Below are 56646 nucleotides of genomic sequence, written 5' to 3'. Positions count from 1 at the left end.
GCATCTACCTGCCGACCGCTTCCTACGATGAGATGACCGAGTGGGCGCTGCCCCCAGAGGGCGCCGCACGGCTGCCCGTGCTCAAGCACGACCTGGAGGCGGAGGGTCGCACCGACCTGCTGCCGTTCCTGCGGGGCGGCTACTGGCGCCACTTTCTGGTGAAGTACCCCGAGGTCAACACGCTGCACAAGACAATGCTGCGGGTCAGCCGCAAGGTGTGGCGGATGCGGCCCGGCCAACGACGTGATGCGGCGCTGGTTCACCTCTGGCAGGCACAGTGCAACTGCCCCTACTGGCACGGCGTCTTCGGCGGCATCTACCTGGGGCACATTCGCTCGGCGAACTACTCGCACCTGATCGCCGCGGAGCGGCTGGCCGACCGCGGCCGGAAGCCGCGGCGATGGGTGGATGCGCGTATCGAGGATCTCGACGGCGACGGATGGGACGAGGTGCTGCTCAGGTCCGACGCGCAGGTACTGACCGTTGATCCTGGCGAGGGCGGCAGCGTGGTCGCATGGGACGTGCGCGAGGCCGGCGTGAACCTGGTCAACGTCATGACCCGCCGGCTCGAGGGCTACCATGGAATGTTGCGAAGGGCGCTGGCGCGCGGCGAGGCCGTGCTCGCGACCACCGACAATGTGGAGACGATCCACACCTCACGCGTGCGGGTGAAGGAATGGGGGCTGGACCGCCACCTGGTCTACGACTGGTACAGGCGGTCGAGCTTCCTGGACCACTTCCTGCAGCCGGGCGGCAGCCCCGAGGCCTTCGCCCGGGGCGGGGTGCGCGAGCTGGGCGACTTTGTGAACCAGCCGTTCGGGGTGGAGACCCGGCACGCGCCGGGAGAGATTGCCGTGCACCTGGCCCGCGACGGCCACGTGTGGGTGGGTGGGATGCACGCGTCTGTCCGCGTCGAGAAGGTTCTGACGCTGCGCGCAGGCGCACCAGGGCTGGAGGTATGCTACCGCATCGCGAACCGCAGCACGCTGATCGTGAGCGCGGAGTTCGCGGTGGAAACCTGCTGGGGAACGTCGGGCCCTGACGCGGTGGTGTCGGCCGGACCGTCTGCGGTGGCGGCGGGGCCGCCCACGGGGTTGCCTGTACCCGCCGCACACCGCGTGGGCGAGATCGGGCGCTTCGACAGGATCGGCGGCTTCACGCTGCGCGATGCGGGATGGGGACTCGATGTAGAGGTTGCGCTGCCGCCGGCCGCGCTGTGGGTCGTCCCGATCGAGGTTGTCTCGGCTTCCGAGGCCGGCTTCGAGCGCACCTTCCAGGGCGCCTCGCTGCTGGTTGTCTGGCCGATGCGGGTGGAGCCAGGGGAGGTGTGGGAGGGCACATTGTCCTTCGAGGTTCAATCGCCGGCCTGACTGCCTCCGAGCGCCCCTTCGCCCGCAGCAAGGCTAGTCAATCAGCCCGCGGTTGCGCAACCGCTCCTGCTCCCAGGCGGCGAAATCGGCAGGCGGGCGAACAATCTCCGCCTCCGGCTTACGCTGGAGGCCGGACGCCCCGGTGGGGCATCCTGTGACGCACAACCCGCAGCCGATGCAACGCTCCCGGTTCACGACGGATGCCCCATTCTGATCGGCAATGGCGTGCACCTGACAGCGAGCGACGCAGGTTCCACAGCCCGCACATACTTCAGGGTCAATGACCGCGTAGTAGTTGGCGTGGGCGACCGAGTTCTCAATACCCCACTCCACGATCCCGCGCAACAGGGCACAGCAGCAGCCGCAGCAGTTGCAGACGTAGCCCACGCCTGCGATTACGTTGCTGACCGTGTGAACCAGGCCGATCTCCTCGCTGCGCTCCAGGAGGGCCAGCGCCTCATCCTGCGATATGTCTCCCGGTTGGGGAGAGCGCTCCTTCGACGAGAAACTGAGGCAGATGTTCAGCGGGAAGTTACACCGCCGGCCAAGGCGGTCCTGCTGGAGGCGACAGATGCAGTCGCGGACGTTGAATGCCCTGGCAGACAGGAGGAATGCGCGCACGTCGTCGTACGGAAGAATCCACTCGGACTTGAGCGCGCCCTGAGCAGGTACGACGCGGTGCAGGGCAGGCAGTGGCTGCATGATCCCGGCAGCACCCCCGTTGACGAGGTATTCCTCCACCAGGTGTGCGAGTTCGTGGTCCATGCGGTCCAGTTGGGCCTCGTAGATGCCGACGACGAAGGGGGCCAGCCGAAAGCGCGGCCCGCCATCCTGTTTGTCGAACCAGACCAGGCCGCGTCGCGCCAACTGGAACAACTGCGTGCCGGCTTCTTCAGGGGGCAGGCCGGTGCGGCGGGCGATCTCGTCAGGGGCCTCCAGCTTGCCGGATAGCTGACTGGCCAGGGAGGCCTCTTGGGGCGAGAAGATCTTCTCTAAGATCCGGATCTCGACCCCGGTGGCTGTCCTGGGGAAGCCGTTTGGAAGCCTGTCCAGGGCGTCGGCAAGGTATTCGTAAGCACGCATCTCTTCCATGATGAATCGTTTCGCCGCTTCCTACCACACAATCCTGTAGACGCCGTACGATCCCAGCACCCGGCGCACGTAGGCGCGGGTCTCGGCGTAGCCGATCTTCTCGATGAAGTAGTCGGGATCGGTATCCAGGTTCCTCCACCGGCGCGCAGCGCCGGGCCCTGCGTTGTAGGCCGCCAACGCCAGTCGCATGTCGCCGTCGAACCGGTCGAGTTGGAGGCGCAGGTACCGGGCGCCCAGCGTCAGGTTGGTGGCCGGATCTTTGAGGCGGTGCACGGTGAGTGACGGATCGCCGGTCATCGCCTTCGCGGTCGTCGGCAGGATCTGGGCCAGGCCCACGGCACGCGCCGGTGAGATAGCTAACGCATCGTAGCGGCTCTCCTCGCGCACAAGCGCGAGCAGCAGCAGGGGATCAATGCCCGCCGCCTGTGCAGCAGGTGCTACCGCGGGCCAATAGGCCTTCGGATAGGCCAGGCGCCAGGCGGTCTGGTCGCGCACCCCTCCGGCGAGCGCCTCTTCCGCGTGCGCGACCGACCGGCGCACTTCGCCCAGACGGCCGTAGGTCTCGGCCAGAAATCGCACCACGCGCAGGTCACGCCGGCCTGGGCGCGCGCCCAGGGAGTCCTCTGCTGCCTCCGAGGCATCGGCGTCCTGGCCCAGGCGGGCGAGTTCCTCGTGGGTGGGAGTAGCAGCGGTGCTCGCGGACGCATCGGGTGTGCTGGGCGGCGCGGCGGGAAGCACTGGTGTGGGCAGCCCCAGTCGTGCCCTGGCGCGCTGGCCGTAGAACGTGAGCGGGTATTGCTCGGCGACCATGCGGAGCAGCGCTCCCACGTCGCCAGACCGTTGACCGCGGGCCTCCAGCGTCTTCGCGGCCCAGTACCAGGCGCGAGCAGCCTCGCTGCGCCACGGCGCGATCCGCGCGGCCTCGCGGAAGGCTGCCTCCGCGTCGACATGCCGCCCGGCACCCAGCGCGACCCATCCCAGCCGCCAGCGCGCCTCCGCTGCTTCTCCTGAGCCCGGCGCGGCCGCGATCGCGCGACGGTAGTGCGCGGTGGCTTCAATTCCTCGGCGGTCGGATTCGGCGCGCCTGCCCGCATCGAGCCAGAAGCGGGCGACCCAGAACCCAGCGGGCGCCGACCGCAGCAGCGCGGACGCGGCCTCCCGCGCTTGCGCGGTCAGGCCGACCCGCCTGGCGGTCAGGGCCGCCCAGTACCAGGCGCCAGCCGTGTTCCGGCCGTTGCGGGCTGCCCGCCGGAACGCGTCGTGCGCGGCGCGCTGGTCGGAATGCATGTAGATCTCACCCAGGCGGTACCATGCTTCGCCGGCCACGCTGCGCGACGCGCTGAGGGTTGCTGCGGTTACCACTGCGCGAAACTCGACCGCGGCCTGCTCCCACTCGCCGTCCTGCGCGAGGCGCCTGCCGCGTAGCAGCCTCGACTCCGCGTCAATGTCGCCGGTCCGGACCGGTCGGCCGAGCAGCGCCGACAACGCCTTGCGGGCCCGCACCTCGGCGCCGTGTCCGGGGAACGACCAGGCAGCCCGAGCGTAGGCGCGGCGCGCTAGGTCCTGACGGCCCGCGGAGGCGGCCGCGCCACCCGTTCGCAGCCAAACCTCAGGATCGCCCGGCCGCAGAACGGACGCGGCCTGCAGCGCGACGACCGCCTGTGCAGGACGGCCGAGGGCCATCTCGGCCTCGCCTAGCAAGGCCAGCATCCGGCCGCGCAGGCGTGGGGGGGCAGAGGGTGCGGTGGATCGGAGGATCGAGGCCGCCTCAGATGCGGCACCCGTGGTGCCGGCCCGAAGCAGCGCGGCCGCCGCCTCATACTGCGCGTAGGTCCGCAACGTGGGATGCGCAGCCGCGGTCCTGAACGCGTCGGCCGCGACCGTGTGGGTGCCTGCCCTGGTCAGCTCGCGCCCGGTAAGGTAGGCGGCGCGCAGCGAGTCGAGGTTGGTCTGGATACCGGGCGCGGGCAGCGCCGCGGCGAGGACGGCCAGCCCTGCCAGGACGACCGCCAGGGCTATCGGGCGTGCAACCACCCGCCCGCCTGCGGGTTTCACACCCCTTTGGGCTTCACCGCGCGCACCGTCGCGCTGAACAGTCCGGCGGCATTCCACCCTCGCTTGGATAGCACCTCGACCGAGGTGAAGCCGGCCCCCGCGATGAGCCCAAGGTAGTCTGCCTCGGGCAGAGCCCCGGCCAGGCACGCGCTCCAGAGCTCCGGCGTCTTGAACTCGTCGGGCACCGGGGCGGCGCTCACGATGTCGGAGACCACGAGCCGACCACCCGGCCGCAGCACGCGGAACGCCTCGGAGAACGCCGGCCGTTTGTCCGGCAGCAGGTTGATGACGCAGTTGCTCACCAGGACGTCGGCGCAGGCGTCGGGCAGCGGCAGGTGTTCGATCTCTCCCAGCCGGAACTCAACGTTCGCAGCGCCTAGACGGCTTGCGTTGGCGCGGGCCTTCGCTATCATCTCAGGGGTCATGTCCACCCCGATCGCCCGGCCGCTCGGTCCAACCAGGCTCGCCGCCAGGAGAGCGTCCAGCCCGGCGCCGCTGCCCAGGTCCACGACCGTCTCACCGGGTTTCAGCGCGGCCGCCTCGATTGGCGCACCGCAGCCCAGCGACGTGCCGACGATCTCCTCGGGCACTGCGCGGCCGTCTGCGAAGGTGATCGGCGCAGGAGCGCAACAGGAGGTCGGGGTGACACGCTGCTCGACCCCGTCGCAGCAGGAAGCCGCTGTGCCGCTGTGCCTGGTCCCCTCGCAACATGGCGTTCCGGCCGTTGCGGCGCGGGCGTAGCGTTCTCGCACTGCTTCGCGGATCGCGTGCTCGTTCATAGAAACCCTCCCTGATCGTTTGTGCTCCAGCACCATTACCGTGGATTGCTCGCAGGCCTTCTCAACGAACTGTCCCGATGCGAGCCCCGCAGGGTGGACCTGCGCCCGCTCGACCCGTTGGAAGCCGAACCGCTCGAAGTAGAACTCGGCGGCATTCGTAAGCAGGTAGAGGGCCTCGTGCCCCTTCGCGTGGGATCGGCCGATGATCGCGCGCACGAGCGTCGCCGCGACCCCGCGGCCGCGGCAGCCGGGCACGACCGCGACTGAGCGCAGGATCCCGACGGTGCCATGATCCTCCAATCCAGCCGTCGCCACAAGCCGGCCGTCCTCGCAGACGATGAGGAATCCGTCGAGATGCTCGGGCACCCGACACCAGGGAGACCGGCGGATGCAAGCAGCGCCAGCACCTCATCCAGATCGGATGCGCGGCATTCAGAGATCGTCGCGGCTGTCATCGGGGTATCCTATTATTCGATGCTTCTCAATATCACATCAGGTCCAGGATCTGCCGGGCCACCTGCTTCAGTGCTTCCCGGCGCAGACCGTAGAAAGCCCAGTTTCCCCGGCGCACTACGTCCACCAGCCCGGCCTCGCGCAGCAGCCGCAGGTGGTGCGAGATTGTAGGCTGGCCGACCGGGAACGCCCCAGCGATGTCGCAGACGCACATCCTGGCGTGACGGGCAAGGAGCTCGACGATGCCCAGGCGGACCGGGTCGCCCAGCGCTGCAAGCAGGGCTGCGCCGGCATCCACCGCGGCGCGGTCCAGGAGGTCGGCGTGAGATCGGCACCCGCACTCAGGACAGCAGGCGACCTCGGCAGGGCGATCCTCGATGGTCTTCATAAGACCAGCTTGCAGGATAATTCGATGAATGTCAATATTCTGTCGGGCCGTGCGCCGTGGCTGGACCGCCCTCAGCCCGCAACCGCAGCGCGTCCAGGTTGAAGTAAAGGCGCGCGGCCGTGGCTTCCAGGGCGACCCGAGCGGCCCCTTCGGCGGCTGCGCCCGCCTCGCCCAGCCGCGGGGCGAACCGTTCCTCGAACAGGTTCTGGGCCTGCCACAGGTTAACGGTGATGCCGGCGTCGCGGGCGAAGTCGAGCGTGCGGTCCACGTCCGCCAAGTTCTCCACGAGAAAGAGCCCGTTGGCGTCGCGCAGGCGGCGCTCGATGCGCTCGCGCAGCAGCGGCTCGAACTCCTCGGCCGGCAACGCCAGTCCCCACGAACGCAGCTCAACGAGCGCATCCCATGCCGTGGCGCCGAGTGCGCCCGGCGTAGCCAGCGCCCTGCGGAGATCGGCGGTCAGGATGAACTCCGCCGCCGCGGCGAACTCGCGCGGCACCGGCACCTCGGCGTCGCGGAGCGTCTCCATCAGGCCGCGGCTCTCGTGGTAGAGCCGCCGGTAGGACGCCTCGAGGTGCGCGACGGTCTCCTCCGAGAGGCGGGCCAGCACCTGGCGCCGTTCCTCGGTAAACAGGTCGCGCAGTGTGTAGAACTGCCGTCCGAAGATCTCGTCCATCCGCCGGATGACCTCGGTAACCGTTCCCCCCTCGAACACCGTGGTCAGCGCGTCGGCCACCGTGGCATGGGCGTCGTCACTCCAGCCGGCTGCCACGCAGCAGTGGACGTCGGTGCCGCCGATGTGGAGGACGGCGAACGAGAAGGAGTGCGCCTGCTCGATCAGCGTCTCGGTTATCTCGACGCGCCCGATCAGCAGGGTGAGGGGGCCGCGGGCCAGCCGGCGCAGTCCCCGACGCGCCGCGCGGTAGGTGTACAGTCGCGCATCGTCCGGGAACTCCACAAAGAGCGACATGATGGCATAGTGGGCGGCGGCGCGGCGTGCGTCCACCATCGCCGGGCGCACCAGGCGGTCGTAGACGGTCTCACCGTTCCGGAAGATCGGCAGGTTGCTCTCCGCCCCGCGCAGCCGGTCGAGGAACGATGTCTCGAGCGCACGGTCCTCACGCCCATCAAGGTCCACCTGACCGGCAAGCTGGATCACCCGGGCCGCGTGTCGCAACAGTTGCACCGTCTCGACCCGCGAGATCTCGTCGAAGAACCAGCCGTCGGAGGCAAACATCAGCATCGCGTGCCGCTGGAGCTCCAGCAGTCGCAACGCGGTGCGGCGGTCCTGTGGGTCACCGCGCCGCAGGGCCTGCACCGTCAGGAACCGTGCCAGAGCGGCCTCGTTGCGGTCCAACACCACGTCAACATAGGCGTCGCGCGCGGCCCACGGGTCGTGGAATACCCGGGCGCCGACCTCCTCGAACAGCGCGTCGGATGCGGCTTTCAGCCAGTCCAGGGCCGCGCGCAGCGGCGCCCTCCAGCGCTGGTGCCAGTCGGGTCGGGTGCGGCAGCCGCAGTCGGACCGCCACCGCTCGATGCCGTGGGCACACGACCACGAGGTGCGCTCGCGGATTTCCGCCTCGTGCGTGGGCGGGTGATCTGCCAGGAACGCGGCGTAGTTCGTGAGGCGCCCGCTACCGTTGCGCTCGAACACCTCGGCCGCGTACGCCAGAGCCATCTCCCCGAAACGGTGGTGGTGGCCGTAGGTCTCGCCGTCCGTGGCCACGTGCACCACCCGGCCGCCTGCCCACCCGGCGTCGGCAGCTACCCCTGCCAGCCGGCCGGCCAGTCCCTCTCCGCTGTTCAGCAGGCTGCCAAACGCGATCTCACGGGACAACGCGCCATCGTAGAAGAACAGGGCGATACGCAGCCCCGCCGCCGGACGGCACAGGTACGCCCGCGTGACGTCCAGTACTTCGGGCCGCACCTCCACCCATTCACCGGCAGGGGCCGCGCGCACGCGCGCCGCCTGATGCGGAGCCAGGATCGTGAAGGCAATCCCGCACTCGGCGAGCACGGCAAGGGTCTCGCGATCCACCGCGGTTTCGGGCAGCCACATCCCTTCCGGCGGCCGGCCGAACCGGCGCGTGAAGTCCGCGATTCCCCATCGGATCTGTGTCATCTTATCCTGCCGCGAGGCCAGCGGCAGGATTACATGCGTGTAGGGGTGCGCTATCGCGTTACCGTACCCGAGGGCCGCTAGACCATCCCGGTCCGCGCGCAGGATCTGACCGTAGACCTCTGGGGCGTTGTGTTCGAGCCAGGCAGCCAGGGCCGGTCCCAGGTTGAAGGAGATCGCCGAGTAGTTGTTGACGATACGCTCGATTAGGCCCTGCGCGTCGAGGATCCGTGCGGCGGCGTTGGGCGCGTAGCACTCGGCGGCGATGCGCGCGTTCCAGTCGTGGTAGGGCGCCGCAGAGTCGTCCACCTCCACGTGCTCCAGCCAGGGGTTCTCGCGCGAGGGCTGGTAGAAATGCCCGTGGATGCAGATCAACGCGCTCACGAGGTGTAGCGGGTTGCGCCTCGCGGCAGCACGACGATGCCCGAGGCGTCAACCTTGTAGTGCTGGGCGTCCCGGGCCGGGTCGATGCCTATCTCCGCATGGTCGGGGATCGTGTTGTGGCGGTCAACGATGGCGCGCCGCAGCCGCGCGCCCCTTCCGACCGTCGTGTGGCCCATCACGACGGACTCTTCTATCAGTGCACCTTCACCGATCCGGACGCCGCGGCCCAGGATCGAGCGGCGGACGGTGGCGCGTTCCACCCGGGTTCCCTCGCCGAGCAGCGAGTCGGTGATCTCCCCGCCGACCAGGTGGGTCGGCGGGCCGCTGTATGCGCTCGTGTGGATGGGCCACTGAGGGTTATCGAGATCGAACACCGGCGTGGTGCCAAGCAGGTCCATCTGCGCGTGCCAGTACGCTCCAATCGTTCCCACGTCACGCCAGTATCCGCGCTCCTCGTGGGCTTTGGAGCCCGGGATCTCGTTGTCAAAGAAGTTGTATGCGAAGACCTCAGCGTACGGGTGAAGTTCCGGGATGATCGTCCGCCCGAAGTCGTGGTCGGTGCTGCGGCGGGCATCCTCGATGAGCGTCTCGACCAGGATGTCGCGATTGAAGACGTAGTTGCCCATCGAGGACAGGGCTTTTGTAGGATCCGCGGGCATCGGATGCGGCTGCGCCGGTTTCTCCTCGAACCCGACGATCCGCCCGGCTCCGTCGGTCTCGACGATGCCGAACTCGGAGGCCTCGTCGATCGGTACCGGTCGCGCAGCGACGGTGAGCTGGGCCCTGCAGTCCAGGTGGAAGGCCAGCATCTGGTTGAGGTCCATCCGGTAGATGTGGTCGGCGCCGAAGATCATGATGATGTCCGGATTGAAGTCCCGCAGCAGGTTCAGGTTCTGGTAGACCGCGTTGGCGGTCCCGCTATACCATGACTCGCCCCAGCGCATCTGGGGGGGGACCGCGATTACGAACTGGTCAGGGAGGCCTCCGAACCGCCAGCCCACGCGCAGGTGCTCCAGCAGCGACTGCGCCTTGTACTGGACCATCACATAGATCGCGTAGATCCCCGAGTTGACGAAGTTGGACAGCACGAAGTCCACGATCCGGTACTTGCCGCCGAAGGGCACCGCCGGTTTGCCCCGATCACGGGTGAGCGGCTCCAGCCGTTCGCCGCGGCCTCCGGCCAGGACGAACGCCAGGACGCGCGGCCGGTACGGCCGGGTCCGGAGTGTCACAGCGACTTCACCTCCCGCGCGGCGCGCACGTGATCGAGCACGTCGGGGAACGGGAAGTCCTGTGCCTCCCGCGCGGCCAGGAACAACTCGTCATCTTTCTGCACCGGCTGCCCCTCGGCTACCCGGTGCAGCAGGTGTCCCAGCCGCGTGAAGTGGGCGTAGTGCTCGGCGAACCGCGCTTCGGCGTAGTTGCGGGCCGCCCAGGTGGTAATCAGGAACTGCCAGTCCGACGACTGGAGGAGCAACAGCTCGCGGGCCAGTTGGGCCACCACCCGCCGGAGGAACGAGTTGCCTTCCCATGCCGGGTCGCCGGCGACGGACCAGAACTCCTCTTCCGCCGCGTACACCATCTCCCAGGTCCACCTGGTGTCGCGATTGAGCCAGACCCGGTGGTCGCCTCCCTCGCCCCACGATCCTTCGGGCAGGGTGATCACCTCCGGCTGCGGGCAGCGGTCGAGGTACCCACCCAACGACTCGGGCTCGACACCGGCTGCGGGGAGCCGCTCCAGGATCTCCTCAAGGAACGCCGGCCCCTCGAACCACCAGTGTCCGAACAGCTCCGTGTCGTAGGGGTTGCAGACCGCGACCGGCCACGCTGATTTGTGCGCCTCGGTTTCCGCGAGTTCGCCGACTATCCGGGCGAAGTGCTCGGCGTGCCCTCGGGCGGCCGCATGCGCGGCCTGCGGGTCGTAGGACAGTTTGGACCCCAGGTCGCCGCGGGCGTCGGTGACCCGCCAGTAGCGGATCCCGCCGGGGAAGTGCTTCTTGTGGAACTCCAGGTACATGGGATCGCCTGGGTACCCGGCCTCCCTACTCCACACCTGCATGGTGGTCCGCGGATCGCGCGTGAAGGCCACGGCGCTGCCGTTCCCGCCGCGCGAAGCGACGGAGTAGGGCCGGTACGGGCTTCGGTCGCGGGAGTACGTGGGGTATTCCGCGCCCGCGGCCAGGGCCCGCAGCGCCGGGTAGTGGTCGCCGTAGAACGACAGGGGCACGCCGCCCCGCAGCAGGTGGGAGTCGGTGACGAAGAACTCCAGGTCGTGCGCAGCGAGGAACTCCTCGACCCCGCGCCGTCGCCATCGCACCTTGCCCGCCAGCGGGCCGGCCGGCGGCGTCCACTCGTAGCGCGCGCGGTACCCGCACTCCGGCAGCCAGGCGCCGCGCGGGGGGGCACCGAAGTGCCGCAGGTGCGCCGCTTTGCCGGTGCGCAACTGCAAATCAACCGACTCCTCGCGTCCCAGGAGAGGAAGGTATCCGTGGGTCGCGGCCGATGTGATCAACTCGATCACCCCGGCCTCGGCCAACCGTCTGATGGCGCCCAGCAGGTCGCCCCCCAAGGCGTGGAACCGGCTGAGAGTGTTTCGGTAGATCTGTTCCCACAACTGCGCAAGGCCCGCGAGGTCCGGCAGCCCGTTGCGCTCGAAGTGGACGCGGTTCTCCTCGGCCGATTCCAGCCGCTGTCGGAGGAACGCCTCCATCTCCGGCGGGAAAGATGGGTGCGCGAGTTGCTCGGCGAGGATCGGGGTGATGTTCAGCGTTACGCGAGAACGGCGGCCGCGGGTGCTGAGGCGTTCAAACACCTCGATCAGCGGCAGGTAGCACCCGATCGCCACCTCACACAGCCAGTCGCTCCCGTGCGGCCACCTGCCGTGCCCAAGGACCAGGGGCAGGTGTGAGTGGAGAACCAGCAAGAAGTTCCCGCGCGAAGGGGCCATGGCGCCTCCGACTCACTTATTGTCCGGGCAGACAAAATCCTTCATGGGCGCCGTTACCCTGTCTGCCGTGCAAACCAGGCGGCAGTGGCAGCCAAGCCGTCTTCCAGTGAGACCATCGGTGCCCAGCCCAGGTGTCGGAGCGCGGCCCCTGGGGCGAGCCGAATGTGGCGAACGTCGCCGGATCGCGGGGAAGCATGGAGTGGCGAGACATTCGCGCCGATCTTCCCGGCCAGGACGCGAAAGACCGTGTTGACCGAGGTGCCCCTTCCGGTGCCGATGTTGAAGGCACCCTCCACCCGGCGGTCGGCCGCCAGGAGATTCGCGCGCACGACGTCGTCCACGCAGACGAAGTCGCGCGTCTGCTCGCCGTCGCCGAAGATGGTGGGAGACTCCCCGGCCAGCAACGCCCGCGCGAAGATCGCCACAACGCCGGCCTCGCCGTGCGGGTCCTGGCGCGGGCCGTAGACGTTGGCGTAGCGCAGGCAGCAGACGGGGAGTCCGTGCAGGCGCCGGTAGAGCCCCAGGTAGCCCTCCGCGGCCGCCTTGGCGCAGCCGTAGGGGCTCATTGGAAGGATCGGGGTCGCCTCGTCCGCCGGCAGCAGCTCCGGTTCGCCGTACAGTGCTCCGCCGGTGGAGGCGAAGATGAACTGCTCGACCCCGTACTCCGCGGCCAGCGCCGCCATCCTCAGCGTGCCGAGGACGTTGATCTCGGCGTCCTGCAGCGGCTCCCGCACCGAGACGCTTACCGACACCTGGGCGGCATGGTGGTTTACCAACTGGGGGCGTGTTCGCTCGAAGACCTCGCGCAATCCCGGATCGCGAACGTCCATCTGATAGAACCGCGCCGCCGTCCCTACGAACTCCCGCCTGCCGGCGACCAGCGAATCCACCACGATCACCTCGTCCCCGCGGGCGAGGTGGGCGTCGGTGATGTGGGAGCCTATGAACCCGGCGCCTCCGGTGATCAGCACCCTCATCGCAGATACACCACCTGGCGCGGGAAGGCTATCTCAATGCCCGCGGCCTCAAATGCGGCCTTCAGCAGCACGCGGAGCCGGCGCTCCGTATCCCACTGGGTCAGCGGCCTTACCATGACCACCATGCGCACCTGCACCTCCGACGCGCCGAACTCCATGATTCCCTGCACCTCGGGCGGGGCCAGCACCAGGTCCGGGTGATCGGCAGCCCAGGCCTCGCCGACCTGGTGCATCACGGCGATGGCGCGCTCCAGGTTCGCCTCATACGCAAGGCCGATCTGCACCATCGCCCTCATGAACCCGCGGTTCATGTTGCCGAACCGCTGAATCTCTCCGTTGGGAATCGTGACCAGCTCGCCGGAGAACTGGCGGACCTGCGTGGTCCGCAGATGGATCCGCTCCACCGTGCCCGTGACCTCGCCGACGCGAACAACGTCGCCCACCTGGATCAGCCCTTCGAAGATCAGGAAGAACCCGGCGATTACGTCGCGTATGAGGTGCTGCGCCCCGAACCCGATGGCTATCCCGACAATTCCTGCGCTGGCCAGAATCGCCGCGACGTTGACGCCCAGCCTGTCCAGGATCATGACCGCGGCGGTGAAGTAGAAGAGATATCGGAGCGCGCTCCCAAGCAACGGGGCTAACGTGCGGACCTGGACCGCTCGCTCGGGGTCTCTGCGCGGGTCGTCGGGCCGCAGCCACCGCTGCAGCACCGCTGTGGCCAGGTACAGGGCCAATCGGAGGCCCGCGGCAATTACCGCGACCGCAATGACCGCCTCCACCATCGCCTCGATCCTGGCAGGGTTCAGCAGGGCGTTGATCGCGCGGCCGATCCGGCCGGACTCAGCTAGCACCGCGGGCTCTCCTTCTGGCCGAGTCCAGGACGCGGGCGGCCGCGGTGGCTTCCTCCAGCGACGCGGCATCCAGCCGCCATTTGATCTCGCGCAGCAGTTCGGACGAGGTCATCGCCGGCACCTGATAGGGGACTGCGCGGCCGTGGAGCCGGAGCTGGCGCGCCTGCTCCATCGCGCGGAGCACCTCCTGCCGCTGCCGCCGGCCTCTCACCACGATCTCACCGCGCAGCCGGTCGCGCAGCACGAGCAACCGCCTGAGATCCGCGCCCGAGATGATCCGTGTCCGAGGAGCCGCGTCCATGGTCATCGTGGATGGGTTCGCTGCCGCCTCCCGCGCCCCTCTCCCAGCGCCGTGAGTCCGGGCAAAGGAATCCTTGGCGCGCGTCCGAACAGGTACCCGATGGTTCTTGACGACCGCAGGGAGATCGCCCGCCTGGACCCCGGCGGGATGCTGGGCCTGGTCCGGCGTTTGGGTACGATGGCCGCCGAGGGCTGGGAAGCGGCATCCGATCTGGCGCTGACCCCGGTGAGTCCCCGCGCGGTGGTCGTCAGTGGGATGGGTGGGTCCGGCATCGGCGGCGACCTCCTTCGCGCGCTGCTGGCTCCGATCGCCGCCGTCCCAGTGGTTGTCGTCAAGGACTACCGCCTGCCGGCGTTCGTCGGACGCGATACGCTGGTCTTCGCGTGCTCCTACTCCGGGAACACCGAGGAGACGCTGGCCGCCTACCAGGAGGCCCACGCCGCCGGCGCTTCGGTCGTCGCCGTGACCTCCGGAGGGACGCTGGCCGGCCTCGCCGCTGCCTCCGGCCACCCGGTCGTGCGCGTGCCGCCCGGGCTCCCGCCGCGCGCGGCCCTTCCGCACATTCTGATGCCGGTGCTCCGCATCACCGGCCGGTTGGGTATCGGCGGTGTCACCGAGACCGAGGTCCGCGAGGCCGCCGCCGTGCTGGGCGAGCTGGTCGTACGGTGGGGGCCGGAGGCGCATTCCGGTGAGAACCCCGCAAAAGCACTGGCCGTGGCGCTGGAAGGCGCGGTTCCCGTCGTGTACGCTTCCTCTTCCCAGTTTGAGCCGGTGGCCCAGCGCTGGAAGACACAGCTCAACGAGAACAGCAAGGTCTTCGCGTGCTGGAATGCCTTTCCCGAACTCAACCACAACGAGACGGTCGGGTGGGAGGGGGTCCGCGTAGGACACCCGCGCCTGCACGCCGTGCTCCTCCGGGATCGGGACGAGGGGGCCCGCAACGCGCTCAGGGTCGAGATCACGCGGGAGTTGTTGGCGAGAAGGTTCGACGGCGTAACCGAGGTCTGGTCGCAGGGGACCGGCCTGCTGGCGCGCCTGCTCTCCCTGATCCTGTTCGGCGATCTGGTCAGCGTCTATCTGGCGGTGCTGGTCGGGGTGGATCCGACCCCGGTGGAGATCATCTCGGAGATCAAGCGTCGGCTGGGAGGCCGCTGACCAGGCAGGAAGGCACCTTTTCCCGCGGAATACTAACAGGGAGCACCTTTGCAGGATCCGGAAGGATACGGAGGCGTTCGAATGGCTCGCGTCTACCTCGAACAGGTGAGCAAGAAGTTCGGCGTTGTTACCGCGGTAAACGACGTAACGCTGGAGATCCCAGACCGGCAGTTCACGGTGCTTGTAGGTCCCTCGGGGTGCGGGAAGACGACGGCGCTCCGGTTGATCGCCGGGCTGGAAGAGGCGACCGCGGGCAACATCTTCATCGGTGACCGCCTGGTCAACGATGTGGCTCCGAAGGACCGCGACATCGCGATGGTCTTTCAGAACTACGCGCTCTACCCCCACATGTCGGTGTACGACAACATGGCGTTCGGCCTGCGGCTGCGCCGGTACCCGCGGCCCGAGATTGACCGCCGGGTCAAAGAGGCCGCGGGGATGCTGGGCATCGAGGGGCTGCTCGACCGCAAGCCCAAGCAGCTCTCGGGCGGACAGCGCCAGCGCGTGGCCCTGGGGCGGGCGATCGTGCGAGAGCCACAGGTCTTCCTGATGGACGAGCCGCTCTCCAACCTCGACGCGAAGCTTAGGGTGCAGACGCGCGCGGAGATCAAGAAGCTGCAGGCCCGGCTTCAGACGACGACCATCTACGTTACTCACGACCAGGTTGAGGCCATGACCATGGGCGACCGCATCGTCGTGATGCGTGACGGATTGGTTCAGCAGGTGGACAGCCCGCTCAACCTCTACGAGAAGCCGTCGAACCTGTTTGTCGCCGGGTTCATCGGTAGCCCGGCCATGAACTTCGTCGAGGCCACACTGGCACCACGTAACGGCGCGCTCATGGTGGACTGCGGGTCGTTTGCCATTGAGATGCCCCCTGACCTGGCGGCGCTCGCGAAGGATTGGACGGGCAAGCCGGTGGTCTTCGGAATTCGCCCGGAGGACATCCAGGACCTGGCCTTCGCGCGCGATCCTAACCCTGCTTGGGTGCTCCCGGCCATGGTGGAGGTGCACGAACCGCTGGGTTCAGATGTCATTCTCTATCTGAGCACCGGGCCAACCACGATCGTCGCCCGTGTGGACGCCCACAGTTCGGCACGAATGGGGCAGCCGGCCGAGGTCGTCCTGGACATGCGGAAGATGCACCTGTTCGAGACGGAGACTCACAAGGCGATCATCTAGGCAGCGACAATCCAGGCAGCGATCGTCTAGGCCCGCTGTGCCCGCGCCAGGATGGCGCCCTCTGCTTCGAGGGACGCAATCTCCTCCGGAGGCATACCGAGCACCTCTGCCAGGACCGCCCGCGTGTGCTCTCCCAGCAGCGGAGGATGCGCGCCCGGCGCCGCCGGCGTGCCGCGCATGTGCCCAAGGGCGTTGGCCACCAGCGGGATCTCGCCAAGGGTCGGGTGACTAACCTTCCAGATCACATCCCGCGCCCGCGCGTGCGGGTCCGCGAACGCCTCTCGCAGGTCCCATACGGGCGCAGCCGGAACCCCTGCGGTCTTTAGGACCTGGAGCCACTCGTCCCGGGGCCGGGCGGCGAAGGCGGTGGCGAGCGCTTCCACGATCGCTTCACGATTGCGCACCCGATCCTCATTGGTCTGGAACCGGGCGTCCGCTCCGAGCGCTTCCTGCCCGATCGCCTCGGCCATCTTCCGATACTGGGAGTCGTTTCCCACAGCAAGGATGAACCACCCGTCGAGGGCCTGAAACGCCTGGTAGGGTACGATTTGAGGGTGGGCGCTGCCCAGCCGTCCCGGCGGCGCTCCGCTCAGGAGGTAGCTCTGGGCCTGGTTGGCCATGCACATAAGGCCGACGTCGAACAGCGATAGATCGAGGTGCTGTCCCTGCCCACGGCGATCCCGGTCGCGCAGCGCGGCCAGGATCCCAATGGCGACGACCAGGCCGGTGAGCACGTCAATCCAAGCGACCCCAACCCTGACCGGCGGCCTGCCCGGCTCCCCGGTCACGCTCATTATGCCGGTCATTCCTTGAAGCGCGAGGTCGTAGCCGGGCTCGTCGGCCCGGGGTCCGTCATGGCCAAATCCCGTGATGGAGGCATAGACCAGACCGGGATTGAGCGGCGCCAAGCTGGCGTAGTCGAGCTCTGCCCTTGCGAGGTCGCCCGGCTTGAAGTTCTCCACGAGGACATCGGCGCGCAGGGCGAGTTCCCGCACAACTGCTTGGCCGCGCCTGGACCTCAGGTTGACCGCGATGCTCTGCTTGCCGCGGTTGGCGGATAGGTAGTAGGCGCTCTCTCCTTCGACGAACGGCGGGCCCCAGCCTCGTGTGTCATCGCCCCAAGGGGGCTCGATCTTCCAGACCGCGGCGCCCAGATCTGAGAGGATCTGCGTGCAGAACGGGCCCGCGAGCACCCGCGTGAGATCGAGGACGGTGAGTCCCTCGAGAGACCTCATGCGGAGGGGTCCGGGAGCAGGAGCCTGCCGTCCCGGAACAGCTCCTGACCATCCAGCGAGACCGTGGCGTCGTAGAGCACCAGGTCCCAGTGGAGGGAACAGGCATGCGTGCCGCCGTAGAAGATGTCGTCACCCAGACCGAGATGCACGTTGCCCAGCGCCTTCTTCTCTTCCTCGAAGTCACCGGACCGCAGCGCGCTGGCGTTGAGTCCGATGCCGATCTCGGCGAGATGGCGCGCACCGGGGATCGAACGGAAGACCGACTCTAGCTGGCGGGTCCGCCCGCCTGCACCGGAAACACGCACGATGGTCCCGTCCGCAACTTCCAGGACGAAGGGGTCGCTTCCGCGCAGGCCCGCCGCCGGCCCATCCACCACTACAACGCCGCGGGCGGTTCCCAACCTGGGACGCTGGGAGACCTCGCCGTCTGAGAAAGCTGCTTCCCTGCCGGGTTCCCGGGCCAGGCCGCACTCTACGATTACCGTCTGGCCCATCACCGGTTCGTGCGTGACGCCCGCGCGAAGGTCGGTCCCCGCCTGCGTGACTATGTGAATCTCCGACGCCGCGGCCCAGAGCGCGGCCACGCGCTGCCCCAGCGCTTCCAGCGCCTCGTAGTCGGCGGTGGCCGATCCGGTCAGGTAGTTGTCCAGGTCGCGCATCACCATGGACAGCGACCGGATGCGCCGCGCGACCAGCAACTCCGCGACCTTGCGGGAGTAGGTGGGGGCGCCGGACGATCTGGTGACGCCGATGAGCACGTCCGAGGCCAGGAGCGCGCTCTCTATGGCCGCGGTGAGATGCGTGGCCTCCTTAGAGGTCCTGGTGGGCATGATCGCCACAGTGTACTCGGCGCCCGCGGCCTGGACGGCCCCGGCCAACGCCAGGTAGATCGCGCGCTCGGTGGCCGGATCGGCGACGATCAGGACGCGCTCCCCGGCCCGCACCGCCAGGTGATCGCGCACGAGCCGCTGGGCGAGCGCAATGACGTCAATAATCCGCTGGTGTTCCATAGTCCTCCCCCTGAGTCCTCCCCCTGCGAAGCTCCTACCCAACTCGGAGATACTTCCTCCCCGCCCGTCGGAAGTTCCTCCTGTTGCCGGCTCGCTGCGCGCGGGTTGACGGCCCTCTGGCCGGCACGGTATATTCTGAAGGTGCACCGTACACGCCGTACGCACATCCACCCGCCCCATGACTGCACGATCGGACTCCAGGAGGTGAACGCAGGATGAAGCACCGCATGCTGGTATTGACATCCCTGCTGGTGCTCGCCCTCGCGGCGGGCGTTTCGGCCCAGACTGGGTTTCTCACGATAGGATCCGGTGGGACCACGGGAGTCTACTTCCCGATCGCAACCGGCATGGCGAAGATGATCAACGACGCCAACATCGGATGGAGGTCCAACGCTCGCTCCACCGGCGGCAGCGTCTTCAACGTCACAGCGATCCAGGGTGGCGAGCTGCAGATGGCGCTGGCCCAGAACGACATATCGTTTTATGCCTACGGCGGGACGGTCGTCGAGGCGTTCATCGGCAAGCCCACCCGTAAGCTGCGGGGCATGGCAGTGCTGTACCCGGAGCCGATCCACATCCTGGCGCGGCGGGACCGCGGAATCAAGACCGTGGCCGACATGAAGGGCAAGCAGGTCTACGTCGGAGATGTGGGCAGCGGCGCGGAGCAGAACTCCAAGCAGGTGCTCGAGGTCTACGGGCTGACCTTTGCCGACCTGGGGCAGGCGGTGCGCGGGTCGGCCACGACTGGCGTGCAGCTGCTCACAGATGGGCGCATTGACGCCATGTTCTACACCGTGGGATTGGGGAACGCGGCGATCATGCAGGCGGCCCTGACCGCGCCCATCGAGTTCCTTGCGATCGACGCGATGAAGCTTCGCGACATCAGGGAGAAGTACCCGTTCTACAGCGCGTTTGGCATCCCGACGGGGGTTTACAGGGGCGTGGACGCGCCCGTTGTGACCGTGACGGTGCTGGCATCCCTGGTGACGTCCAGCGACTTGTCCGCGGACGTCGTGTACCGGGTCACCAAGCTCCTGCTGGATGAAAAGGTCGAGGAGTTCCGGGGGCTCCACTCCAACCTGGAGCGCTACTTCCATCCCTTGAAGGCGCTGGAGGGCATGGCCATCCCGCTGCATCCCGGCGCGGTGCGGTTCTACCAGGAGAAGAACACCAGGATCCCTGAGCGGCTGCTGCCACCTAAATAACCACATACCGCTGGGCCCGGCCCCTCCCTGGGGCCGGGCCTTTTCTCGCCGCGGAAGGAATCGAGGCGCCGATGATCATGGACAAAACTGTGGCCAAGGCTGAGGAAATAAGGCAGGCAGTCGAGTTCGGGGCAAGGGCCCCCAGGATTGCGTGGCAGCGATGGCTGCTGTTCCTCCTGGCGGTCGGTTGGAGCGTGTTTCAGGTCTGGGCGACGTGGAGCGGCAGGATCGATCCGCTGCGCCTGGGCCCCATTCACCTGGCGTTCGCCTTCGCGCTGGCATTCCTCGCCTATCCGTCCCGACGGGGCCCTCGGGATCACGTGCCGCTGGCCGACTGGGCGCTGGCGATCCTGGGGGTCGTCGGCGCCATGTACATCGTGGCGGACTACTACGGCATTATCGCGGTGCGGGGCGGCGTGCCGATTCAGCGCGACGTGGTCATGGGCACCATCACCCTGGTGGTGCTGTTCATCGCCTCATTCCGCGTGGTGAGCCCTGCACTCCCGATTATCGCCGGCGTGCTGATCTTCTATGCCGCCATGGGGCCATCTGGGATCGTGCCCATACGCCCCCCTGACGTTCTCTTCCTCCACGCCGGATATCGCTGGAGCCAGATTGTTCAGCAACTCTACCTGACCGCCGAGGGGATCTGGGGCACGCCGATCAGGGTGTCGGCCACCTTTGTGTTTCTGTTCGTCCTCTTCGGCTCGCTGCTGGACAAAGCAGGGGCCGGCCGGTTCTTCGTAGACCTGGCCTACAGCCTGCTCGGCACCTTCCGCGGCGGGCCTGCCAAGGCAGCGGTAGTTGGGAGCATGCTGACCGGGATCATCTCGGGTTCCTCGATCGCCAACGTGGTGACCACCGGCACCTTCACGATCCCGCTGATGAAGCGCGTGGGGTACACGCCCGAGAAGGCGGCGGCCACCGAGGTGGCCGCCTCCACCAACGGGCAGCTCATGCCGCCGGTAATGGGTGCCGCGGCGTTCATCATGGCGGACTTCCTGGGGATTCCGTACGCGAAGCTGATCGTCTACGCGGCGGTTCCGGCGGTGCTGAGCTACATCGCGCTGTTCTACGTGGTGCACCTGGAGGCCCTTAAGCTCGACATCAAGAGCCTGCCCAGGGCCGAACTGCCGCTCTTCTGGCCGACCCTGTTCTCGGGGCTGCACTACCTGATCCCGGTCATCTACCTGCTCTACTCATTGATCATCATCCGGCTCACCCCTGAACGCAGCGCGCTCAACGCCATGTTCCTGCTGATCGGCCTCATCTTCGTTCAGGAACTCTGGCGTGCGGTCCGCGTCAGGGATGGGGCCGTCCGCGGCCTGCGCCAGGCCTGGACGGCCGTTGTAGGCGGATTCGAGGCCGGGGCGCGCAACATGGTCACCATAGCGATCGCGACCGCAGCGGCGGGGATCATCGTGGGCATCGTGACGATGACCGGCCTGGGCTTCGGGCTCACCAGCATCGTACAGACGCTCTCCGGCGGCAACATCATCATCGTCCTCGTCCTTGCCGCTGTTGCCTCGCTCATACTGGGGATGGGCCTGCCCACCACAGCCAACTACATCGTCATGGCCGCGCTGGTCGCGCCGGTCATCGTCAACCTGACCAAGGCCGCGGGTATGGACATCCCGATCGTGGCCATCCACCTGTTCGTGTTCTTCTTCGGCATCCTGGCCGACGACACGCCCCCGGTTGGGCTGGCCGCGTACGCGGCAGCGGCGATTGCCCGGTCGGACCCCATAAAGACCGGGATCCAGGGCTTCATCTACGACATGCGCACGGCCATCCTGCCGTTCATGTTTATCTTCAATCCTGAGCTGCTACTCATCAACATCGGCGGGTTTGCCCACGGAGCGCACGTGGTCCTCACCGCGCTGGTGGGGCTACTGGCGTTCGTCGCCGCGACGCAGGGCTACCTCCTGAAGCGGATGGCATGGTGGGAGCGCATTCCGATGCTGGTGGCGGCGTTCACGCTGATCAAGCCGGGGATTGTGACGGACCTGGTGGGGTTTGGGTTGATACTGCTCGTCTACGCGTCGCAGAGGCTCAGGCGCACATCCTAAGGCGGCGGATCACTCCGTCAGACTGCGAATACCAGGCGCCGCCCTTCTAGATAGGCGGCGCCTGTGTCATCACGCCCGCGGCCGGCAACCGGCCGCCGTCTGGGCTATGTTTCCTTCGTTTCCTTGAACCCTTTCTCGGTCATCTCCGCCAGCGGTGCGAGGAGTTTGGTGAACTCCATCGGGAAGATGAACTTGGTCGCGGCGCCCTCGCCCAGCTTCTTGAGGGTCTCCAGGTACTGCAGCGCCATCGTCTTGCTGTCCACCGTCTTGGCGATGGAGAAGATCTTGTCGAGCGCCAGCGCAAAGCCCTCCGCGCGCAGGACCGCCGCCTGGCGGTCGCCCTCGGCCCGGAGAATGGCGGACTGCTTGTCGCCCTCGGCCACGGTAATCGTGGCCTGCTTCTTGCCGTCGGCCTCGGTGACGACTGCGCGGCGGGTGCGCTCGGCCGACATCTGCCGGGTCATCGCGTCCAGCACGTCCTTGGGCGGCAGGATCTCCCGGATCTCGACCGTGGTCACCTTGACGCCCCAGCGCTCGGTGACCTCGTCCAGCTTCGCGCGCAGCACCTGGTTGATCTGCTCGCGGCGGGCCAGCACGTCGTCGAGGGCGATGTCGCCTATCACCGCCCGCAGCGTGGTCGTGGCGATGCCGCGGGCCGCGCCGGCGAAGTCGGCCACCTGGATGACGGAGTGCTCGGGGTCCACGACTTTGAAGTAGATGAGGAAGTCAATGTTGATCGGCGCGTTGTCGCGCGTGATACAGGTTTGGGAGGGGATCTCCAGGAACATCTCGCGGAGGTCCACCCACACCGCCTTGTCCACGAGCGGGATCAGGATCACGATACCCGGTCCCCGGCGGCCTCTGCTGCGGCCGAACCGGAAGATGACCAGGCGCTGATATTCGCGGACGATCTTGATGATAGAGCCTAGGACGATCATGCCCGCGATGACAATGGCGATGCCGTACGTGAGGAACGTGACCATGTTGGGCACCTGTGCACCTCCCTGTGTCCTGGCGCGCAGTGTACTTCTGGATACCCGGCGCAGCTTCCTTGTTGGTCCTGCCTGCCGCCAGGAGCCGACGGGCGCGGCCCGAAGAGATCTGCGGAGGTGTGGGGATGCCACATTACGCGATCGGTGTGGATCTGGGCGGCACGAAGACCCTCACCGCGCTGGTGGACGGGCGCGGTCGGGTGGTCGCGCGCGTGCGCGTGGCGACCCCAACGACGGGCCCGGATGAGGTGATCGAGGCGATCGTCGCCAGCGTCGCCGAGCTGTCGAACCGATCCGGCGTCGCCCCACGCTCTGCCCTGGGCGTGGGCGTGGGTGCGCCCGGTCCCCTGGATCCGGACTCCGGCATCGTGTTCGAGCCGCCCAACCTGTCCGGCTGGCGGGACGTCCCTCTGGCGGCGCGCATGGCGGAGCGTCTGGGCGTGCCCACCTTCGTTGAGAACGACGCCAACGCCGCCGCGATGGGAGAGCGGTGGGTGGGGGCCGGGCGGGGAGTGGACGACCTCGTCTACCTCACCGTCAGCACCGGGATAGGTGGCGGCTTGATCCTGGGGGGGCGCCTCTACCGGGGCGCTTCCGGCACCGCGGGCGAGGTCGGACACATGGTCATCGCGCGAGGGGGCCCACTGTGCGGCTGCGGCCGCGCCGGGTGCCTGGAGGCACTGGCCTCCGGCACGGCGATCGCAAGGGAGGCGCGACTGGCGGTGGAGAGCGGCCGTCCGACGGTGCTCTCCCAAGTGCCGCCGGAGGTGATCACGGCGGAGGCGGTCGCACGCGCTGCCGAGGAAGGAGATCCGCTGGCCCGCGAGATCTTTGCGGGCGCGGCCGCGGCGCTGGGGGTCGGCATCACCAACCTCGTGAACCTGCTCAACCCGGCGCTGGTGATCGTCGGGGGCGGGGTGAGTCGGGCGGGAGAGCTGCTGTTCGCGCCGGTCCGGCGGATCGTGCAGGCAGAGGCGTTCGAGCGGCCGGGGGCCGCGGTGCGGGTTGTGCCCGCTGCGCTGGGTGACGACGTCGGCGTGATCGGCGCGGCGGCGGTGGTGTACGAGCGGGTGCGCTCCTAGAGCGCGTCCATCTCGAGGCGTCGCTGCACGAAGTTCGTGTACACCTCTCCGCGGCGGAAGAAGGCGTTGTCGAGCACCCTAAGATGGAAGGGGATCGTCGTGCGGATCCCCTCGACATCGAACTCCAGCAGGGCGCGGCGCATCCTCATGACGGCCTCATCGCGGTCGCGCCCCCAGGCGATCACCTTGGCGATGAGCGAGTCGTAGTGAGGCGGAACGGCATAGCCCGGGTAGCAGTGGGTGTCCACGCGGATTCCCGGGCCCCCCGGAGGAATGAAGCCGGTAATCGTTCCGGCAGACGGCCGGAAGCCGTGCCCGGGGTCCTCAGCGTTGATCCGGCACTCCAGCGCATGGCCTCGGAACTCCACGTCTCTCTGGCCGAAGCGCAGCTTCTCCCCGGCGGCAATTCGGATCTGTTCCTTGACCAGATCCAGCCCCGTGACCGCCTCGGTGACCGGGTGCTCGACCTGTATGCGCGTGTTCATCTCCATGAAGTAGAGGTTCTCGTGGGTGTCCACCAGGAACTCGACCGTGCCCGCGTTGACGTAGCCGATTGACTGTGCCGCGCGGACCGCGGTGCGACCGAGCGCGGCCAGCGTCCGCTCGCGCAAACGCGGCGGCGGGGACTCCTCGATCAGTTTCTGGTGGCGGCGCTGGATCGAGCAATCGCGCGTGCCCAGGTGCAAGATCGCGCCGTGGGCATCGGCGAGGACCTGCACCTCGATGTGGCGCGGTTCCTGTAGGTACTTCTCTATGTACACCCGCCCGTCGCCGAACGCCGCCTCGGCCTCTTGCTGGGCGGACTGCAGCGCCCCCGGCAGGTCTTCCGCCGTCTGCGCGATGCGCATCCCCCGCCCGCCTCCCCCGGCCGCGGCCTTGATGACAAGCGGATAGCCGGTGCCCCGCGCGGCCTCCAGCGCCTCGCGCACTCCCGATACCGTCCCGTGGGTGCCGGGGATGATCGGCACGCCGGCCTTCTGCATCTGCCCGCGGGCGGCGGATTTGTCACCCATCAACTCGATTGCCCGGGAAGGAGGGCCCACAAAGGCGATCTTGCAGTCCGCCACAATCTCGGCAAAACGCGGGTTCTCGGCCAGGAACCCGTATCCGGGGTGGATGGCATCCACCCCGGTCAACTCGGCCGTGCTCATGATGTTGGGTATGTTCAGGTACGATCCGGCGCTGGGGGCCGGGCCGATGCAGAACGCCTCGTCGGCCATCTTGACGTGCATTGATGTCCGGTCGGCCTCAGAGTAGACGGCCACGGTGGAGATGCCCATCTCGCGGCACGCGCGGATCACGCGGACGGCGATCTCCCCGCGGTTGGCCACGAGCAGCTTGCGGAACATCGGTTAGGCCCGGGCGCTCGTGTCGAGGAGGAACAGGGGCTGGCCGTACTCGACGGGCGACGCGTTGTCAACCAGCACGCGGGCGATGCGCCCGCCCTTCTCGGCCTGGATCTCGTTGAAGAGCTTCATTGCCTCGATTACGCAGATTACCTGGCCTTCGCCTACGAGGTCGCCTTCTTTGACGAACGGCGGCACCTCCGGCGAGCTGGCCCGGAAGAAGGTGCCCACCATGGGAGCGGCGACCGTCTCAAGGCGGTCCTGATCGTTCGCGTCGGGAGCTGTGCCGGCCGCTGCTGCCGCCGCCGGCGTTTCGGGAGCAGGGTTGGGTCCTGCTTTCTTGACGCGGACCTTGAGCGTTGGACTCTCAACATCGAGCTCGATGAGATCCGACTCCGCCGCGATGCGGATGACCTCTCTTACCTGGTCGAAATCAATGCGGTCGCTCATGATTACTCCTCATAATACCCCATGGCGCGGTACTTCGCGTACCGGCGCCGCAGGAGTTCTTCCACGGGAAGGCGGGCAAGAGCCTGCATCCGAGGGCGAAGCGCCTCCCGCACCGCGGCGATGGCCGCCTGGGGGTCAAGGTGGGCGCCACCGTGCGGCTCGGGAAGGATCTCGTCCACGACGCCCAGGGCGGCAATCTCCTGCGCGGTCAGACGCAGCGCGGAGGCGGCCTCTCTCGCGCGGCGGGCGTCGTGCCAGAGGATCGCAGCGCACCCTTCGGGAGGGATCACAGTGTAGACGGCGTGTTCCAGCATGAGTACCTCGTCGCCGACCGCGATTGCCAGCGCGCCGCCACTGCCCCCTTCGCCCGTTATCACCACGAGCACAGGCACCCTCAGGCGCGTCATCTCACAGATGTTACGGGCGATGGCCTCGGCCTGCCCGCGCTCTTCCGCGGCGTCACCCGGAAATGCCGCCGGCGTGTCCACGATGCTGAGCACCGGGTAGCCGAACTTCTCGGCGAGCCGCATGGCCCGCAGCGCCTTGCGGTACCCTTCGGGGTAGGGCATGCCGAAGTTGCACGCGATGTTCTCTCGAGTATCCTTGCCCTTACAGGGAGCCACCGCGACGACGGGTTGCCCCTCGAACCACCCCAGCCCGGCAAGCATCGCCGGGTCATCGCGAAAGAGCCGGTCGCCGTGCAACTCCGTGAACTCATCCAGGAGCCCCCTCACGAACTCCTGGGCCTTGGGCCGCTGGGGATGGCGCGCCAGGGCCACCGCCTGCCAGGCGGTACGGATGGCCAGCATGGCCTCACGCAGTTCTCCACCGCGCGCCTCCAGCGCACGGATCTGCTCGGCGACGTCCGGTTTGTCCTTTTCCCCCCGCCGGCGCAGCGCGTCAATCTCACGCTGGATCCCGGCGAGCTGGGTTTCCATCTCGGCCGCGCGCGCCTCGGCCGCGCGGTTGCGCTCCGGAAGCGCCCTGGTCACGGGCTATTCACCTCCGGGTCTCCGGAGGCCTCCGGTGCCTGGGGTGCCGCGACCTGCGGGGCGCCGAAGAACCGCAGCAGTCGCGCCAAGACCCCGCGCAATTCCGATCGCGGGACGACCATGTCAATCAGGCCGTGCTGTAGACAGAACTCGGCCGTCTGAAAACTGTCCGGCAGCTTGCGCCGGATTGTTTGTTCAATCACGCGCCTGCCGGCAAACCCAATCAGGGCGCCGGGCTCGGCAATGATGACGTCACCCAAGAACGCAAAGCTGGCCGTCACACCGCCTGTGGTGGGGTCGCACATCACCGACAGGTAGGGGAGGCGTGCCTCGTGCAGACGTCCCACAGCGGCGCTGGTCTTTGCCAACTGCATCAGCGAGAGCGCGCCTTCCTGCATCCGGGCGCCGCCGGACGCCGAGAAGATGACCAACGGCAGCCGGTCCGCCAGGGCGCGCTCCGCGACCCGGGCGATCTTCTCGCCGACCACCGAGCCCATCGAGCCTCCCATGAAGGCGAAGTCGAGTGCGCCGACCGCCACGCGGCATCCTTCTATGCTACCGACGCCGACGATCGCGGCTTCCGAGTTACCCGTGTTGGCGCGCGCTTCGGACAGCTTCTCACGGTAGCCGTCGAAGCGGAGCGGGTCTCCGGAGGCCAGGTCCGCGTCCATCTCCTCGAACGAGTGCTCATCGAGCGTTATCGAGAGCCGCTCCTCGGCGCCCAGTCGGTGATGCCACCCACATTTCGGGCACACCTCGAGACTGCGCTCCAGGTCCTTGTGATAGACGGCCGCGCCGCACCGGGAGCACTTGACCCAGAGCCCGGCGGGCATGTCGCGACGACTGATGCGGCCATGCTTGGGACGGCGCAGCCAGTTCAGCATTCGCGCCTCGGATATCGAGAAGGATCGGCAGGCAGAATCCCCGCCGGTTCAAACATTGATTATACCGCAGGGAGGCCGCCGCCAGCCAACACCGGAGCCCGCTCGGCGGACCGGCGGGCTCCGGTGCCGCAGTGGTGTCAGGCCGCTACTTCCTTTGAACCCCGAAGGCGTCGTAGTTCAGGTCGGTGAACTGCTTCCACTTCTCAGGCACGTCCGCCTCGGCGAATATCGCCGTAACCGGGCAGGCGGATTCGCACGCCCCGCAGTCAATGCACTCCTCCGGGTGGACGAACAGTATGGAGTTGAGCTGATCCTTCGTGAGCTTTTCCGAAGGGGTATGGACCGTCCCGCCGACCTTTGGGACCACCGTCTTGTCAGTGCCGGCGCCCGTGGACGGATCGGGTACGACAAAGCCCCCGGATGCCTCAACGTACTCGTAGATGCAGTCCACCGGGCAGACCTCGACGCACGCACGGTCCTTTGTGTCAACGCATGGCTCCGCGATGATGAATGTCAACCGGTTCACCTCCTTGTGTATTCCCCGCCCATGGTACAGGCGGGGTGGATTTCCTGTCAACGAAGTGCAGCGGTGCTCTAAGCGATCGGGTTGTATGATTGTATAATGGTGTTTGGCCCGACGAGGCCACGAAGGAGGCGTTGTCCATGTCTGGTGGCGAGGGTACTCCCCGGAGGGGGTCTGCGGAACGGGCGCTCGCACTGCTGGCCGTGCTCGTACTGGGCGGTGTGCTGGGTGGAGTCATCGCGCCCCGCTTCGGGCTGATTCCCAAGCAGTGGGCCACTGACTCCCTTCCCCTGCAAGCCACGCCTCCACAGGTCGAATCCGCGCCCGGTGCTCAACAGCCCGGCGCCCAGCAGCCCGGCGCCGCGGTCCCGCCGGTTGTCGGTCAGGCCCCCCCCGGCGCGCCGGCTCCCCGCCTGCTTGAAGGGCAGGAGTCGGTTGTGGTCAGGGTGGTGCAGCAGGTGCGGCCTGCCGTGGTCAACATCAGCGTCCGCGCCCAGGTGGCAACGCCGTTTGGGTTGTTCCCGCAGGAAGGCCAGGGTTCGGGTGTCGTCGTGCGGCCCGACGGGCTGATCCTTACGAACAACCACGTGGTCCGTGGCGCGCAGGAGATCACGGTCACGCTGGTTTCGGGCAAGACCCTGCGCGGGCGCGTGCTGGGCGCCGATCGGTTCGCGGACCTGGCCGTCGTCAAGGTGGACAGCCCTCAGCCACTCCCCGCGGTCGAGATGGGGGCCTCCGTTGCGCTGAACGTGGGGCAGCTTGCGATTGCCATCGGGAACCCCTTTGGTCTGGGCAGCACCGTGACCGTCGGGGTTATAAGCGCGTTGAACCGCAGCATCCAGGCCGGCCCCGACTTCGTCGTCGAGAATCTCATACAGACCGACGCCGCCATCAACCCCGGCAACAGCGGCGGCGCGCTGCTGGATTCGTCCGGACGCCTGATCGGCATCAACACCGCGATCATCCGCGAAGCCCAGGGTATCGGCTTCGCGATCCCTATGGATCACGCCCGCATCGTCATGGACCAGATCATCACGCAGGGCAAAGTGATCCGTCCTGCCCTGGGCGTCGAGATCAGAGGGGAGATAGACGCCAACACCGCACGGGCCTACAACCTCCCGGTTGACCACGGCGTGGTCGTTGTGCCCCAGCCCGGGAGTCCGGCCGACCGGGCCGGGATGCGGCCGCAGGACATCATCGTAGCCATCAACGGCCAGAAGGTCAGCACCATCGGTGACCTGCGGCGCGAGCTGTTTCGCAGGAAGCCCGGTGAGAGCGTGCAGGTGGAGGTTGTCCGCGACGGGCGACGCCTGACGCTGACCGTCCCGCTCATAGAACTGCGGGGAGGTGTTCCCGCATGGCTGGTGTCGTGATGGAAAGCCTGCCTATCCTGGATCTCGTGAGCGTAACCGAAGCCGCCGCCCTGGCAGGAGCCCACCACATGGGTCAGGGTGACAACGATGCCGCCGACCACGCCGCGGTCGAGGCGATGCGGGTTTCCATGAGCCGCCTGGATCTCCGCGGCGTGATCGTGATAGGCGAGGGCGAGCGTGATCAGGCGCCGATGCTCTACATCGGCGAGGTGGTGGGTGGCGGCGGATCCCGCGAGGTTGACATTGCCGTGGATCCACTGGAGGGCACGAACCTCGTCTCCAAAGGGTTGCCCGGAGCGCTGTCGGTGCTGGCGGTTTCAGAGCCCGGTGGCCTGCTCCACGCCCCCGACATCTACATGGACAAGTTGATCGTCGGGCCGTCCTGCTCCGATTGTGTGGACATTCGCCATCCGGTCGAGGCAAACTTGATTGCGATGGCCAAGGCGTTCAACAGGCCGGTCGGTAACCTCACGATCACCATCCTGGACCGACCCCGGCACGCCGACCTGATCGCCCGGGTTCGGGCAGCCGGCGCCCGCATCAAGCTGATCTCCGATGGGGACGTGTCGGCCGCGATCGCCGCCGCGGTGAGGGGCACCGGCATACACGCGGTCATGGGAATCGGTGGCGCCCCGGAGGGCGTGCTGGCGGCCGCGGCGCTGCGGTGCCTGGGAGGGAGAGTCCAGGGGAGGTTCTGGTTCCGCACCGACGAGGAGAGGGAGCGTGTCCGTCAGATGGGCATCGCCGATCCTGACCGCGTCTTCGACACGGACGAGCTGGCGCCCGGCGACGAGGTGGTGTTCGTCGCCACAGGCATCACCGACAGCGACCTGTTGCGCGGGGTGCGCTTCTTCGGCGGCGGTGCCCGTACACACTCGCTGGTGATGACGCTCCGGACCGGCGAGATCCGCTTTGTGGACGGCATCCACATCTCCGACCGCGCCAAGGCGGGTTCAATCCTGCTGTGATTGTGCCGGGCCGGGATGCCCGGCGCGCGGCCGGCCGGTTGTGCCTGGTGGACTTCCCCGGCACCGCGCCATCTTCGGCGCTGGAACGGCTGATCGCCGACCGGCACATCCTGGGAGTGGTGCTCTTTCGCAAGAACATCACCTCCCCGGTCCAGGTGGCTCAACTGACGGATGCGCTTCTGGCGATCGCGCAGGACGCAGGTGCACCTCCGCCGTGGGTGACCATAGACCACGAGGGAGGCGCGGTTACGCGCTTTCCTCCGCGTTCAGGCGACCCCCAGCTGCACGCGACAACCCTCCCGCCGCGCGTAACGCCGCTGCCCTCAGCGATGGCGCTCGGTGCCGCCGGAGATCCGGCACTGGCCCAGGCAGCCGGGCGCATCGCGGGACGGGAGCTGCGCGCGATGGGCATCCACCTGAACTTTGCGCCGGTGCTGGACGTGAACACCAACCCGTCGAACCCGATCATCGGTGCGCGCGCCTTTGGGGACTCCCCCGCGAGCGTGGCGGCGATGGGGCTTGCCTACATCCGGGGCCTGCAGTCCTCCGGCGTGGCGGCGACGGCCAAGCACTTTCCCGGCCACGGCGACACCACCATGGACTCACACCTGGGACTCCCCAGGGTGGACCATGGCCGCGAGCGGCTTGAAGCCGTGGAGTTGGCGCCGTTTGCCGCGGCGGTGCGTGCCGGGGTGGCGGGGATCATGACCGCGCACATCGTGTATCCTGCGCTCGACCCCTCCGGCGTGCCGGCCACGCTGTCCGCGCCGATTCTGACCGGGATCCTGCGTGAGCACTGGGGGTTCGGGGGCCTGGTCTTCACCGACTCGATGAGCATGCGCGCCATCGCGGACCACTACGGGATGGGCGACGCAGCGGTGGCCGCGGTTCGGGCCGGATGTGACGCGGTGCTGGCCCTGGGCGAAGAGCCGGCTCAGCAGGAGGTGCTTGACCGCCTGGCCGTGGCGATCGAGCAGGGCGAGATAAGCGGGGCGCGGCTCGCCGAAACTCGGGCGCGGGTTGCGGCGGCGGCAGGGGGGTGGGGGGTCGGCAATCCCCGTCCCACTAGGGCAGAGGCCGCGGACTGTCCGACTGCCATGGCCGGACTAGATGCTGTGGATGCATCCGAGCACGAGCGGATCGCTGCACAGATCGCCGCTGCCGCGGTCACGCTGGTGCGGGACCGCCCCGGTATCCTTCCTCTCCCGCAAGGGCTCTTGAGTGTCGTCTCCATCCCCTGTGGGACCTCGGACCCCTCTGGGCCCTTGGATGGCGTGGGGCCTGATCTGGCATATGCGCTCAGGAGGCACGGCGCGGTTGTGGGCGAAATCCACCCGCATGACGTTTCGATCCCGGACGGTCCGGTGGTGGCCGTGACCTGCGTGCGAGGAACCCCGGATCCAGGGACGGTTGCGGCCGTGCGCACGCTGCACCGCCTGGTCGGAGACCGCCTGATCGTGGTGGCCGCGGGCGATCCGTACGACCTGGCGCTGCTTCCTGAGATCCCGGTCTACGTCGCGACATACGGACCTGACGAACCGAGTCTGAACGCGGCTGCGCGCGTACTACTCGGCCAGGCCCGCGCCGGGGGGAAGATGCCTGTGAACCTCGGTGACACTGCCGATGAAGCTCCGGGGGCGCTCGGATGACAGGGAGGTGGGTACTCCAGGCGGGCACCCTGCTGCTCCCGGCGGGCGCAGTCGGCCCCGGATTCCTGGTGATCGAGGGCGAGCACATCGCCCGGGTGGAAGAAGGTGTCCATCCCAGTCCCGATCTGAGCTACCCGGACTCCACGGTAGTCCCCGGCTTCGTTGACCTTCAGATCAACGGCGCGGCTGGGTGCGACTTCCTGCTGCCGACCGCGGAAGGGTTGGCTGCAGCAGAGGCCCACCTCGCGGGCACCGCAACCGTCGCCTATCTCCCAACGCTCATTTCCGCGCCCGAAGACAGGCTGCGCGCGGCGCTTGGTTTTTTCGCGGAGCGCATGGCCGCCAGGGACCGACCAGGCGCCCCTCGCATTCTGGGCGTGCACCTGGAGGGTCCATTCCTGTCACCGGAGCGGCCTGGCGCCCACCGGCCCGAGCACCTGCGGACTCCCTCTGTTGAATGGATCGGTCGGCTTGTGGAGGATTTCAGGGGATTGATCCGCATCGTGACCCTGGCGCCCGAACTGGACGGCTCGCTGGAGGTCACCCGGTACCTGGCATCTGAGGGCATCGTCTCCGCGGTGGGCCACACGAACGCGACCTTCGCGGAAGCGACGGCGGCGTTCGACGCCGGGGCCTGCCTGGCCACACACCTGTTCAACGCGATGCCGCCGTATCACCATCGCGAGCCGGGCGTGGTGGGCGCGGCGCTCGCAGATCGCAGGGTGACCTGCTCGGTTGTCGCGGATCTTGTGCACGTGCATCCGGCCGTCCTGGTCCAGGTTGCAGCACTGAAGGGGTGGGAGCGCACGGCCCTAGTCACCGATGCGATTGCCGCGGCAGGGGCGGCTCAGGCCCGGGTGACCCTGGGCGATCAGACCGTCACCGTCACCGACGGCGCGCCCCGCCTAGCAGGTGGGACGCTGGCGGGCAGCATCCTCGGGATGGACCGGGCCGTGCAGAACATGGCCGGGGCGGTGGGGGCCTGGGATACGGCGGTTCGGATGGGTTCCACAACCCCGGCACGCCTGCTGGGGTTGGAACAGGGAGAGTTGCGTGTCGGGCTTCGCGCCGACCTGGTCATCCTTTCCGAGGATCAAGCCGTCAGCGCGGTGGTTGTGGGCGGAAGCGTCGTGGGTCCAGGCGGCGCCTGAGAAGCTTTGCCTCCGGTCCGGGGCTCTCGCCACGATCAGCCGCACCATTCCCATCGGCACCAGATCCGTTACCTCCTCGATCAGGAGCCCTGAGGACCGCACGTTCTCGATCGTGCGTCGGCTGATGTGCGCGCCCAGGAGCCGCGCAACTATCGGGTCCAGCCAGTCCATTATCCTGCCGAGCACCGGGTCTGGGACCGAGCAGAACACGAACGTGGCTGCGGCCGCGTCGAACGATGCGTCCGGGAACGCCAGCGCCTGCGCGTCCGTCAAACGGAGGTCCACTTGCAGGCTGAGCCGAGCCGCCCGGCGCCTTGCCCGATCGAGCATCCTGGGGCTGATGTCAACGGCCGTGATTGAGGCGCCGCTCGGGTAGTGAGGCATGTTCTTGCCCGTGCCGACCCCGACCTCGATCACGCGGCCACCGGGCACGCGCTCCCACAACTTCCTGCGCCACCTGCCGAACGGCCCCTCGGGATCATTGCTCAGGCGCATGTGCCCAGCAAGGTCGGCACCGCGGCCACGAGGGCATGCCCGGCGCCCCCGCCAAGCTGCGCCCCGGCGAGGACCAGCAGAGCGCCCCCGGCAACCCGCATCCGGCGTCCGGCCGGCGAGCTGGCAAGTGCGATAAGGCGATCGTGCAGGTTCATCTCGATCTCCTTGGGCTCAGCTACTACACAAACCAGAGCAGGATGATCGCGCCGATGGCGATCATCACCAGGCCCTGGCCCAGGCGCAGTTGCTTCTTGTTCGTGGCCATCCAGCGCGAGAACTGCCCGACCACTCGCCGGTTGCCGATTACCAGCAGCAGCGCCACCAGGGGCAGCACGAACATCACGTTGTAGATGGCAAGGTAGGCGAGGCCGTTCCAGAAGGAAGTCTGGGTGGAGAGCAGTCCGAGGATGCCCACGTAGATGCCGCCGGTGCACGGGAACTCGCAGATGCCAACCAGGAAGCCGACCACCGCGGTCGCCGGCAGGGTGGCGCGGCGCATCCAGCGGTCGCGCGCGGCGCCACCGATCTTGGGCAGGGTCAGGCTCGGCCCAATGCCGTACCAGAAGAAATCCTTGATGTTGACCAAGCCGAGGACGATCATCAGGCCGGCGCCGAGCTTCGCCATCAGGTGCGGCGCTCCCAACTGGAAGACCGTGAGAAGCCCGATGCCGATTCCGAAGTAGGTGAGGTAGATCGCGCCGACGTACGTGAAGCCAAAGGCCAGCAGGTCGGCCCGGCCGCGCTGCAGCGTAAACAGGAAGGCCACGAACAACAGCAGGACCGCGAACGCGCAGGGGTTGATGCCGTCAAGCAGCCCCGCGCCCAGCACCATTAGCGCGAACCCGATGCCGCTGCGCGCCGCCGGGGGCGTCTGGACGGTCGGTGCAGGAAGGCCACCCGCGCCGGCAGGTGCCAGGGTTGCAAGATAGGTTCTGATCGGCTCGTCCAGTCGATAGATCTTGATCTGCCCACCGGGCGCCCAGGCCGTGTAGTCCTTCGGTGCCTCGCCGTGCCCGGCCATCTTGTCCTGCAGCACCACTATGCGCGCATACTTCCCCGCCATCTCCTGCGAGAACAGATCACGGATGATTCCCGAAGGGACGTGGCCCTGCAGCACGATCCGGTCGCCGATGAAGATGGTCATGTGTCCCTGAAGCTGCGGGGGGATTCCCAACGCCTCGCTGCGCTCGACCAGTTCCTTTCGGTAGCGGCGCTCGAGGATGTAGTCGCGCCGGACGATCTCGCCGGCGCCCAGGCTTTGCAGCAGCGGAACCAGCTCGTGGTTGAGATACGGGACGCAATCGTGGCAGGAGCCGTTGAAGTAGATGGCTACCGCGGGTGCGGTGCCTGCTTCGGGCGCGGCGGGTGCCGCGGTCGCAGGAACCAGGATGGCGGTCGCGAGGAGCACCAGCAGGACAAGCGGCAGGACGCGGCTCACGGCGCGCCTCCCTTCAGGATTAAGGCGCGCACCTCGATCTCCACCTCAGGGTTGCGCGGGTCGTTGGTGCGTAGGTACACGGCGTGGCGGGCAGGGCCGGTCTGCGATCCGTGGGCAACCGTGTCAAAGGTCACGTGCAACTGCGTGGCTCCGCCTGGGAAGACCACGGTCGCGTCCATCTTCCCGGTCGTACACCCGCAGGAGGAGCTGATGGCAGCGATGCGCAGCGGTGCGCGTCCGCTATTGCGCACAATGACCGTTCTTGTCTTCACCATCGGTGCGGACAGGGGGCCGAAGTCCAGGGTGGTTGGGTCCAGTGCTATCGCAGGCCGCGCCGTGTAGGCCCAGACCGCCCAGGCGGCGCCGCCGGCTGCGAGCAGCACGGCCGCCACCATCAAGACTGCGCTGCGCCGCAAATACCCCATCGGTACGGCGCCCTACGGCACCTGCGTGCCGGACAGGCGGACCCGGGCCTGGGGTTGTCGCGGGTCGTTTGAGTGGATGACCACGATCCGGTCAATCGGGCCTCGGAAGATGCCGTGCGCGTCCGGATCGTACTTCACGCGGAGGACCGCCCGCTCTCCCGGCCGCAGGCGTGCCGACCACCCTACCGGCCACTCGCCGTGTCCCCGCATCCCGAACCACGGGCCCTCCTTGCCGTTCACGATCAGGGCCGCCCTGGTGCAACCGCACGAGGTCTCCATCTCGTTGATTGTCAGATCCGCTTCGCCGCCGTTCGCCGCCGCCAGCTCCACGGTTACGATGCCCTTGGCCTGGCTGACCTGGCCGAGCTCGTAGGTGCCCGGAGAAACGCGCAGCAGTGGGACCCGGCCGGACGTGCCGGGCAGGTACTGCCAGCGCGCTGCCAGGAAGAGACCGGTCAGCACAAGGACCGCCGCGGCCGCAAACATCACCAGGCCGATTCCGTGCACCTTCTTCCGGCTCCCCGTGTTCCGCTCCCAGCCCGCCGATCCGTGAGCCTTGTTTGTGCTCTTGCTCATGGTGTCGCCCCGTTCTCCCATTGCTGCGATACCCCCCCGCCCCCGGGGAGGGTGTCGCCTTTTGGGTAATCATAGCACCGCGGGCTGCGTTTGACACTCCATGCGCAGGCCGGTACTCTATCCGAGGTCGAGGCTGTTGCCGTCTATGCCCGGCCTCCCCCCAACCAAGACGATGGCCTTCCTGCAGGAATTCCGCGGCTTCACCCGCAACGCGCGACTGTTGCTCACGACCGCCTTCTTCGTCGGGTTGAGCATGGCCGTGGGCGGGCTGTTCCTGAACTTCTACCTGCAGAGTCTGGGTCTCTCGCAGCAATTCATCGGGCTTGCCAACGCGCTACCTTCTTTTGTCCTGGTTGCGGTCGGACTGCCGGCCGGTCGGCTCATAGACCGGCACGGGCCGAGATGGGGACTGCTGGTTGGCACCGCAGCCGCAGCCGCCGCAGCGTTGGGGTTCGCGCTGACCGGCGCTCCCGCGGCACTTCTTGCCTTCGCCGTGATTCAGGGAGTGGGCGCGGCCTTCGGGTTTATAAGCACAGCGCCGTTTCAGATGGCCAACAGCACCGAGCGCGAGCGCGTTGCCCTGTTCAGCGCGCAGGCCGCGCTGATAACCGGCACCGCCTTTCTGGGCAACCTGGTTGGCAGCCGTCTGCCGGCAGTATTCGGTGGATTGGTCGGCATGCCGCCCGACACGCTGCTCCCACTGCGGTTGACGATGCTGGTCGTCGCCGCGCTTTGGGCGCTTGCGGCGCTGCCGATCGCGCTCACCGGCCCGAGCGTACTCACCGGCTCGAGCGCACCAGGCCTGCCAGGAGACCTGCCTGCCGGGCCGCAACCGGACGGCACGGGGAAGGCACCCCGCAGGCGCCTGGTGTCCAATCCCGGGATGGTGGGCCGGCTGCTCCTGCCCGCGTTCCTGATAAGTCTTGGGGCCGGGCAGACGATGCCGTTTCTCAACATCTACGTTTCAGGCAGGTTCGGCGTGGACTTCCGTTCGCTGGGGGTCTTCTTCGCCATCGGTGCGTTTGGGACGACGCTGGCCACCCTGGCGCAACCGCGTCTGGCTGCCCGGGTGGGCAAGGTGGAATCGGTGCTGATCGTGCAGGCGGCCTCGATCCCGTTTCTGCTGATCCTGGGCTTTGTACCTGTGTTCTGGCTCGTCGCCGTCTCGTTCGTGGTGCGCACCGCGCTGATGAACATGGGCAACCCGGTCTACCAGGCCTTCGCGCAGGAGCAGATATCGCCCGGCGAGCGCGCAACCTACAGCAGCATGTCCACCATCGCCTGGAGCCTTGGCTGGGCCCTTGGCTCGGCCTTCAGCGGGTGGTGGCGCGGACTGGTTGGATTCGAGGCGGGGTTCAACACGGTGTTCGGGTTGATGACAGCCCTCTACGTCACGGCGATTGCGTTGATGTACGTGTTCTTCGTGAGAGGAGCGCACTTCCTCCCGATCTCGCGCCAGGGATATCCCGGCAGCAAAGCGACCGGAGTGTAGTGGGCCCCTGCGACCATTCGTTCCAACTGCTTGATTCGCTCGGCGGTCAGCGGGTGCGTTGACAGGTAGGCCAGGCTGCGGGGCGCGCCGGATTCCTCCCTGCTGAGCCGGCGCAGAAAGCTGATCATCCCATGGGGATCAATGCGCGCCGCCTGGATCAGGTTCATGCCGTCGCGGTCCGCGGTCTCCTCGTCTTGGCGCCGGTAGCGCAGTTGGCCCAGTGTTCCGGCTGTTTCCAGGGCCTGGCTCAGCCCACCGGCGTCGCCCACCACCAGACTCAGCAGCACCCTCATCGAGACCTCCCGAAACAGCGCCTTCGTGCCGTGGCGGTGCAGGACGTGCTGCATCTCGTGGGCCAGCACCCCGGCCAGCTCCGCGGGTGTCTGCGTCGCCGCCAACAGCCCCAGGTGGACGATCAGGTGTCCTCCGGGCGCCGCGAAGGCGTTGACCGCGGGCTGGTCCAGCACGGTGATCCGGAAGGTGTAGGCGCTCCCAGGACCTGCCGCGGCCAGCCTGGCCACGATCTCGCTGAGGGCGGCGTCGCGCTCCGTATCTGCGCACCGGTGCTCAGGAGGCGCCAGGGACTCCAGCGCTGCCTGGCCCAGCCGTTCCTCCCAGGCCGGTGGCATTTGCCCGGCGGCCAGGTCGGCCAGCGCAGGAATGCCCCACAAGTAGACGGCTAACCCGGCGACGATGACCCCGGCTCCGGCCAGCAGGACCACGCCGGCCCAGTGCCGCCGTCTGAACGCAGGGAGGAGGTGCCGACCTGCCGCCGGTGCTCCTTCGCGGATCGCGGAGAGGAATGTTTCATCGGAGACCACGAGCGTTTCGGAGGGCGCCGATCCCCGTTCGATCCTGGTCTGCTCCCCGGGCAGCGCGCCCTGTGCCAGATGGAGTTGTTCATACGGCCACCAGAGGAACGTGCCCTCCTCGGTGACAAGGCGCAGGCCCGTGGCCATAACCGTGATGGTGACCGGCCTGCGGTTAGCGGTCCTGCCATCGTAGTAGGAGCCCGGCCACGTCGTGCTCAGGCGCGTCCTCATCGGCGGTGGTGCCGCGGCTCCTACCAGCCCGGGGCCAGGCCGGGGAAGTCGAGACCCAGGAAGTCGGCGATCGCCTCACCTGTCGGCGAAGCCGCCTGGGCTTCCTGCCGGATCGCGTCCATCTCCGGCAGGCCCTCGACGGCGAGAGTGCCGCACAGGAACCGGATGTTGCGGGCCTGCACCCAGGGGAACGCCAGCCCCAGGGTTATGAACAGCAACAGCCCGTTGCCCAGCGTGAGCCGGAACAGCCGGCCCCCTGTCACGGTGCAGCGGAACCGCGCGGCCGCAAACGAGGTACGCGTCCACATGTACCGCTGCCGATGCGCGGTAAACCAGAACCAGTAGAGGCCGAGGGTCAGCGGTGTCAGCACGACTGCCAGGAGGAAACTGCCGAACAGGTCGGCGCCGCTCCCGTCGAACTCGAACCGCACGGTCCCGTAGTAGGTGTTGCTTATCAGAAGCCGCCACATGTTGTTGTAGAAGAACGGGTAGTACAGGCCGAAGGTGATCACGGTCAGCAGCGCCCCTGAGACGAACATCTTGACGAACGCACCTGTCTGTCCGCGGAACGAAAACCGGATGCCCCGCCACGATGCACGGCTCAGACGGTACCGCCGTGAACCGGCGATGGCCACCGGTATCACCACGAGCAGGACCGGGTAGATCAGGAGCGTGGCCACGGAGACGGTCTCGGGGCGTGCTCCAAAGAGCTGGAGCAGGGCCAGGCCGATCATGCCCAGCACGACCAGCCCCAGCGTCTTGAGGAATCCGACCAGCAGTTCGACGCCAGTGCCGTGATAGGCGAACCGGTCTCCGTCGAACTCCATCTGGCTGTGAAGAAACCGCTGCACCCTGACCTTGCCCCAGAAGTAGTAGATCCCCAGGGTAACGATGCCTAAGAGCAGGTTGATGATGTGAATCCCGAAGAGGGTTCCGCCGTCGCCGCTGAACGAGAGCCGAACCTCCGGCCTGCCTGCTGTGTCGGTCCGCGCGATGTCCATGCGGCGGAGTTCGGCGGCCCGCCGGATGACCCCTCTGAGGCGCCCGGGGATCTTGGGTGCGCAGGGATCTGAGGCGCGCAGGGATCTGAGGTGCCCGGGGAGGGGTTCGCGGCGCCACGCAAGAATCATCACTGATCATGCAGCGTTACTTGATCCGCCGCGCGCTTGTCACCATCCCCATCCTGTTCGGGATCACGGTGATGAGCTACTTCATCATGTCGCTGACGCCCGGCGACCCGGTGCAGATGTTGGTCAATCCCGGCATGAGCCAGGCCGACGTCGAGATCAAGCGGCGCGCCTTGGGTCTTGACCAGCCGGTCTACGTGCGCTACGCGAAGTGGCTCAACGAGCTGGTCCACGGCAACCTAGGGTACTCTTACAGCACGGGCGCGCCGGTCACGAAGAGGGTTGGCGAGCGGGTGGCGCCCACACTCACGCTGACCGTTACCTCGCTGCTCCTTTCGTACTTAATCGCGGTTCCCATTGGGGTGGTGGTAGCCACGCGGCGGTACACGTGGATTGACTACGCGGCTACCTTCCTCGCCTTCCTGGGCATCAGTCTGCCCACCTTCTTCCTGGGGCTGGTCGGCATCTACGTGTTTGCACTGCGGCTCCGGTGGCTGCCCGTGGGCGGTACGATGACCCTCGGCGGCGACGGAGGACTGCTCGACCTGCTCCTGCACCTGATCCTGCCCGCCTCGGTCCTGGCCGTGGCCGGGGCAGGCGCCCTTACCCGGTACGTGCGGTCGAGCATGCTGGAGGTGCTGGGGCAGGACTTCGTTCGAACCGCCCGAGCCAAGGGACTCGCCGAGGCCACCGTTCTCCGGCGGCACGCGCTGCGCAACGCCCTGATCCCGGTCGTCACGCTCGCCGGGCTGCAGATCCCGGCGCTGCTGGGCGGCGCCGTAATCACCGAGCAGATCTTCGAATGGCCGGGCATGGGACGTCTCACCATCGAGGCGATCAACCAGCGTGACTACCCGGTGCTGATGGGGATAACCTTGATCACCGCGCTGCTGGTGACGCTGGGCAACCTGCTGGCCGACATCACATACTCGTTGGTTGACCCGCGTATCCGCTATGAGTGAGTGGGCCCCCTCTCGGACCGCCTCCTTCTGGTCGCTGGCCTTCCGTCGATTTATACGCCACCGGCTTGCGGTTGTCGGGATCGTCGCGCTGGGAATGCTCGCCATCATGGCGGTGGCCGCGCCGTTGCTGGCGCCGCACAGCCCGACAACGATTGATGCTGCCATCTTCCAGGGGCGGCCTTCCTCCGTGCATCTCCTGGGCACCGACAGCGTCGGCCGCGACGTGCTGAGCCGCCTGATCTACGCTGCGCGCGTCTCTCTGAGCGTAGGGATCTTGGCCGTCACGATGTACGTCCTCATTGGTACTTCCGTGGGCGCGATTGCCGGATACTACGGTGGAGCCGTGGATCTGGTACTGAGCCGGATCATGGACATCATGCTCTCGTTCCCGCCGCTCATTATCATTCTGTTCGCGGTAAGCGTCTTCGGCAGGCCGAGTCTGTGGAACGTCATCATCGTGCTGGGTCTGCTGGGGTGGCCTGCCGTGGCCCGCCTGGTACGCGGCCAGGTGCTGGCGCTACGCCATCAGGAGTTCGTGCAGGCGGCCCGCGCAATCGGCGCGTCGGATCCCGCGGTCGTGATGCGCCACCTGCTTCCCAACGCGATGGCCCCGGTGCTGGTGGCCGCAACGTTCGGGACGGCCAATGCCATCCTGGTGGAGGCGGCGCTGTCCTTCCTGGGGATGGGGGTGCAGCCGCCCACGCCCTCCTGGGGCAACATGCTTACCGACGCGCAGTCGCTCACGGTGCTGGAGCAGATGCCCTGGCTTTGGGTGCCGCCGGGGTTCATGATACTCATCTCGGTGCTGACGATTAACTTCGTGGGCGACGGCCTGCGCGACGCGCTCGACCCCAGCTTGAAACTATGAGTAGACTAGGGTAACATTTATGGATATGGAATTCCGCGACACGCTCTACCGGGGAGGGAAAAGGATGAAAGGTTTGCGCGCCAGGTTGACCGGTGCCATCGCAATCGTCCTCATTGCCGGCCTGTTGCTGCCCGCAGGGGTCTGGGGCGGTCCCAAGTCGGAGTTCGTTGCCGTGGCAGGTATGTGGAGCCCGCCCAACAACTTCAACCCCATCAACACCGACAGCTCCTACGGGTTCTACTGCGTCCGCTTCATGTTCATGGGCATGGTTGAAGCGCGGGTGGAGAACAACCAGATGAAGTTCTTCCCGGCCCTCGCCAGCAGGTGGGAGATCGGGGCAGACAACCAGACCTACACCTTCACGATTCACCCGCGGGCCGCCTGGCACGACGGCAAGCCCGTCACCGCCGAGGACGTGCTGTTCACCCTCATGACCATCAGTGATCCCAGGACCGAGACCAACCGGGGCGCCCAGATCGCCTCCGTCGCCGGCTTGGACGCGCGGGGGAAGCGTGCGGCAGGCGCGCAGTTGGGCTTCCGGATCCTGGAGCCCAAGAAGTTTGAGATCAAGACCACCACGCCGGTGGACCCGATCATGTTCCTGGAGATGTTCGGAGCCAACGTCTACATTCTGCCCAAGCACGTCCTGGGCGAGGTGCCGCCCGACCAGCTCGCCCGGCATCCGTTCTTCCACAATCCGACCGTGGGAAACGGCCCCTACAAGTTTGTGCAGTACAAGACCGACCAGTTTGTCGAGTTCCTGCTGAACGAGAACTACCACCTGGGCGCTCCAAACGTGCGCCGCGTCTTCGTGCGCATCATTCCGCCCGCGACGATGCTTGCGCAAATTGAGCGGGGCGACCTCGACGTCAGCGCCGGGTTCGGCATCGGCGAGGTCATGATCGAGGACTGGGACCGCGTGAAGGGTATGGCTCACGTCCGCGCCGTCTCTTTCCCGGCCCCTGGCTACCAGTACATGCTGTTTAACTTCCAGAGGCCGTACCTGCAGGACAAGCGCGTGCGTCGCGCGTTTGCCCATGCCGTCAACCGGCCACTGATGGTCAGCCAGTTGCTCAAGGGCGAGGGAGAGCTGGCCGAGGGGCCTATTCCGCCGGCCAACCCCTACTTCAACAAGAAGGTGCGGCCGTGGCCCTTTGACACCGCCCGGGCCCGTGCCTTGCTGACGGAGGCCGGGTGGGACTTCAACAGGACCGTCATCCTGCGGGTGCCGACCGGCAACATCATACGTGAGCGTTCGGCCGACATCATCCGGGAAAACCTCATAGCCGCGGGCGTCAAGGCGGAGATCCAGAAGGCCGACTTCCCAACGCACATGGCCGCAGTGCGAGCGGGCAACTACGATCTGGGCCTGATGGGATGGGCAGGTCCCACCGATCCTGACGTCTCCTCGCAGTATCGCACCGGCGGTCAGTACAACCTCAGCCACCACTCGATCGCGCTGATGGATCAGGTTCTCGACGAGGGCGTGAAGACCGCGGATCCCACCAAGCGGCGCGCCGTGTACGATCGGTTCCAGGAGGTCTTCGCGGACGAGTTGCCGGTGGTCACACTGTACTACGCGAATGCCCGGACGGCCGTCACGAAGCGCATGGTCAACGTCCTGTTCGATGCCTCGGGCCTGTTCGACTTCCAGACCTACCGCTGGGTCGCGGGAACGCAGTAGTCAGCGCAGGGTTACAAAGGCAGTGACCGACAGGAAGAGGGGGCGGGGTTTCCGCCCCCTTCTCCTGATCCCCGGCCCGGGAAGGCACAACCCTTCACCCCGCCGCAGCCAGGAGCCCGCACATGGATGACATCTTCGCCCACATGGACGCCCGGTTCGAGGACCACATCTCACGCGTGAGGTCGTTCGTCAGCCAGCCCAGCATCAGCGGCGAGGGCACCGGTATGGCCGAGATGGCCGAGCTGGTGCGAGACTCCATCCAGAGGTTGGGTGGGACCGCGGAGATCGTCCCCACCCCTGGCTGGCCGGTGGTCTTCGGCGAGGTAGCAGTCGGGGCGCCCCGCACCCTGTTGCTCTACGGCATGTACGACGTGCAGCCGGTGGAAGGGGAGGAGTGGATCGCGCCTCCGTTTGCGGGCGACATCGTTGATCTGCCCGAGTTCGGGCCCAGCATGGTGGCCCGCGGCGTGTACAACACCAAGGGCCCGTTGGCCGGGCTCTTCAACGTTCTGGAGAGCATACAGGCGGTGCGCGGACGGCTCCCGGTGAACTTGAAGTTCGTGGTGGAGGGAGAGGAAGAGCTCAGCAGCCGTAACCTGCCCGGGTTCATCGAAGCCTACAAGGACCGTCTGGGAGCCGACGCCACGTACTTCCCATTCTACTCTCAGAACCGCGACGGTAAGCCGGTGCTTTGGCTGGGCGTGAAGGGCATTCAGTACTTCGAGATCGCCTGCCGCGGAGGCGCCTGGGGCGGTCCCCGTACCCGTGGCGTGCACGGGTGCAACGCGGTCTGGGTGGGTAACCCCCTCTGGCGTCTGACCAGCGCCCTGGCCACCATGATGGACGATGCCGAGCAGATTCAGATCGAAGGCTTCTACGACGATGTGGCCCCGCCCAGCGCCGAAGACGAGGCGCTCCTCCAGCAGCTCGCCCGGACCTTCGATCCTGCCAACGAGCTGTGGATGTGGGACGCCGAACGGTTTAAGTACGACCTCCACGGTGCCGACCTGCTGCGGCGGTACCTGTACGATCCGCAGCTCAACATAGACGGCGTCTGGGGCGGTTACACCGGGCCGGGGATGAAGACGCTCCTTCCGCATGAGGTGCGCGTCAAGATGGACGTGCGCCTCGTCCCCAACATGGAGCCGGAGCGGGTGCGCCAGCGCATCCGGGACCATCTGGTGAGGATCGGCCGCGATGACCTTGAGGTTCACTTCTACGAGGGCTATCCCGCTGCTAAGACGAGCGTCAGCGAGCACGTGGTCCAGTCGCTGATTCGCTCTTGCAGGTCGCTGGGCGCCGAGCCGGAGATCTGGCCGCACGTGGCCGGATCCGCGCCGCTCTATCTGTTCAGCAGGGTTCTCAACCAGCCGTTCGCCACGGGCGGCCTGGGGCACGGCGGACGCCCCCACAGTCCCAACGAGTACGCGACCGTGGAGGGGATGCGGCTGTTCGAGCGGTCTGTCGCGCGCTTCATCTACGAGTTTGCGGGGGCTTGACGGCACGCCTGACCGACTGGCCACGAGCCAGTCCGTGCCGATGCGCCTGTCAGCCCGCTCAGTAGATAACCGCGTCGAGAAGCGAAAGTGCTTCCTGCAAGACCTGTTCGGGCGCCCTTCCGATGCGCTTCGCTTTCCGGGAACGGAAGTCAATTGATTTGACCTGCTCGACCATGACGAAGCCCATTATCTCTTTGTTGTCAGGAATCGATACGTGGAAAGGGTAGTCGCGGCGCGTGTTGGTGACAGGACAGACGAGGCAAAGGCCTGTGTGCCGGTTGAAGAGGTCGTTGCTGACCACCAGGGCGGGCCGACGCCCTCGTTGCTCGTGGCCAGACCGGGGATCGAAGCTTACGGCGATGAAGTCCCCCTTGCGTGGGACATACTCCACCATCTACCAGACCTCCCTGCCTACCGGCCGGCCCCAGTCGAGTTCCTTTGTCTTGTCGTCCTTGGGAATACGTCGGACTAGTTCACGCAGATCGCGGCCGCCTCGCACGCGGCGAACAGGCGTCACCACGAGAGCACCGTCACGTACCGCCACGTCGACTGCATCCCCTACGCCGATCTCAACATTCGAAAGCAGCTCCTTGCTCAAGCGGAGCCCCTGGCTGTTGCCCCACTTCTGCACCTTGGTGATCATCGCTGCACCTCCCAGGGCTATCCCAAGTATAGCCCTATCCCTTCTATAGGTCAAGAAGGGCGTGACGCGAACGTCTACTGCTCCTCGCCCGCTCCATACATCTGGCCCGGTGCAAGCATCTCAGGGAAGCGCTCACGCAGCACCCGGCGGCTCTCGTAGCACAGGTGGCACGCGTCCGCGTAGCACTCTTCGTGGGTCAGCCCGTGGCGGCGCACCAGCTCCGCCGGGCCGCCCGCGAGGAGCGGGCCGGTGACAGGATGCTTGTCAGGATCGTAGGTGCGGCAGATCTTCTCCAGAGGCGTCCGGAGCATGTTGCCTACCACGATCCCCTGGCAGATGTGTACGTTGCCGAGCGGGTCAACGTGCACCCGGCCCGGCTCGCGCAGGTCTTCGTGCGGGCATTCCGTGAACTGCTCCCAGGGATGCCGGGCGGCCCGCGCGACCAGCTTCTCCACGGCCCGCCCACGGTACATGACCGCGGATTCGCCGGATGGCAACTGGCCGGCCGCCGGCGCGGCATTCGTGGCCTCGGGCTGGGCGATGCTGATTGTCCCGACCGGGATCTGCAGCCTCTCCGCGGCCGCGCGCGCATCCCTGGCCTGCTGGCTCAGCTTCTCGCTCCAGTGGTACAGGTCGCTGCTCACGGACAGGTCCTGGATTAGCCCCGCGAACGGCCTCAGCCACGCCAGCGCGTCCTCCACCGTTGTCGCCCAGTAGCCGTTCGAGACGATGCCAACGCGGAAGCCCATGCGCGCCGCCATCCGGACCCCTCTTACCAGGACAGGGTAGTAAAGGAAGGGCTCGCCGCCCTCGAAGTAGATGGACTTGATTGTGCCGACGCTCCTGGCCTGCCGGAGGACCCGCCGGATGCTCCGCAGGGTCATCGTTCCGTTCTGCCGCGTGCTGCCCCATACGAAGCAGTGGTCGCACTCGAGATTGCACTGGTACGTTAGAAGAAGATGAAGCCCCGATAGCGTCACGTCAGTTCTCCTCCGATGGCGGTCCTATCGCTTCTTCGCTTCGGCCCTTGCCCGACCTGGCCCTGCGCCCCTACCATCACAGCAGGGAGGTGCAGCCGTGTCTCGCATCGCCGTCCTGATCGTTGTGCTCGCTGTGGCCGGTGCGGATGCATGGGCCGGCCCCGATCGCTACGTTGAGGCCCGCCGGGCAATGGTGGAGACCCAGATCAAAGCGCGCGGGGTGCGCGGCGAGCGCGTGCTGCGGGCGATGCTGACCGTGCCCAGGCACCGCTTCGTGCCTGAGCGCCACCTTCGCCAGGCCTACAACGACCACCCGCTGCCCATCGGATTCGGCCAGACGATCTCGCAGCCGTACATCGTGGCCCTCATGTCCGAGGAGGCGGCGGTGCGGCCGGGGCAGCGCGTCCTCGAGATCGGTACCGGCTCCGGTTACCAGGCCGCCATCCTGGCCGAGTTGACGGATCATGACCGGGTATACACCGTTGAGATAATCGAGCCGCTGGCGCAGTCCGCGGCGCGGGGGCTGCGGGAACTGGGCTACGGGAAGGTGCGGACGCGCAACGGCGACGGCTACCTGGGTTGGCCCGAGGCTGCGCCGTTCGATGCGATCCTGGTGACCGCCGCGCCGGACCACGTGCCGCCGCCGCTGGTCCGCCAACTGAAGGAAGGCGGGCGGATGGTGGTGCCGGTAGGTCCGCCGGGGCTGGTGCAGACGCTGTGGCGGATCACCAAGGAGGGCGGCCAGTTGAAGTTCCACAGTCTGGGGGCGGTGATGTTCGTGCCGCTGGTGAGGAGGTAAATGCGGACGACGGCGCGATCACGGCCGCCGCGCCCGCGTAGGCCAGCGCTCCCAGCAGCATCACCATCCCGAACCCCCACTCCAGCGCCGCCATCGCCGCCAAGACCGAAGCGATCACTGAGGCGCAGCCGTTGACGCCCCAGGCCCATGGGATGGCCGCGGGATCCGTGCGGCCCAGGGCCCGAACCGCGGCTGGAAAGGGCACGCCCATCAGCAGACCCAGCGGCAGCACGGCCGCGGCGATCACTGCAAGACGAACAGGCAGCGCGAACCCGAGGCTGGTCTGGAAGACCCCGGGGAGGAACAGCGCGGCGGCAGCGGCGACCACGGCGGCGGCGGCGAGGACCGCGGGCAGCCGCCGCCCGACGAGCGGCGATGCCAAGCTTCCGGCTCCCGAGGCGACCAGCAGGCCGGCCAGGACCGCAGCCAGCGCGTATGTGGGGTGGCCCAGCACGAGGATCGCCTGCTGGAGCAGCGGGATCTCGATGAACAGGTATCCGGCGCCGATGGCCAGGAAATATAGGAAGACCGGGCCGCGTTGTGGGGCGGGCCGAGGTGCCGTGGGCGTGGCCGACGGCTGGTTTCTTGTCAGATACCGAAGCGGCAGCAAGATCAGGCCGGCACTCAGCAGGGTGACGATCGCCAGCATGGCCAGCAGCACCAGGTAGCCACCGCCGCCGAACGGCTGCCACGTCCGCCCCAGGCCTGCCAGTATCTGCGGCACTTGCCGCCAACGAAAGAAGTGGAAGAAGAACGGCCGGTCGTCGCTGACCGGGCGGACATCGAAGGGATAGGCGCGCAAGAACTCCTCGCGCCGGGCCGGATCGAGGACCGCGGTGAAGGCTTCCCGGTGGACGTCCCTGGGGAGGACGTTGTACCGGTTGCCCTCCGCGGCGTCCACACCCGGCGCGTACGTGATGTCGAACCGCCGCGAGGAGGCGAACTCCCGGATCGCGGCCACGTCCGCCGGCGTGAACCCCTCCGGCTTGACCAGGATCGTCATCGTGTTGAGAGAGCGCAGCGCGGCCAGGCAGGAGGTTATGTCGGCATCGCTGAGGGCAGCCACCGCCGCGGCCCAGACGCGGATCTCCTCGCTCGGCGGAGTCTGGATCCAGCGGGTGATCGCCAGCACGCCGCCCGGCGCCAGCCGGTCGAGGTAGTCGTGCAGGGCCTCGACCGTGTAGAGGTGGTTCTCGGCGAGTGAGAACGCGCCAGAGGCCACAACATGGAATGACTCCTGGGGCGGGACCTGGATGAGATCGAAACGCTCGCGGGTCCGGCGCAGGTACGTTCGCGGGTTCTCAACTACGACGCGCGCGCCTATCAGTGCGGTGGCTACGTGCGCGGGCTGCCCGTAGGGCAGACCCCCGCCGAAGCGCTGCGCGGCCTCGACGACCAGCGGGTTGGCTTCCACTACGATCACCGGCGCCATCCCGTGCCGCAGCGCGCCGAGCACCTCCAGACCCATGCCCACGACCAGCGTCCGCCCCCGGCGCAGGCGATATGCCACTGCCGACGGCAGGAACTCGGTGAACGCGGCGTCCACACCGGCGGGCAGGCCGCGGGGACCGTCCCCGTCAACGGTCAGCCCAGGTAGCGCCGGCGGCACGCCGGCAAACGTCACGCTCAACCCAGGAGCCGAGCGTACCGCCGTACTCTGCACCACGTCCACCCTGGATATCGCGTTCCATTTTGAGAACTCCACCCTCGCGTCGGGAAAACGTCGCAACTGGCTGAGGGCCTTGTAGGATGACATGGGGAGATCCAGAGGAACCAGCGCGGCAAGCGCCGTCAGAACGGCCAGGGCCGCCGCGGTGACCGCAGGCCTGCGATCAGGCGCTGAACCGTCCTTGGGGGCTGGACTGTGCTTAGGCGTCGGACCGGCCTGCCAGAGCAGCGCCGCTCCTGATGTCGCCAGGGCGGCGGAGGCGATCATGCCCTGTGGCCCGCCGATGGCGCTCAGGAGGGGTACGGCTGCCAGTGCGCCTCCCGCGGCCCCCAGGAACGAAGCGGCGTAGATGCTGCCGGCGGCATCGGGGAAGCCCGCCAGGACCGCACCCACCACCAGGCCAGCGAATAGGAAGGGAAGCACAAGCGCGGCTGCCTGGACGGCCAGGTAGAGAACCTGCACCGGCTCCAGCGCCATAAGATAGGCATCGAAGGGAACGGCTGCGATCGTCAGAAGGGCCAGGCCGACCGAGGGCGCGACCAGCAGTGCGCCCCACGCCGCGGTACGCAGCGGCGCCCGGCGCAATCCCGGGAACACGGCCAGCGCGGTGCCGCTGGCCCCGAATCCCAGCAGCCCCAGCCCAACCGCCATGAAGGCGAAGTGGTGCCACTGCACCACTGAGAAGATCCGGGTGAGGACAATCTGCAGCAGCAGGGCCGCCGCACTGACCAGCGCGACGCCCGCGTGGATACATCGCACGGCATCCTGTAGATTCGGCACATGCCGCGGGGCGCCTGTCGCCCTAGACGCGCCGGAGCGATGAAGAAAAACTTCGCCCCACCCTCGCACACCAGAAGGATATCTTCGCGCCCCACAGAAGAACACAACGATGCCTCCCGAGCGCCACACCGGCATCGGAAGCCTAACCCGGCTCCGCGAACTCCGGCCCCGCCTCGCCGATGCGGAACGCCGGTTGGCCACCTACATCCTGCGGCACCCCCGTCAGGTCTTGGATTCCTCGATCACCCTCGTAGCCGGTCGGGCCCGCGTGAGCGAGGCCACGGTCGTGCGCCTGTGCCGGCGCATAGGATGCCGCGGATATCAGGATCTGCGCATCCGGCTGGCTGGAGACCTGGTGCTCCCGCCGCGGCAGATCTACGAGGAGATCGAGCCGGACGATGACAGTCCCGCCGTCAAGCGCAAGGTGTTCGGGATCTCAATCCGGGCCCTTGAGGAAACCCTGGATGTGCTGGACGACAGGGCGCTTGAGAGCGCGGTCGAGGCGATCACCGCAGCACGGCGGGTGGACTTCTACGGCGTGGGCGCGTCGGGAATCGTCGCTATGGATGCGCAGCAGAAGTTTCTGCGCATCGGCATTGACGCCCAGGCTTTTGTGGACCCGCACATGCAGGCGGTATCAGCCGCGCTGCTCCGTCGCGGCGACGTCGCGGTCGGCATCTCGGACTCCGGCTCGACCCGGGACACGGTGTACGCGCTGGGAGTGGCACAGGCGGCCGGGGCGACGACGATGGCCATCACCAGGTACGGACCGTCACCGATCGACAAAGTTGCGTCAATACGCCTGAACACGGTTTCGTCCGAGGGAGGTATCCGCGGCGCGGCGATCGCCAGCCGCATGGCGCAGCTCGCCGTGGTGGACGCCATCACGATGTCTGTGGCGCTTCATCGCTACGAGCAGACGCTGGCGGCGCTGCGGGCGACACGGGACGCGGTCGCGGAGAAGAAGTTCTGATGGGGGCCATCCAGGCCCGCCGCATGCGGGCGGACGACGTTCTGGCGTGCGCGCGGATAGTCGCGGGAGAGCGGCTGTGGCAGCGCTACGGCCAGACGCTCCCGCGCGCCCGGGGCGCGATCAGGCGGGCGCTGGCGTCCAAGGGCCGAGCATCCAAGGGCCGCGGAGGTGCGGCCGCGCCCGACGCCGGGGTCCTGGCCGTGGCGTGCGAGGCAGGGCGGGTCGTGGGTTTCATCTGGTTTCACCGCACCGGCACGTTTCACCACAGCGGGTACGTCCGGTGGGTGGGTGTGGCCCCGGAGGCGCGCGGGCGTGGCGTGGGCCGGGCCCTGATGCGCTACGCGGAGGAGCGGATCTTCAAGGCGGGCCCCAACGTCTTCCTGCTGGTTGCCGACTTCAATGTGGCGGCGCAGGCGTTCTACGAGGATTTGGGGTACACTCGCGTGGGGGCGATTCCAGACTACGTAGTGCGCGGTGTGACCGAGCTCCTCTATCGCAAGACGCGGGGACCTATCGCCGCGAAGAACCGAAAGGCAGTGCTCACGGAGGGATAGGGAGGTAGGATAGATCACAGACGGTACATCCAAGGAGGGGACTACAGTGAAAGGACGCTGGTGGTTATTGCTCGTGGTCGTGGCGCTGGCGCTGCCCGTGATGCCGGTGCGCGCAGGCCCGGCCGGTGTAACGTTCACAATAGGCGTGGACCAGGAGGTCGTGGGGCTGGATCCCAACCTGGTGACCGCGTTTTCTTCGTTCCGGCGCATTGACTTCCTGTACAACAAGCTGGTTCGCTACAACGACAAGCTTGAGATCGAGCCGGATCTCGCCGAGTCATGGGAGTTCCCCGATCCCCGCACCGCGATCTTCCGGCTGCGCCGCGGGGTGAAGTTCCACAGCGGCGCCGAGATGACGTCCGAGGACGTGAAGTTCACCCTCGATCGCGTGCTGGATCCGGCGACGCGGGCACCCGGCCGGTCGTTCATTGACGTCATCAAGGAGGTTGACACCCCGGATCGCTACACGGTGCGGGTCAAGATGGTCTTCCCGCTGGCATCGCTGCTGTCCGGCCTGTGCTCGGCCAACCTCTCGATCGTCGAGAAGGCGGCCGTCTTGCGGCACGGCAACCTGCAGCGGAACGTCGCCGGCACCGGACCGTACATGCTGGCGGAATGGGTGCCCGACAACTTCATGCGCCTCGTGAAGAACCCCAACTACTTCCGCAGCGGCCTCCCGAACTTCGACACGCTGATCATCCGGGTCATACCTGATCAGGCATCGCTGCTTGCCGGCGTTCGGACGCGCGCGCTGGACATGGCCACGATAAACCAGGGCCCGGTGATTGCCGCGGCGCGGCGCGAGGCGGCGCTGAACGTTATGCAGAAGGCCGGCATCAACCTTAGGATCTTCGCGTTCAACACCAGCCGGCCGCCCTACACCGACCCTAGGGTGCGGTACGCCTTCTCGTTCGCGATTGACAGGCAGGCGATCGTGAACACCGCGGAGTTCGGCTTCGCGACGGTCTCAGGGCCGGTATCGGCACCCACGCCGTGGGCATTGCCGACATCGCGCTTCCCGTCCTATACCCAGAACATCGCGCGCGCCCGCCAGCTACTAGCCGAGGCCGGACACCCGGCCGGTTTCGCCACGCGGATCGTAACCTCTCCGACCTACGAGGGAGGCATCGCGGTGGCGCAGGTGATCCAGGAGCAGCTCCGGGCGATCGGCGTGACCGCGACGCTGGAGACGCTCGAGTGGGGAACCTACATCAACCGGTGGGTTGCCCGCGACTTCGACACGATGATCGAGCTGCGCGGGGGCGATCCGGATCCCGACCGGTTCCTGTACCGCACGTTCCACAGCACCGGAGGGGTCAACAACTTCCTGTTCAAGGACGCGGCAATAGACCGGCTGCTGGAGCGGGGCCGCGTGAACCTCGAGGCAGATGCGCGCAGGCCGATCTACGACGAGCTGCAGCGCGCCTTGATAGAGGCCGCCCCGGCCCTGTTCCTCTACGTGCCCATGGAGACACAGGTGCTTCAGGGGTATGTGAAGGGCTTCAGGATCATAGGCAACGGCGCCCTCTACCTTTTGGAGAGGGCGACGATCGAGCGATAGGCACTGCCGTACTCAGGCAGCGCGATCGTAGGCAACAGGATCGCGAGTAACGGGATCAAGTGAGAGTGTAATCCCGGGGGGCGGCGAACCGCCCCCCGGGACCCAACCAGTATCCATCCATGCAAAGGTATCTGGCCACGCGCCTGCTGGCGCTCATTCCCGTACTACTCGGCATACTCGCCGTCGTCTTCCTGCTGATACGTCTGATACCGGGAGACGCCGTCCAGCTCTTCCTGGGAACCCAGGTAGAGATGACGCCCGAACAGATGGCCGAGCTGCGCCGGTTCTTTGGGGTGGACAAGCCGATCTGGGCGCAGTTCGTTGACTACCTGGGACGGATTCTCCGCGGGGATTTCGGCGTTTCGCTGCGGACCTCGCGCCCGGTGCTTCCCGACATCATGGCGCGGCTGCCGCTCTCGTTTCAGCTCGCGATGTTCTCACTGGCCATTGCGCTGACCATTGCGGTGCCGCTCGGCATCCTCTCGGCGGTTACGCGCAACTCGGCGTTTGACGTGCTGACGCGCATCGGCGGGCTGCTCGGCCTCTCGATGCCCAACTTCTGGCTCGGCGCGATGCTGATTCTCGTCTTCTCCCGATACCTGCACGTCTCGCTCGGCCAGTATGTCCCCTTGTCGCAGAATCCCCTCGGCACGCTGGAGAGTCTTTACCTGCCGGCCATCGCCTTGGGGGTGGCGATCGCGGCGATACTGATGCGCTACATCCGCTCGTCGCTGCTCGAGGTGCTGGGGCAGGACTATGTCCGGACCGCTCGGGGCAAGGGGCTGCGGGCATCGGCCGTGATGCTCCGCCACGCCCTGCCGAACGCGATGATCCCGGTCATTACCGTTGTGGGGTTTCAGATGGGCTACCTGCTGGGTGGCACCGTGGTGATCGAGGAGATCTTCGCCCTCCCCGGGATGGGCCGCCTTGTGTTGCAGGCGATCTTCCAGCGCGACTATCCGGTGGTGCAGGGGGTCGTGCTGACCATTGCCCTGCTCTTCGTCGTTACCAACCTGGTGGTGGATCTGCTCTATGCCTGGATTGATCCGCGCATCCGATACGGGTAAGGCGCCGGCGGCCGCGGGGCCGCGCCTGGGCACCGGCTGGCGGTGGTGGGCGCGCCGGTTCCTGCGCAACCGCGTCGCGCCGATCGGCTTCGTCATTATCTTTGCCAGCATTGGGATAGCGGTGACGGCACCCGCGGTAGTTCCCCACGACGTCCGGGTCATGTCCCCAGAGGACGCGCTCTCTCCGCCCGGCGGCCGGTACCTTTTCGGCACCGACGAGTTCGGCCGCGACGTGTTCAGCCGCGTGCTGATGGGTTCGCGCGTCTCCCTGGTGGTCGCCTTTCTGTCCGTGCTGGCGGCCGTGGCGATGGGGACCTCGGTCGGTCTGTCCGCGGGATACTACGGTGGGTGGTGGGACTCGGTCTCGATGCGGATCATGGACGTCGTCTTTGCGTTCCCGGCCATCCTCCTCGCTATCGCGATCATGGCCGTGCTGGGCACCAGCCTGTTCAACCTGGTGATCGCCATCGGGATCGTCTACACGCCCCAGTTCGCGCGCGTGGCCAGGGCCGCGGCGTTGGGCGTGCGCTCGCTCGAGTTCATTGACGCCGCCAGGGCGCTGGGGATGGCCAACGCGCGGATCATGTGGAGGCACGTCATTCCCAACGTGATGGCCCCGATGATCGTGCAGATCTCGCTGAGTCTGTCGCTGGCTATCCTCTCGGAGTCGGCGCTCAGTTTCCTGGGGCTCGGCACGCGGCCGCCTACGCCCTCGTGGGGCAACATGCTCAGCGACGGGCGGCAGTTGCTCGAGCTGGCTCCCTGGAACGCCGTCTTTCCCGGCCTGGCGATCATGATCGTCGTGCTCGGATTCAACCTGTTGGGCGACGGCCTGCGTGACCTGCTCGATCCGAGGCTGCGATGACCGCCAGGCCGATGCGCCGGGCGGTGCGCGTACGTGAGGTGGTAGAGGCGCGCGTGGCAGAGGGGCTGCGGGACGGTATCTTCCCCGGCGCGGTCGTCGCGGTGGCCAGGGGGAAGGACTGGCTGCTGCACCAGGCGTTCGGGGATGCGCAGGTGGTTCCCCGGCGCCGCCCGATGATGATCGAGACGGTGTTCGATTTGGCCAGTCTGACCAAGCCGATGGCCACTGCGACCGCCGTGCTCCAGCTTTGGGAAAGAGGCGCGGTTGATCTCGATGCCCCGGTCGCGATACACATCCCTCGCTTCGCCTGGGGAGGAAAGGCAGAGGCGACGGTCCGCCACCTGCTGGCGCACACCGCGGGGCTCCCGGCCTGGGAGATGCTCTACCTCAAAGTCGCGCGTCCTTCGGGGGGAGGGCGGGAGCGCGCGGGCGCCTGCCGATCCATCGAAGGAGCGGCGGCGCGCATCTGCGCCACACCCGTTCTGGCGCCGCCCGGGTCGCGGGTGGAGTACAGCGATCTGGGGTTCATCCTGCTGGGGTACCTGGTGGAGCGCCTCACCGGGATGTCCCTCGACGCCTACGCGCGCGCGCGTATCTTCGGTCCGCTGGGTCTTGGGGCGACGCGGTTCTCGCCGCCGCGGGCATGGCGGACGCGCTGCGCCGCCACCGAGGTCGGGAACGGTTATGAGCGGATGAAGGCTCGCGAGCAGGGGCTGGGCAGGGGGTTCGCCTGGCGAACCCACCTGCTTCGGGGCGAGGTGCACGACGGCAACGCCTGGCACCTGGGACGCGGGGTGGCGGGTCACGCCGGGCTGTTCGCCACCGCCGGGGACGTTGCACGGTTCGGCGCGGCCATGCTGCGCGGCGGGGCGATGGACGGCGCGCGCGTCCTGCGTCCGGCGACCGTTGCGGAAGCCACGCGGGACCAGACAGGGCAGCCGGGCCCGGGTCGAGGAGGGCTCGGGTGGAGCCTGCAGGGCGGGCCCTCTGCCGGCACGCGCGCCTCGATGCAGGCGTACTGCCACACCGGTTTCACAGGGACCTCCATACTGGTGGACCCCGCGCGCGACCTGGTGGTGGTGCTGCTGACCAACCGCGTGCATCCTACTGCACAGCGGGAGGAGATCCAGGCTTTCCGCCCGGCGTTCCACGACGCGGTGATCGAGGCCCTCGATGGTTGACCCAGATGGCTGAGGTGGTGCTGATCGGGGTGGATGGGGGCGCGTCGAAGACCCGCGCGGCAGTGGTGTCCTCGACCGGGTCGGTGATCTCGACGGCGTCGGTACGCTCCTCGAGCGCCTACCATCGGGAGCCCGAGGAAGCGGCGGCCGTTGTAGTGGCCGCGGCGCGCGAGGCACTGGCCACTTCCGGCATGGCGGAGACGGTAGCCGCGCTCGGAGCCGGGCTGGCCGGTGCAGACGACCCGGCAATCCGCGAGCGGCTGATCGGCGCGCTCACCAGGGCCAACATCGCCCGGTTCGTGCATGTGGATCACGACGCCGCGGCCGCGCTGGCCGGCGGCACAGCGCTGTCGCCCGGCGTGGTGATCATAGCCGGCACCGGTTCCATAGCGTTCGGGGTGGACGAGGGCGGCCGGCGGGCGCGTGCCGGAGGATGGGGACCGCTCCTCGACGATGAAGGCAGCGGATACTCCATCGGCCGCGCTGTACTGCGGGCCGCGATGCGCGCGTACGACGGCCGCGGGGATACCACCCTCATGGTTGAAGCGGTCCGGGCACGATTCGGCATCGCTTCGCTTGCGGCGCTCAAGGCCGCCGTGCGCGGAGCGAGCATAGACGCGGTCGCGTCGGTCGCCCCGCTGGCGGTGGAAGCCGCGGCAGCGGGAGATCCGGTTGCCGCGCGCATCCTGGAGCGCGCCGGTGATGGGCTTGCCGCGATGGTGGACGCCGTTGCGCGTGTTTTGGGCTGGGAGCAGAACAGGTTCACGCTGGTGGCGTCCGGAGGGGTACTGGGCGAGGGTGGGCCTATGGCCGGGCTGATGATGCGGGCGCTTGACGCCCGAGCGTGCCCGGCCGTGCTGACCCCTGCCCGCTTCCCGCCTGAGATCGGCGCCGCGCTGCTGGCGGCCCGAGCGGCAGGCATTGAGACCGCGTGGCGCGAGCGAGGTGATCGCGATGACACCGCCTGATCAACGGCCCAG

General features: G+C 67.5%; 51 protein-coding genes and 1 pseudogene (1 of these 52 running past the window's edge). 23 read left to right on the top strand and 29 right to left on the bottom strand.

What is annotated here, in order from left to right; genetic code table 11:
• Positions 1 to 1370, top strand: partial view of a DUF1926 domain-containing protein gene (locus RDU83_05505; GenBank protein MDQ7840471.1) — the 3' portion only. Its footprint begins 793 nt before the window's first position; 1370 of the gene's 2163 nt are visible here — the last part of the coding sequence; its start codon lies beyond the left edge, outside the window; the stop codon is at positions 1368 to 1370.
• Positions 1371 to 1403: 33 nt separating this feature from the next.
• Here RDU83_05505 and RDU83_05500 read toward each other — a convergent pair whose 3' ends face one another.
• The 10 genes from RDU83_05500 to RDU83_05455 form a co-directional block, all read right to left on the bottom strand.
• Complete coding sequence (locus RDU83_05500) at positions 1404 to 2453, bottom strand: 4Fe-4S binding protein (GenBank protein MDQ7840470.1); 1050 nt, start codon at positions 2451 to 2453, stop codon at positions 1404 to 1406.
• 30 nt (positions 2454 to 2483) lie between these two features.
• Positions 2484 to 4496: a transglycosylase SLT domain-containing protein gene (locus RDU83_05495; protein MDQ7840469.1), complete on the bottom strand. Its 2013-nt coding sequence runs from the start codon at positions 4494 to 4496 to the stop codon at positions 2484 to 2486.
• Between the two features lie 17 nt (positions 4497 to 4513).
• Entirely contained in the window at positions 4514 to 5662 is a 1149-nt protein-coding gene (gene arsM / locus RDU83_05490) for an arsenite methyltransferase (GenBank protein ID MDQ7840468.1), read from the bottom strand.
• Positions 5663 to 5783: 121 nt separating this feature from the next.
• Positions 5784 to 6137, bottom strand: coding sequence for a metalloregulator ArsR/SmtB family transcription factor (locus tag RDU83_05485; GenBank protein ID MDQ7840467.1), 354 nt, complete (start codon positions 6135 to 6137; stop codon positions 5784 to 5786).
• Between the two features lie 31 nt (positions 6138 to 6168).
• Positions 6169 to 8640: a DUF3536 domain-containing protein gene (locus RDU83_05480; GenBank protein MDQ7840466.1), complete on the bottom strand. Its 2472-nt coding sequence runs from the start codon at positions 8638 to 8640 to the stop codon at positions 6169 to 6171.
• Entirely contained in the window at positions 8637 to 9872 is a 1236-nt protein-coding gene (gene glgC / locus RDU83_05475; protein MDQ7840465.1) for a glucose-1-phosphate adenylyltransferase, read from the bottom strand. Before glgC ends, RDU83_05480 begins: the two co-directional genes overlap by 4 nt.
• Positions 9869 to 11587: a DUF1957 domain-containing protein gene (locus tag RDU83_05470; GenBank protein ID MDQ7840464.1), complete on the bottom strand. Its 1719-nt coding sequence runs from the start codon at positions 11585 to 11587 to the stop codon at positions 9869 to 9871. Before RDU83_05470 ends, glgC begins: the two co-directional genes overlap by 4 nt.
• Positions 11588 to 11640: 53 nt before the next feature.
• Positions 11641 to 12564 (bottom strand): NAD-dependent epimerase/dehydratase family protein, encoded by a 924-nt coding sequence (locus RDU83_05465; protein MDQ7840463.1) that lies wholly within the window; start codon positions 12562 to 12564, stop codon positions 11641 to 11643.
• On the bottom strand, positions 12561 to 13418 hold the full coding sequence (locus RDU83_05460) for a mechanosensitive ion channel family protein (protein ID MDQ7840462.1): 858 nt from the start codon (positions 13416 to 13418) through the stop codon (positions 12561 to 12563). The genes RDU83_05465 and RDU83_05460 overlap by 4 nt, the downstream gene beginning before the upstream one ends.
• Entirely contained in the window at positions 13408 to 13725 is a 318-nt protein-coding gene (locus RDU83_05455; GenBank protein MDQ7840461.1) for a hypothetical protein, read from the bottom strand. The genes RDU83_05460 and RDU83_05455 overlap by 11 nt, the downstream gene beginning before the upstream one ends.
• Positions 13726 to 13818: 93 nt before the next feature.
• Between RDU83_05455 and RDU83_05450 the strand changes: the two genes are divergently transcribed.
• Positions 13819 to 14874: a bifunctional phosphoglucose/phosphomannose isomerase gene (locus tag RDU83_05450; protein MDQ7840460.1), complete on the top strand. Its 1056-nt coding sequence runs from the start codon at positions 13819 to 13821 to the stop codon at positions 14872 to 14874.
• An 81-nt stretch (positions 14875 to 14955) separates the two neighbouring features.
• On the top strand, positions 14956 to 16056 hold the full coding sequence (gene ugpC / locus RDU83_05445; GenBank protein MDQ7840459.1) for a sn-glycerol-3-phosphate ABC transporter ATP-binding protein UgpC: 1101 nt from the start codon (positions 14956 to 14958) through the stop codon (positions 16054 to 16056).
• A gap of 26 nt (positions 16057 to 16082) precedes the next feature.
• Here ugpC and RDU83_05440 read toward each other — a convergent pair whose 3' ends face one another.
• Both RDU83_05440 and RDU83_05435 read right to left on the bottom strand, forming a co-directional pair.
• The gene (locus RDU83_05440) at positions 16083 to 17291 is read right to left on the bottom strand and encodes a CoA transferase (protein ID MDQ7840458.1); all 1209 of its coding nucleotides are present in this window, start codon (positions 17289 to 17291) and stop codon (positions 16083 to 16085) included.
• Positions 17288 to 18301, bottom strand: coding sequence for a leucyl aminopeptidase (locus tag RDU83_05435; GenBank protein ID MDQ7840457.1), 1014 nt, complete (start codon positions 18299 to 18301; stop codon positions 17288 to 17290). The genes RDU83_05440 and RDU83_05435 overlap by 4 nt, the downstream gene beginning before the upstream one ends.
• 215 nt (positions 18302 to 18516) lie before the next feature.
• Between RDU83_05435 and RDU83_05430 the strand changes: the two genes are divergently transcribed.
• Together RDU83_05430 and RDU83_05425 are read left to right on the top strand one after the other, a co-directional pair.
• On the top strand, positions 18517 to 19506 hold the full coding sequence (locus RDU83_05430; GenBank protein MDQ7840456.1) for a TAXI family TRAP transporter solute-binding subunit: 990 nt from the start codon (positions 18517 to 18519) through the stop codon (positions 19504 to 19506).
• A 77-nt stretch (positions 19507 to 19583) separates the two neighbouring features.
• Positions 19584 to 21575, top strand: coding sequence for a TRAP transporter permease (locus RDU83_05425; protein ID MDQ7840455.1), 1992 nt, complete (start codon positions 19584 to 19586; stop codon positions 21573 to 21575).
• Positions 21576 to 21679: 104 nt separating this feature from the next.
• On the opposite strand, the gene RDU83_05420 is transcribed toward RDU83_05425, so the two are convergent.
• A complete protein-coding gene (locus RDU83_05420) occupies positions 21680 to 22558 on the bottom strand; it encodes an SPFH domain-containing protein (protein MDQ7840454.1) in 879 nt (292 codons plus the stop codon).
• A gap of 134 nt (positions 22559 to 22692) precedes the next feature.
• Here RDU83_05420 and RDU83_05415 point away from each other — a divergent pair, with 134 nt between their 5' ends.
• Positions 22693 to 23649, top strand: a complete 957-nt coding sequence (locus tag RDU83_05415; GenBank protein ID MDQ7840453.1) for an ROK family protein — start codon at positions 22693 to 22695, stop codon at positions 23647 to 23649.
• Here RDU83_05415 and accC read toward each other — a convergent pair.
• The 5 genes from accC to RDU83_05390 all read right to left on the bottom strand — a co-directional run bounded on the left by accC (position 23646) and on the right by RDU83_05390 (position 27838).
• A complete protein-coding gene (accC, locus tag RDU83_05410; protein MDQ7840452.1) occupies positions 23646 to 24998 on the bottom strand; it encodes an acetyl-CoA carboxylase biotin carboxylase subunit in 1353 nt (450 codons plus the stop codon). The genes RDU83_05415 and accC overlap by 4 nt on opposite strands.
• A 3-nt stretch (positions 24999 to 25001) precedes the next feature.
• Positions 25002 to 25445, bottom strand: coding sequence for an acetyl-CoA carboxylase biotin carboxyl carrier protein (accB, locus tag RDU83_05405; GenBank protein MDQ7840451.1), 444 nt, complete (start codon positions 25443 to 25445; stop codon positions 25002 to 25004).
• 2 nt (positions 25446 to 25447) lie between these two features.
• Positions 25448 to 26437, bottom strand: a complete 990-nt coding sequence (locus RDU83_05400) for an acetyl-CoA carboxylase carboxyltransferase subunit alpha (protein ID MDQ7840450.1) — start codon at positions 26435 to 26437, stop codon at positions 25448 to 25450.
• Positions 26434 to 27321: an acetyl-CoA carboxylase, carboxyltransferase subunit beta gene (accD, locus tag RDU83_05395; protein MDQ7840449.1), complete on the bottom strand. Its 888-nt coding sequence runs from the start codon at positions 27319 to 27321 to the stop codon at positions 26434 to 26436. The genes RDU83_05400 and accD overlap by 4 nt, the downstream gene beginning before the upstream one ends.
• 145 nt (positions 27322 to 27466) lie before the next feature.
• A complete protein-coding gene (locus tag RDU83_05390; GenBank protein ID MDQ7840448.1) occupies positions 27467 to 27838 on the bottom strand; it encodes a ferredoxin family protein in 372 nt (123 codons plus the stop codon).
• A gap of 146 nt (positions 27839 to 27984) precedes the next feature.
• On the opposite strand from RDU83_05390, the gene RDU83_05385 reads away from it, so the two are divergent.
• From RDU83_05385 to nagA, 4 genes are read left to right on the top strand one after another with little or no spacing between them, the layout of a single operon-like run.
• Positions 27985 to 29217 carry a trypsin-like peptidase domain-containing protein gene (locus tag RDU83_05385; GenBank protein MDQ7840447.1) on the top strand — a complete coding sequence of 411 codons (1233 nt, stop codon included), beginning with the start codon at positions 27985 to 27987 and terminating at the stop codon, positions 29215 to 29217.
• Positions 29202 to 30185, top strand: a complete 984-nt coding sequence (gene glpX / locus RDU83_05380; GenBank protein MDQ7840446.1) for a class II fructose-bisphosphatase — start codon at positions 29202 to 29204, stop codon at positions 30183 to 30185. Before RDU83_05385 ends, glpX begins: the two co-directional genes overlap by 16 nt.
• Positions 30182 to 31834 carry a beta-N-acetylhexosaminidase gene (gene nagZ / locus RDU83_05375; GenBank protein ID MDQ7840445.1) on the top strand — a complete coding sequence of 551 codons (1653 nt, stop codon included), beginning with the start codon at positions 30182 to 30184 and terminating at the stop codon, positions 31832 to 31834. The genes glpX and nagZ overlap by 4 nt, the downstream gene beginning before the upstream one ends.
• Complete coding sequence (gene nagA, locus RDU83_05370) at positions 31831 to 32985, top strand: N-acetylglucosamine-6-phosphate deacetylase (GenBank protein MDQ7840444.1); 1155 nt, start codon at positions 31831 to 31833, stop codon at positions 32983 to 32985. The genes nagZ and nagA overlap by 4 nt, the downstream gene beginning before the upstream one ends.
• 180 nt (positions 32986 to 33165) lie before the next feature.
• Here the strand turns inward: nagA and RDU83_05365 are convergent.
• From RDU83_05365 to RDU83_05345, 5 genes and pseudogenes are all read right to left on the bottom strand, one after another.
• Positions 33166 to 33480 (bottom strand): annotated as a pseudogene (locus RDU83_05365) (class I SAM-dependent methyltransferase).
• Positions 33471 to 33635 (bottom strand): hypothetical protein, encoded by a 165-nt coding sequence (locus RDU83_05360; GenBank protein ID MDQ7840443.1) that lies wholly within the window; start codon positions 33633 to 33635, stop codon positions 33471 to 33473. Before RDU83_05360 ends, RDU83_05365 begins: the two are co-directional and overlap by 10 nt.
• A gap of 23 nt (positions 33636 to 33658) precedes the next feature.
• Positions 33659 to 34918, bottom strand: coding sequence for a cytochrome c biogenesis protein CcdA (locus RDU83_05355; GenBank protein MDQ7840442.1), 1260 nt, complete (start codon positions 34916 to 34918; stop codon positions 33659 to 33661).
• Entirely contained in the window at positions 34915 to 35343 is a 429-nt protein-coding gene (locus tag RDU83_05350; GenBank protein ID MDQ7840441.1) for a DUF1573 domain-containing protein, read from the bottom strand. The genes RDU83_05355 and RDU83_05350 overlap by 4 nt, the downstream gene beginning before the upstream one ends.
• Before the next feature lie 12 nt (positions 35344 to 35355).
• Positions 35356 to 35919: a DUF1573 domain-containing protein gene (locus RDU83_05345; protein MDQ7840440.1), complete on the bottom strand. Its 564-nt coding sequence runs from the start codon at positions 35917 to 35919 to the stop codon at positions 35356 to 35358.
• A 145-nt stretch (positions 35920 to 36064) separates the two neighbouring features.
• Here RDU83_05345 and RDU83_05340 point away from each other — a divergent pair, with 145 nt between their 5' ends.
• Entirely contained in the window at positions 36065 to 37411 is a 1347-nt protein-coding gene (locus RDU83_05340; protein MDQ7840439.1) for an MFS transporter, read from the top strand.
• Here RDU83_05340 and RDU83_05335 read toward each other — a convergent pair.
• Positions 37306 to 38454 carry a M48 family metallopeptidase gene (locus RDU83_05335; GenBank protein MDQ7840438.1) on the bottom strand — a complete coding sequence of 383 codons (1149 nt, stop codon included), beginning with the start codon at positions 38452 to 38454 and terminating at the stop codon, positions 37306 to 37308. The two genes, RDU83_05340 and RDU83_05335, sit on opposite strands and share 106 nt — an antisense overlap.
• A 20-nt stretch (positions 38455 to 38474) precedes the next feature.
• Positions 38475 to 39584, bottom strand: a complete 1110-nt coding sequence (locus RDU83_05330) for a YjgN family protein (GenBank protein ID MDQ7840437.1) — start codon at positions 39582 to 39584, stop codon at positions 38475 to 38477.
• 8 nt (positions 39585 to 39592) lie between these two features.
• Here RDU83_05330 and RDU83_05325 point away from each other — a divergent pair, with 8 nt between their 5' ends.
• The 4 genes from RDU83_05325 to RDU83_05310 all read left to right on the top strand — a co-directional run bounded on the left by RDU83_05325 (position 39593) and on the right by RDU83_05310 (position 44594).
• Positions 39593 to 40543 (top strand): ABC transporter permease, encoded by a 951-nt coding sequence (locus RDU83_05325; GenBank protein MDQ7840436.1) that lies wholly within the window; start codon positions 39593 to 39595, stop codon positions 40541 to 40543.
• The gene (locus tag RDU83_05320) at positions 40536 to 41411 is read left to right on the top strand and encodes an ABC transporter permease (protein MDQ7840435.1); all 876 of its coding nucleotides are present in this window, start codon (positions 40536 to 40538) and stop codon (positions 41409 to 41411) included. Before RDU83_05325 ends, RDU83_05320 begins: the two co-directional genes overlap by 8 nt.
• 64 nt (positions 41412 to 41475) lie before the next feature.
• Positions 41476 to 43095, top strand: coding sequence for an ABC transporter substrate-binding protein (locus RDU83_05315; protein MDQ7840434.1), 1620 nt, complete (start codon positions 41476 to 41478; stop codon positions 43093 to 43095).
• Positions 43096 to 43217: 122 nt separating this feature from the next.
• Positions 43218 to 44594, top strand: coding sequence for a M20/M25/M40 family metallo-hydrolase (locus tag RDU83_05310; protein ID MDQ7840433.1), 1377 nt, complete (start codon positions 43218 to 43220; stop codon positions 44592 to 44594).
• Between the two features lie 58 nt (positions 44595 to 44652).
• Here RDU83_05310 and RDU83_05305 read toward each other — a convergent pair whose 3' ends face one another.
• The 3 genes from RDU83_05305 to RDU83_05295 form a co-directional block, all read right to left on the bottom strand.
• Positions 44653 to 44988 carry a type II toxin-antitoxin system PemK/MazF family toxin gene (locus tag RDU83_05305; protein MDQ7840432.1) on the bottom strand — a complete coding sequence of 112 codons (336 nt, stop codon included), beginning with the start codon at positions 44986 to 44988 and terminating at the stop codon, positions 44653 to 44655.
• Positions 44989 to 45237: a transcriptional regulator/antitoxin, MazE gene (locus RDU83_05300; GenBank protein ID MDQ7840431.1), complete on the bottom strand. Its 249-nt coding sequence runs from the start codon at positions 45235 to 45237 to the stop codon at positions 44989 to 44991. It abuts the gene before it with no gap.
• A 74-nt stretch (positions 45238 to 45311) separates the two neighbouring features.
• Complete coding sequence (locus RDU83_05295; GenBank protein ID MDQ7840430.1) at positions 45312 to 46217, bottom strand: radical SAM protein; 906 nt, start codon at positions 46215 to 46217, stop codon at positions 45312 to 45314.
• Positions 46218 to 46314: 97 nt separating this feature from the next.
• On the opposite strand from RDU83_05295, the gene RDU83_05290 reads away from it, so the two are divergent.
• Complete coding sequence (locus tag RDU83_05290) at positions 46315 to 47016, top strand: protein-L-isoaspartate(D-aspartate) O-methyltransferase (protein ID MDQ7840429.1); 702 nt, start codon at positions 46315 to 46317, stop codon at positions 47014 to 47016.
• Here RDU83_05290 and RDU83_05285 read toward each other — a convergent pair.
• Positions 46943 to 49444 carry a hypothetical protein gene (locus RDU83_05285; protein MDQ7840428.1) on the bottom strand — a complete coding sequence of 834 codons (2502 nt, stop codon included), beginning with the start codon at positions 49442 to 49444 and terminating at the stop codon, positions 46943 to 46945. The genes RDU83_05290 and RDU83_05285 overlap by 74 nt on opposite strands.
• A gap of 130 nt (positions 49445 to 49574) precedes the next feature.
• On the opposite strand from RDU83_05285, the gene RDU83_05280 reads away from it, so the two are divergent.
• The 7 genes from RDU83_05280 to RDU83_05250 all read left to right on the top strand — a co-directional run bounded on the left by RDU83_05280 (position 49575) and on the right by RDU83_05250 (position 56634).
• Positions 49575 to 50438: a MurR/RpiR family transcriptional regulator gene (locus RDU83_05280; protein ID MDQ7840427.1), complete on the top strand. Its 864-nt coding sequence runs from the start codon at positions 49575 to 49577 to the stop codon at positions 50436 to 50438.
• Positions 50438 to 50992, top strand: a complete 555-nt coding sequence (locus RDU83_05275; protein ID MDQ7840426.1) for an N-acetyltransferase — start codon at positions 50438 to 50440, stop codon at positions 50990 to 50992. The genes RDU83_05280 and RDU83_05275 overlap by 1 nt, the downstream gene beginning before the upstream one ends.
• 46 nt (positions 50993 to 51038) lie before the next feature.
• The gene (locus RDU83_05270) at positions 51039 to 52553 is read left to right on the top strand and encodes an ABC transporter substrate-binding protein (GenBank protein ID MDQ7840425.1); all 1515 of its coding nucleotides are present in this window, start codon (positions 51039 to 51041) and stop codon (positions 52551 to 52553) included.
• 119 nt (positions 52554 to 52672) lie between these two features.
• Positions 52673 to 53620, top strand: coding sequence for an ABC transporter permease (locus tag RDU83_05265; GenBank protein ID MDQ7840424.1), 948 nt, complete (start codon positions 52673 to 52675; stop codon positions 53618 to 53620).
• The gene (locus RDU83_05260; protein ID MDQ7840423.1) at positions 53586 to 54485 is read left to right on the top strand and encodes an ABC transporter permease; all 900 of its coding nucleotides are present in this window, start codon (positions 53586 to 53588) and stop codon (positions 54483 to 54485) included. Before RDU83_05265 ends, RDU83_05260 begins: the two co-directional genes overlap by 35 nt.
• Positions 54482 to 55666: a serine hydrolase domain-containing protein gene (locus RDU83_05255; protein MDQ7840422.1), complete on the top strand. Its 1185-nt coding sequence runs from the start codon at positions 54482 to 54484 to the stop codon at positions 55664 to 55666. The genes RDU83_05260 and RDU83_05255 overlap by 4 nt, the downstream gene beginning before the upstream one ends.
• A gap of 5 nt (positions 55667 to 55671) precedes the next feature.
• Positions 55672 to 56634 (top strand): BadF/BadG/BcrA/BcrD ATPase family protein, encoded by a 963-nt coding sequence (locus tag RDU83_05250; protein MDQ7840421.1) that lies wholly within the window; start codon positions 55672 to 55674, stop codon positions 56632 to 56634.
• Positions 56635 to 56646: the final 12 nt, after the last annotated feature.

The organism is bacterium, from assembly GCA_031082185.1.
Lineage (GTDB): Bacteria > Sysuimicrobiota > Sysuimicrobiia > Sysuimicrobiales > Humicultoraceae > VGFA01.
This window is presented reverse-complemented; position numbering and strand designations above follow the sequence as displayed.

What these genes read in the sequence shown, in the direction of transcription:
- RDU83_05500 (MDQ7840470.1), bottom strand. Translation starts at nt 2,453, where the DNA reads ATGCGTGCTTACGAATACCTTGCCGACGCCCTGGACAGGCTTCCAAAC.
- RDU83_05485 (MDQ7840467.1), bottom strand. Translation starts at nt 6,137, where the DNA reads ATGAAGACCATCGAGGATCGCCCTGCCGAGGTCGCCTGCTGTCCTGAG.
- RDU83_05470 (MDQ7840464.1), bottom strand. Translation starts at nt 11,587, where the DNA reads ATGGCCCCTTCGCGCGGGAACTTCTTGCTGGTTCTCCACTCACACCTG.
- RDU83_05465 (MDQ7840463.1), bottom strand. Translation starts at nt 12,564, where the DNA reads ATGAGGGTGCTGATCACCGGAGGCGCCGGGTTCATAGGCTCCCACATC.
- RDU83_05455 (MDQ7840461.1), bottom strand. Translation starts at nt 13,725, where the DNA reads ATGACCATGGACGCGGCTCCTCGGACACGGATCATCTCGGGCGCGGAT.
- RDU83_05450 (MDQ7840460.1), top strand. Translation starts at nt 13,819, where the DNA reads ATGGTTCTTGACGACCGCAGGGAGATCGCCCGCCTGGACCCCGGCGGG.
- ugpC (MDQ7840459.1), top strand. Translation starts at nt 14,956, where the DNA reads ATGGCTCGCGTCTACCTCGAACAGGTGAGCAAGAAGTTCGGCGTTGTT.
- RDU83_05440 (MDQ7840458.1), bottom strand. Translation starts at nt 17,291, where the DNA reads ATGAGGTCTCTCGAGGGACTCACCGTCCTCGATCTCACGCGGGTGCTC.
- RDU83_05435 (MDQ7840457.1), bottom strand. Translation starts at nt 18,301, where the DNA reads ATGGAACACCAGCGGATTATTGACGTCATTGCGCTCGCCCAGCGGCTC.
- RDU83_05430 (MDQ7840456.1), top strand. Translation starts at nt 18,517, where the DNA reads ATGAAGCACCGCATGCTGGTATTGACATCCCTGCTGGTGCTCGCCCTC.
- RDU83_05425 (MDQ7840455.1), top strand. Translation starts at nt 19,584, where the DNA reads ATGGACAAAACTGTGGCCAAGGCTGAGGAAATAAGGCAGGCAGTCGAG.
- RDU83_05420 (MDQ7840454.1), bottom strand. Translation starts at nt 22,558, where the DNA reads ATGGTCACGTTCCTCACGTACGGCATCGCCATTGTCATCGCGGGCATG.
- RDU83_05415 (MDQ7840453.1), top strand. Translation starts at nt 22,693, where the DNA reads ATGCCACATTACGCGATCGGTGTGGATCTGGGCGGCACGAAGACCCTC.
- accC (MDQ7840452.1), bottom strand. Translation starts at nt 24,998, where the DNA reads ATGTTCCGCAAGCTGCTCGTGGCCAACCGCGGGGAGATCGCCGTCCGC.
- accB (MDQ7840451.1), bottom strand. Translation starts at nt 25,445, where the DNA reads ATGAGCGACCGCATTGATTTCGACCAGGTAAGAGAGGTCATCCGCATC.
- accD (MDQ7840449.1), bottom strand. Translation starts at nt 27,321, where the DNA reads ATGCTGAACTGGCTGCGCCGTCCCAAGCATGGCCGCATCAGTCGTCGC.
- RDU83_05385 (MDQ7840447.1), top strand. Translation starts at nt 27,985, where the DNA reads ATGTCTGGTGGCGAGGGTACTCCCCGGAGGGGGTCTGCGGAACGGGCG.
- glpX (MDQ7840446.1), top strand. Translation starts at nt 29,202, where the DNA reads ATGGCTGGTGTCGTGATGGAAAGCCTGCCTATCCTGGATCTCGTGAGC.
- nagA (MDQ7840444.1), top strand. Translation starts at nt 31,831, where the DNA reads ATGACAGGGAGGTGGGTACTCCAGGCGGGCACCCTGCTGCTCCCGGCG.
- RDU83_05360 (MDQ7840443.1), bottom strand. Translation starts at nt 33,635, where the DNA reads ATGAACCTGCACGATCGCCTTATCGCACTTGCCAGCTCGCCGGCCGGA.
- RDU83_05350 (MDQ7840441.1), bottom strand. Translation starts at nt 35,343, where the DNA reads ATGGGGTATTTGCGGCGCAGCGCAGTCTTGATGGTGGCGGCCGTGCTG.
- RDU83_05345 (MDQ7840440.1), bottom strand. Translation starts at nt 35,919, where the DNA reads ATGAGCAAGAGCACAAACAAGGCTCACGGATCGGCGGGCTGGGAGCGG.
- RDU83_05340 (MDQ7840439.1), top strand. Translation starts at nt 36,065, where the DNA reads ATGCCCGGCCTCCCCCCAACCAAGACGATGGCCTTCCTGCAGGAATTC.
- RDU83_05335 (MDQ7840438.1), bottom strand. Translation starts at nt 38,454, where the DNA reads ATGAGGACGCGCCTGAGCACGACGTGGCCGGGCTCCTACTACGATGGC.
- RDU83_05330 (MDQ7840437.1), bottom strand. Translation starts at nt 39,584, where the DNA reads ATGATTCTTGCGTGGCGCCGCGAACCCCTCCCCGGGCACCTCAGATCC.
- RDU83_05325 (MDQ7840436.1), top strand. Translation starts at nt 39,593, where the DNA reads ATGCAGCGTTACTTGATCCGCCGCGCGCTTGTCACCATCCCCATCCTG.
- RDU83_05320 (MDQ7840435.1), top strand. Translation starts at nt 40,536, where the DNA reads ATGAGTGAGTGGGCCCCCTCTCGGACCGCCTCCTTCTGGTCGCTGGCC.
- RDU83_05315 (MDQ7840434.1), top strand. Translation starts at nt 41,476, where the DNA reads ATGAAAGGTTTGCGCGCCAGGTTGACCGGTGCCATCGCAATCGTCCTC.
- RDU83_05310 (MDQ7840433.1), top strand. Translation starts at nt 43,218, where the DNA reads ATGGATGACATCTTCGCCCACATGGACGCCCGGTTCGAGGACCACATC.
- RDU83_05305 (MDQ7840432.1), bottom strand. Translation starts at nt 44,988, where the DNA reads ATGGTGGAGTATGTCCCACGCAAGGGGGACTTCATCGCCGTAAGCTTC.
- RDU83_05300 (MDQ7840431.1), bottom strand. Translation starts at nt 45,237, where the DNA reads ATGATCACCAAGGTGCAGAAGTGGGGCAACAGCCAGGGGCTCCGCTTG.
- RDU83_05280 (MDQ7840427.1), top strand. Translation starts at nt 49,575, where the DNA reads ATGCCTCCCGAGCGCCACACCGGCATCGGAAGCCTAACCCGGCTCCGC.
- RDU83_05275 (MDQ7840426.1), top strand. Translation starts at nt 50,438, where the DNA reads ATGGGGGCCATCCAGGCCCGCCGCATGCGGGCGGACGACGTTCTGGCG.
- RDU83_05265 (MDQ7840424.1), top strand. Translation starts at nt 52,673, where the DNA reads ATGCAAAGGTATCTGGCCACGCGCCTGCTGGCGCTCATTCCCGTACTA.
- RDU83_05260 (MDQ7840423.1), top strand. Translation starts at nt 53,586, where the DNA reads ATGCCTGGATTGATCCGCGCATCCGATACGGGTAAGGCGCCGGCGGCC.
- RDU83_05255 (MDQ7840422.1), top strand. Translation starts at nt 54,482, where the DNA reads ATGACCGCCAGGCCGATGCGCCGGGCGGTGCGCGTACGTGAGGTGGTA.
- RDU83_05250 (MDQ7840421.1), top strand. Translation starts at nt 55,672, where the DNA reads ATGGCTGAGGTGGTGCTGATCGGGGTGGATGGGGGCGCGTCGAAGACC.